Here is a 57,478-nt window from a genome sequence, read left to right as displayed (position 1 = left end):
ACTACGGCATGATCAGCCCGCGCAGAATTCTTCTGTGGCATGTGCACGGCTCGTGGACTACCGCGTTCGTCCACGGGCCGCATCGCTATCTGTTACCGGTGACCGACGAGCCCGGACCCTGGGGCCTGGGCCGGTGCGGACGTGACTGGCCGAATGCCGAAGAGGTCACCGTCGGCGCGTTGCGCGACATCGAGGTGGATGTGCTCGTGCTGCAGCGTCCCGAGGAGATCGACCTCGCGCATCGATGGCTCGGGCGGCGACCCGGCGTCGACATCCCCGCCGTCTATGTGGAGCACAACACCCCACGTCCCAGCGCGGCGCTCACCGCGCACCCGATGGCGGATCGAACCGATATACCGGTCGTGCACGTCACCCACTTCAACGAGGTGATGTGGGACAACGGCACAGCGCCCACGCGTGTCATCCCCCACGGCATCGTGGATCCCGGCGAGCTCTACACCGGCGAACTGCCCCACGGTGTGGCGCTGATCAACGAGCCGATGCGGCGCGGGCGGATCACCGGCAGCGATCTGCTGGCACGCTTCGCGCGCGAAGGTCCGGTCGATCTCTACGGGATCGGCGCGCAGGACTTCCGGCCGCAGGGGCCGACCGCGCATCCGATCAACGGGATAGCGGATCTGCGGCAGTCGGCATTGCATCCCGAGATGGCCGAGAGACGCGTCTACCTGCACACCGCGCGGTGGACCTCGCTCGGGCTGTCGCTGCTGGAAGCCATGCACCTCGGGATGCCGGTGGTGGCACTGGCGACCACCGAGGCCGTCAGCGCGGTACCGCCCGAGGCAGGCGCTCTCTCCACGGACGTCACCACCCTCACCGCGAGATTTCGCGAATTGCTCCACGAACCCGATCTGGCGGTGCTCGCGGGGAAATCGGGACGGCAGTTCGCGCTGGAGCACTACGGCCTCGAGAGCTTCCTGCATCGCTGGGATCGCCTACTGGCCGAGATCACCGAATAGCGGCGGCATCCAGGTCAGGAAAGGCGCAAACATGAAGATCGCGATGGTGTCCGAACACGCCAGCCCGCTCGCCACCTTGGGTGGCGTCGATGCCGGTGGGCAGAACGTGCACGTCGCGGAGTTGTCCGCAGCCCTGTGCCGACAGGGTCACGACGTCACGGTGTACACGCGGCGCGAGAGCGCTCGGGTGCCCGACAGTGTTACCACCGCACCGGGTTATCGCGTGGTGCACGTTCCGGCGGGACCCGCGCATCCCGTGCCGAAGGACGAACTTCTGCCCTATATGCCGGAATTCGGGAATTTCCTGCGCGCGCGGTGGCGCGAAGGGTGCCCCGACGTGGTGCACGCCCATTTCTGGATGTCGGGTCTGGCCGCTCTGGCCGCGGTTCGGGACACCGATATCCCGGTGGTACAGACTTTTCACGCACTGGGTGTCGTGAAACGTCGGTATCAGGGCAACGCCGACACCAGCCCGCCCGACCGGCTGCGGCTGGAACAGCAGGTGGCCGAGCGGGCAGACCGAATCATCGCCACCTGCACCGACGAAGTGTTCGAGCTCGCTCGCATGGGTGTTCCGCGCCGCCGGACGTCGGTGGTTCCCTGCGGCGTGGACCTCGACCAGTTCTCCCCCATTGGCCCGAAAGCCGCGAGGACAGCCGAACACCGCCTCATCAGTGTGGGGCGACTCGTGCCGCGAAAGGGTTTCGACGTCGCGGTCACCGCCCTCGCGGAGCTGGCCGGGACCGAACTGGTGCTGGTCGGCGGACCAACCGGCCGACTGGCCGACGACCCGGAAGCGCGGCGACTGCTGAGGTTGGCCGACAACCTCGGCGTCGGCGACCGGCTACACATGCTCGGCCAGGTGCCTCGAACGCAGATGGCTCCCCTGTTGCGTTCGGCCGACGTCGCGGTGTGCACACCGTGGTACGAGCCGTTCGGCATCACCCCCCTCGAGGCCATGGCGTGCGGTGTCCCCGTCGTGGCCGCCGCGGTCGGCGGTCTCATCGACACCGTCGTCGACGGCGGCACCGGCACGTTGGTTCCCCCGCGTGATCCCTCCGGGTCGGCAGCGGCGATCCGCGAACTGATCGACGCGCCCGCACTCCGAGCCCGGTACGGTGCTGCCGGACACGAACGCGTCCATACGCGCTATTCGTGGGACCGGGTCGCGGTGGAGACGCTGCGCGCCTATCGCCGGACCGCGGGCGGACGCGTCGCCGACGAGCGAAAGCAAGCACAGTGAGTACCGCCGCGACGCGCGCGTTGGTCACCGGCGGTTGTGGTTTCGTCGGATCCCATCTGTGCGAGCAACTCCTCACGGCGGGCACCGACGTCGTCGCTGTCGACAACTTCGCCACCTCCACCCCCGAGAATGTGGCAGGGCTACTGAATCGGCCGGGCTTCGAACTGCTGCGGCACGACGTCACCGAGCCGTTGCCCGACATCGGCTCCTTCGACGTCATCTACCATCTCGCGTCGGCCGCCTCGCCGCCGGACTATCTGCGGTTACCGATCGAGACGCTGCGAGCCGGCTCGCTGGGCACGACCAACGCTCTCGACCTGGCCGAGCGGGATCACGCGCGTTTCGTACTCGCGTCCACGAGCGAGGTCTACGGCGATCCCGCGGTGCATCCTCAGCCCGAGAGTTATTGGGGCAACGTCAATTCCATCGGACCGCGCAGCGTGTACGACGAAGCCAAGCGGTACGCCGAAGCGTTGACGATGGCATACCGCCGCGAGCGGGGGGTCGATACCGGCATCGCCCGGATCTTCAACACCTACGGGCCACGCATGCGCGCCGACGACGGCCGCGTGGTGCCGACGTTCATCGCGCGCGCGTTGGCGAACGCACCACTGACCGTGGCGGGCACCGGTGAGCAGACCCGTTCGCTCTGTTACGTCGAGGACACCGTGCTCGGGTTACGCGCATTGGCCGGGTCCGGTCATCCCGGACCGATCAACATCGGTAATCCGCACGAGTTGTCCGTGCGGGCGCTCGCCGAAGAGATCCGCATCGCCACCGACAGCTCCTCGACGCTGGAATACATCGAGGAGGCGGTCGACGATCCGAAGCGGCGCTGCCCGGACATCTCGCTGGCACAACGCGAATTGGGCTGGCAGCCGATGATCACCCGGACCGAGGGGTTGCGCCGCACGATCGAGTGGTTCGCCCGGCAGCCCTCGGCGTTCGTCGAGCAGCCCATGCGCTGACGATGCGGCGTCGCGCGGACGGTTTAGCCCCGACTTACCCGGGTAGCGCGTACGCAGGTAGCGGCGGAGGCGCAACCTCCCGCCCCCTCGATGAGAAAGGCGAGCCGTTGCGCATTCTCGGAATCAACGCAGTGTTCCACGATCCCGCCGCGGCGCTGATCGTGGACGGCGAAATCGTCTCGGCGGCGGAAGAGGAACGGTTCAGCCGCCGCAAGCACGGTAAGAGACCGGTGCCGTTCTCGACGTGGGAGCTGCCCGAGCAGTCGGCCGCGTGGTGCTTGGCGCAGGCAGGCATACGTCCCGATCAGCTCGACGCGGTGGGTTACTCCTACGATCCGGGCCTGGTCGATCATTCGCTCGGCGGTCTCGACCAGCAGAGCGAGCAGACTCGAACGGATTACGCCCGCCGCGCGCCCGCCTTTCTGCGCGCCGCGTTACCCGGTCTGGATCCAGGCGTCGTCCGCTTCGTCCGCCATCACGTCGCGCACGCGGCGTCGACGGCGCTGGCGGCGCCGCTGGGCGATTCGGCGGTGTTGGTCGCCGACGGACGCGGGGAGAGCACGTCCTATCTGGCCGGGGAATACCGGGACGGCAAATTCGTGGAACTGGCGTCCCAGCGGCTGCCGCATTCGCTGGGGTTGATGTACGAGGATCTCACCCAACACCTCGGATTCGAGCGCTCCAGCGACGAGTACAAGGTCATGGCCCTGGCCTCCTATGGCAAGCCGCGATTTCTCGACCGGTTCCGGGAACTGCTCTACACCACCGGTGACGGTGGATTTCGTACCGAACCGGTGCCGTGGGAGAGCTTCGCACCGGCCGGGCACGGCGGCGAATTCGGCAGCGAGCACGCCGACCTGACCGCGACCGTCCAGCGCCGGCTGGAGGACGTGCTGCTCGAGCTGATTACATGGCTGCATCAGCAGACGGGTCAACGCAACCTCACGCTGGCAGGCGGTATCGCCTTGAACTGTGTGGCCAATACACGCCTGCACGACGAAGGCCCGTTCGACAACGTCTGGGTCCAGCCGGCCGCGGGCGACGCAGGCACCGCGCTGGGCGCGGCATTGCAATTGGCCGCGGAGTTCGGTGAACCCGTCGCCCCGATGCGCGGCGCCGACCTGGGCCGTGAATGGAGCGACTCCGAACTCGAATCCATTCTCCGTGCGGCGAAGATCCGATACACCCGCTCGGACGATGTGGCGGCCGATGTGGCGCAAGCCCTGGCCGACGACGGCATCGTCGCCTGGTTCCAGGGCCGCGCCGAATTCGGCCCTCGTGCGCTCGGGCAGCGCTCGCTGCTGGCCCACCCCGGTCGGGCAGCGAACCTCGAGCGACTCAACGACGTGAAGGGCCGCGAGCAGTTCCGGCCGGTGGCCCCGATGGTGCTCGCGAACCGGGCGCCCGAGATCTTCTCACGCGGGCCGCTGCCCAGTCCCTACATGTTGTTCGTCCACGATGTCGCCGCCGACTGGCGCGACCGGATTCCGGCGGTCACCCACGTCGACGGCACCGCGCGGGTGCAGACAGTCGACCCCGCCGACAATGCGCTACTGGCCCGGATGCTCTCGGAATTCGACAAGCGCACCGGTGTGCCCGTTGTGGTCAACACGAGCCTCAACACCGCGGGCAGACCGATGGTCGATTCCCCCCGCGACGCACTCGAATGCTTCGGTTCCGCGCCGATCGATCTGCTCGCCATCGGCCCGTTCCTGGTGCGGCGCCGATGAATTCGCCCCTCGACTACAGCATCGTCATACCGACCACAGGCCGCGAGAGCCTGCGGGTATTGCTGGGCGCGCTCGCCGCCGCCACCGGTCCGCCGCCCAGGGAGATCATCGTCGTCGACGACCGCCCCCACGGCGGGGAACTTCCACTGGTGGATACCTCGCCGCCGGTGCGGGTGCTCCACTCCGGTGGTCGCGGACCGGCCGCCGCGCGAAATGTCGGCTGGCGGCACGCATCGGGGACCTGGGTGGCCTTCCTCGACGACGATGTCGTCACCACACCCGATTGGCCCCACCGTTTGGCCGAGGATCTCGCGGGTCTCGATGAGACGACGGCCGCTTCCACCGCGCACATCGAGGTGCCGCTGCCGGCCGATCGCAAACCGACCGATGAGGAACGGGGAACGGCGGGCTTGACCGTCGCGCGCTGGATCACCGCCGACATGGCCTACCGCAGAGCGGCGCTGCTCGCGGTCGACGGTTTCGACGAACGCTTTCCCCGTGCCTTTCGCGAAGACGCCGATCTGGCGATGCGGGTATGCCTGGCCGGTTACCGGATCGCCCACGGAGAGCGGGTCACCAGCCATCCGACGCGCAAGTCGGGGCCGATGGCCAGTGTTCGAGCCCAACGGGGAAACTACGACAACGCGCTGATGCGGCGAAAGTTCGGCCCTCGGTGGCGGCAGCGGATCGGCGAACGACCCGGCATGCTCGGCCGCCACGCGTTCACCACCGCACTGGGCGCGGCCGCCGTGAGTTCCGGCGTGGCGGGCCGTCAGCGCTCGGCGCTCGGTTTCGCGGCGGCATGGGCGGCGCTCACGACCGAATTCGCCGCGCGCCGAATCGCGCAGGGCCCTCGAACCGCAGGTGAGATCGGGCGAATGGCGGTGACCAGTGCGCTGATTCCGCCTGCCGCGTGCTGGTATCGGTTCCGCGGCGAAATACGGCATCGCCACGCGACGCCCACCTCACCGCCGACCTCGCAGTTCGACCGGGACGACGCCGTCATCGGGGATGTTCCCGACCTCGCCGATCCGTCGATGGTCTCGGTGGCAGAAGAACTCACCGCCGGAAGTGAGTCCGCGAACAGGAGGTAGGCCATGAACGAGGATCATTTCGCCGTCTTGTCCAGTGCGTTGGAGCGGAACCGTTCCTTGGCACCCGGACTTCGCCGATGGGGTCGTGAACTGGCCGAGGTATTCGACAACGGTGGCAGATTGCTTGCCTGTGGCAACGGCGGCAGCGCCGCCGAAGCCCAGCATCTGACCGCGGAACTGGTCGGGCGTTTCCGCAACGAACGACGGCCGCTCTCGGCGATCGCGCTGCACGCCGACACCTCCGCGGGCACCGCGATCGTGAACGATTACGGCGAGGCCGAACTGTTCGCGCGTCAGGTCCGGGCACACGGCCGGACCGGAGACGTGCTCGTGCTGCTGTCCACCAGCGGGACCAGCCAGAACGTGGTCGCGGCGGCCAAGGCCGCGCAGGAGATAGGCGTCACCACCTGGGCGATGACCGGACCCGCGCCCAATCCCCTCGCCGCGCTCTGCGACGACGCGCTGCCGGTCGACGCGCCGTGTACGGCCACCGTGCAGGAGGTGCATCTGGTCATGGTGCACGCGCTGTGCGAATCGCTCGACGAGGCGCTGGGAATTCCGACATGAAGCTCGTGGTCGTGGTCGGCGCGCGCACGGCGGCGAGCTCGCAGTGGTACCCACGGCGCACGACGGATGCGAGGTTGTGGCCTTGACCAGCACGATTCTCGTGCTCCGCGCGCTCGGCCTCGGCGACCTGCTGACGATCGTGCCCGCCCTGCGTGGGCTGCGGACCGCGTATCCCGATGATCGCGTGGTGCTCGCCGCGCCGGAGCCACTGCGCCCCTTGGTCGACCTGATCGACGCGGTCGACGAGTTGCTGCCGACTCCGCGCTTGGGCGCCCTGCGGTGGAGCGGCGCAGCACCCAGGATGGCGGTTAACCTGCACGGCAGTGGGCCGCAGAGCATTCGGGACCTGGTGGCGGTGCGCCCCGCCACGATGCTGACTCATCGGCACCCGGATTTTCCCGAGCTCCCCGGCCCCCGGTGGTCCGCGGAACTGCACGAGGTGCAGCGGTGGTGCCGACTGCTGGCGTACGCGCGCATCGACACCGATCCGCGCGCGCTGGCGCTGCCCCCGCCGGATATCGCCGCCGCGGAGTCGAACGTGATCGTGGTCCATCCCGGCGCGGCGTCGTACGCGCGACGGTGGCCGGCCGAACATTTCGCGACGGTGGCCCGGGAGCTCAGCGCCGATGGCCATCGCGTGGTGGTCACCGGTTCGGCGGATGAGATCCCGTTGGCGACCGCGGTCGCACGCGATGCGGGACTACCGCCCTCCGCGGTGTATGCCGGCCGTACCGACTTGGCCGAACTCGCCGCGATCGTCGCCGACGCGGCTCTGGTGGTCTGCGGCGACACCGGTGTCGGCCATCTCGCCACCGCCTTCTGCACACCGTCGGTCCTGCTGTTCGGACCGACCCCACCGCGTGCGTGGGGGCCACCCACCGACGCGCGCAGCCACATCACGCTCTGGGCTGGCGTAGTCGGCGATCCACATGCCGACCGGCCGGATCCCGGACTGCTCTCCATCACACCGCAACAAGTGCTTTCGACCGCGGCGACACTGATCGGACAGGAGGCGCGCCATGGGTAACCGCGTGGGTGTGGTCGGTGCGGGCTATGTCGGCCTCACCAGTGCCGCTTGCCTGGCACATCTCGGCCATCATGTGACCTGTCTGGACAACGACGAATCCAAGGTCGAAGCGCTCCGCGCGGGCACCGTCACGATCGTCGAACCGGGCCTACCGGAACTGGTCCGCGAAGGACTCGCCGAGGACCGCTTGACCTTCACTTCCGACCCGCAGTCACTGGCCGAGTCCGAAGTAGTCCTGCTGTGCCTTCCCACGCCCATGGGCCCAGACGGCACAGCGGATCTCGGCATCCTCGAGGACGCGCTGGTGAACCTGAGTCCGATTCTGCCTCCGGGTTGCGTGCTCGTCACCAAGTCCACCGTCCCTGTCGGCACCGCGACGCGCATCCCGGCGCTGACCGGTCACCGGCATCCGGTCGTCAGCAATCCGGAATTCCTGCGCGAGGGTTACGCGGTGCACGACTTCCTGCACCCCGACCGCGTCGTCGTCGGTGCGGATGAGCCGGATCACGAGGCGGCCGAGCACGTCGCCGGCCTCTACGAGGGAACGGATGCGCCGGTCCTGCGATCCGACACGGCCAGCGCCGAACTCGCCAAGTACGCCAGCAACGCGTTTCTCGCGGTCAAACTCTCCTTCGTCAACACGATGGCCGAACTGTGCGAACACGTCGACGCCGACATTTCGAAGGTCACCGACGCGATGGGCATGGACGCGCGGATCGGGCCGGCGTTCCTCGCACCCGGACCCGGTTGGGGCGGTTCGTGCCTGCCCAAGGACACCCGCGCCCTGTTGGCGGCAGCACAGGCCTTCGGTGTGGACTTCGCCATCGTCCGCGACGCTGTGCGCGCCAACGACCACCAGCGCGCGATGGTCTTGCGCAAGGTCCGGCGCGCGGTCACCGGCACGGTCGACGGCTCCCTCGCGGGCATGCGGATCGGGGTATTCGGACTCGCGTTCAAAGCCGGGACGGGCGACCTACGCGACTCCCCCGCCGTCGCCATCGCTCGTCAGCTCTCCCACCACGACGCCCTCGTGACGGCATACGACCCGTGCGTGCCGCAATCCGGCGCACACGACCTCGCGGCGGGCCCCGATGGAATCCAGGTCGTCGACGACCCCTACCTCGCCGCGAAGGATGCCAACGCGATCCTCATCCTCACCGAGTGGCCCGAGTTCCGGACCCTCGACTGGAACAAGATCGCCGACGCCGTCGACCACCCCGTCATCGTGGACACCCGCAACCTGCTCGATGAACAACTACTGAGCGGCACAGGGTTCACGGTGTCGGGCATCGGGTCATCCGTCCCCGCCGGACTCGGGGATCGGTCGAAGTAACCGGGGTCGGTTCGGCGCCCTTGCGGCTTTCGTCCTTCGGCGCCCTGCCTTCCGTCGTCGACCAGGCAGCGACCTGAGACCACAGCAACAGCAAGCGAGGACATGGCAACGGGTATCGAGGAATGCGTAGTGCGGTCCGTGGACGTGTGCTGCTGCCCGGTGACGCGGGATTCGACCTGGCCGGGCAGCCGTGGAATCTGGCGGTGGCGCAGCCGGTTTCGGGCGTCGTCGCTGTCGCCGACGCCCACGACGCCGCCGACGTGGTGAAGTTCGCGCGCAGCACGAACCGGCAAGTGGTCACGCAAACAACCGGGCACCGAGCCGTACGCGCTCTACGTGCTGGGCCTCGGCCTTCCACACCTGCTCGACGCCATCCAGACCAGGTTCACCGGAATCCTCGACGCCCTCGGCCCCACATCACCGGCTCCAAGCCTTACACCTTCCTCGCCCCCGGCGAGACGGCTTCAGCCGCCTTCGACCCGGAAACCCTTGCGCGCCTGCGGCAGATCAAAACAACCCGCGATCCGCACAACATCATCCGAGCCAACTTCCCACTACACCACTGAAATCCGAGGCTCTGAGAATCCACAGGCGTCATCGGTCGGTGTCGGCGCCGGGGTCGCTGTCCTCGCGGAGTCGCGCCCAGTGGCGGAGTCGTTCGGTGATCGCTGCCTCGTATCCGCCGGTGGTCGGCTCGTAGAAGGTCTGCCGTGGCATGCCGTCGGGGAAGTAGTTCGCCCCGGAGAAGCCGGTCTCGGTGTCGGGGTCGTACTGGTAGTTCGCCCCGTAACCAAGGTCTTTCATGAGCCGGGTCGGGGCGTTGAGAATGTGCGCCGGTGGCATCAGCGAGCCGGTGCTCTTCGCCGCGGCGCGGGCTTTGCCGAAGCCGCGGTACACCCCGATCGACTTCGGCGCGGTCGCCAGATAGAGCACCGCCTGCGCGATCGCGAGTTCGCCTTCGGGTGAGCCGAGCCGTTCGTACACATCCCATGCGGCGAGGGCCTGCTGCACCGCGGCGGGATCGGCAAGACCGATGTCTTCGGTGGCGAATCGGGTGATGCGGCGGGCGATGAACAACGGGTCCTCGCCACCGTCGAGTATCCGCGCCAACCAGTACAGAGCCGCATCGGGGTCGGAGCCGCGCATCGATTTGTGGAGCGCGGAGATGAGGTTGTAGTGGCCTTCCTGCGACTTGTCGTACAGCGGTGCCCGTTTCTGCACCGCGGCGGCGAGAGCGAGCGGGTCGACGGGTGCGGGCAACGCCTGCACCTGCTCGATCATGTTCAGCAAGTACCGGCCGTCCCCGTCCGCCATCGCGACGAGCGCCTGCCGGGCGTCGTCGTCGAGTGGCAGCGGGCCCAGAAGGGTTTCGGCCCGACCGATGAGCGCGCGCAGGGCGGTGGCGTCGAGGCGTCTCAGGACGAATACCTGACAGCGCGACAGCAATGCGCCGTTGAGTTCGAAGCTGGGGTTCTCCGTGGTCGCGCCGACGAGGACGATCGTGCCGTCCTCGACATAGGGCAGAAACGAGTCCTGCTGTGCACGGTTGAAGCGGTGGATCTCGTCGACGAACAGCAGCGTGCCCTGTCCGACCTCTTTCCGTCGCTGCGCCGCGTGGAACACCTTCCGCAGATCCGCGACACCGGAGAACGTCGCCGACAACGGCTCGAAGGTGAGGTCGGTCCGCTCGGCGAGGAGCCGGGCGATGGTGGTCTTCCCGCAGCCGGGCGGGCCCCACAGGATCATCGACGCCAACCGGTGCGCGGCGACCATCCGGCCGATCGGGGCGTCCTCGGCCAGCAGATGGTCCTGACCGACGACATCGGTCAGGGTCCGAGGTCGCAGCCGGTCCGCCAAGGGGCGAGAAGCGTCGTCGGCCTCGAACAGCGACGGCGGCGCTTCGCTCACGATTTCTTCCCTGCGCCGGCGGCCGGGTCGTAGAAGTCACCTTCCACGCATCGAGGTGCGGGGTGAACGGGCGCCCCGTGGCTGACGTGGGCGAGCGCACCCGCGGTCTCGCGGGCGACCTGCTGAAGCTGCTCCCCCGAAAGGGTCATCGCGCTGCCTTTCCGAAGCTACCGGTCGTCATCGACATCTCGCGTTGTCGCACAATAGCCGTGTCACGCCGAAACCGCGTCCCGTCCCGGGGGTGCCTTGTGAAGAACGGGATTTCGTGAGCTCCGCTGTGTTGCTGGTACTGATCGTGTTGATTCCGGCGGTGATGCTCGCTGTGCCGTGGTGGGCGCTGATCGCTGCCCCTACCGAGCGCAGTGGTGCGCTGTACCGGGTCGGTACCGCGGCTTTCGTCGCCGGGTACATCTGTCTGCCGGTCGCGCTGATCCTCGGGCACGGGCCGCCGCGGATCGACTCGGCAGCGATCGTCGGGGACGTCCTGCTGGGTGTGGTGTGGGTGCTGTTCAGCTGGTCGGTGATCGGGCTGGTGGTCCGTGGTGGACTGAGGATGATCGGTGCACGGGGAGTTGAGACGAGTCGAGTTGTCGCGCTCGCCGTGGTGGTGGTGTCGGTCGTGCTGACCGGATACGGCGTCTACGAGGCGCGACGGGTGCCGCAGGTGCGCACCGTCGACGTCGCGATACCGGGGCTGGCGCCGGGCCTCGACGGACTGCGGGTGGTGGTGCTCACCGACACCCACTTCGCGGCGCTGGATCGGGAGGGCTGGTCGCGACGGGTGGTCGAGGAGGTCAACGCGCAGCGGCCCGACATCGTGGGACTGGCGGGTGACCTCGTCGACGGCTCGGTGGACGAACGGCGCCATCAGGTCGCTCCGCTCGCCGGGGTGCAGGCGCCGCTGGGGCGGTTCTACATCACCGGCAATCACGAGTACCTCGACGATGCCCAGTCGTGGCTGGACTACATGGCCTCGATCGGGTGGCAGCCGCTGCACAACGCGCACCGGACCGTCGAACGCGACGGGGACAGATTGACCGTTGCCGGGATCGACGACCCTACGGGCGAGGATGTGCCGGGCCACGGCCCTGATCTCGCGGGCGCGCTCACGGGCACCGACCCGCGGTTGCCGGTGATTCTGTTCGCGCATCAGCCCAGTCAGGTCGCCGACAGTTCGGCGGCGGGGGTGGAACTGCAGATCTCCGGACACACCCACGGCGGTCAGATCTGGCCCTTCCATTACCTGGTCCGACTCGACCAGCCGGTCGTCTCCGGATTGAGCAGCCACGCGAACGGCACCCAGCTCTACACCAGCCGTGGTACCGGGTACTGGGGACCGCCGATGCGAGTGTTCGCGCCCAGCGAGATCACCGTGCTGGTCCTGCGTCCGCAGAGGTGACGGTGCGACAGCTCCTGAGCCCGCGCTGATCTCTCGGCATCCGATGTTCACCGAGGGCGACCGTACCGGCTTCGTCGGACACTGCGGCCGGCAGAACAGGCTTGTTCCGCCCTTTCAGTAGCGGCGCAGTGGAGTCGCGCCGGGAACACCGTCGTCGGGGTGGACAGGTTCGCCGAGCGCGGCAGCGATCGTCTCCCGACGGCCGTCATAGCGATGCGCGACACCGAGACGTGCCAGCAGGGTATGCACCCGGTCCGCGTCCCACTGCACCTTCTGGTCGTCCAACCGGTGCAGGTAGTACCGGAACACGTCGAAGTCTTCGACGATGATGTCGGTCTTCTCCGGATGGGCGTCGACCTCCAGCGACGGAACGTCCTGCCCGGGGAGCAGCATCACCACGACCAGGCCCCAGACGAAGCAGGGCCGCCGGGTCGCGCTGGTTGCCCAGTTCTTCACCGCCAAGGAGTTCGTGCGGACCTGGCCGACGGGGTCGTGGTTGTAGTCGTTGCCGTAGATGTCGGCGACCTCACCGTCGTCCATCACCCACGGCCCGTTCGGCGGAATGATCAACGTCCCGTGCTGCACGCTGCGGAATCCCTTGATCTCGACCGCGATACACCGCTGACGGGTGAAGATCAGCGCGTCGAGCTGACGGCTGTGACCGCGGTAGGGAACGTTGACGTCGAGCAACACCACACCGGGCTGGGCCGGACTCCACTCGACCCAGTCGGCGAAACGCTCCTCGGCGGAAGACAACTCCGAATCCGGGTTGACCAACAGCAGCACAACGACCTCCCCGATCCACCGACCTCGTGGGTTCATCAGGCCGGTCTCGCGCACCGATCTCTACCTCCGTGCCAGTGTCGCACGCCGCACCGATACCCCGAAGTCGTTCGCACACAAAGGTTTACAGCTGCGGACACCGTCCTGGCATCAACGCGATGAACGGCGGCACCGAGGCGATGACCTGGCGCGCCGAAATCTGTTCGCACCAGTTATCCGAAAGACCAAACCGCGGACGGGGGCAGCCCGAACCTCCGCTAGGGCCGTTTCGCGTAGCCGAGCCGTCCCCGGCACACCAAGTGATGTCCTCATCCGGAGGACGCGACCGGCACGAGAGGTTCTCGACAGTGCGACAACATCGTCCCATCCGTACAGCAACCCTGAGATCGACCCTGGTCGGCCTCCTGATCGTCGGCGCACTCGGCGGCTCGGTCGCCTCCGCGACCGCGGCACCAGAGTCGGCGAGGGTGTTGTCCGCCGACGAGGTCGGCGACCGGCAACTGAACGTGACGGTGTACTCCCCCGCCATGAACAGGCCGATTCCGCTGCAGGTCATCCGCGCTGCCGACACCTCGAATCCGCGGCCGACGATGTACCTCCTGAACGGCTCACAAGGCGGCCCCGGTGCGAGCGGCTGGGACGCGCAAACCGATGCCGTCAGTTTTCTGCGCGACAAGGATGTCAACGTCGTCACCCCGGTCGGCGGCGCCAGCTCCTACTACACCGACTGGGTGCGCGACGATGCGGCGCTGGGGCGCAACAAGTGGCAGACCTTCCTCAACGAGGAGCTGCCTCCGGTGATCGAGGAGTTCCTGCGCGCCGACGGCAACCGAACCTTGGTCGGGGTTTCGATGAGCGGAACCTCGGTGCTGAATCTGGCGATCGCCAAACCGGGGTTCTGGCGCAGTGTGGCCTCCTACAGCGGCTGCGCTCAGACCTCGGACCCCATCGGGCAGGAATTCGTGCGGATCACGGTGGAGAACTGGGGCGGCGGGCAGAGTGTCGAGAACATGTGGGGCCCACGCAACGGGCCGTTGTGGCGGGCCAACGATCCGCTGGTCAACGCGGAAGGGCTGCGCGGCACCGCGATCTACCTGAGCACCGGTACCGGAATCCCCGCCGCACCCCACGACACGCCGACCGATCCGCGCGTGCGGGACGGCCGAATTCCGCTGCCGATCCAGATCGCCTTCGGTGGGCCGATCGAGGCCGCGGTGCACTTCTGCACGATGAATCTCGCACGTCGATTGCGCGAGCTGGACATCCCGGTGACTCTGGACGAGCGGCCGGTAGGTACGCATTCGTGGGGCTACTGGGAAGACGATCTGCGCGATTCCTGGCCGTTCCTGGCGCAATCGATCGGGAGCCGCACACTCTGAGCCCGAACCCACCGTATCGCGGGAATCCGGAGTGGCGCGCGCTGAACCTCCGTTCCCCGATGCGGCTCTGGCCGGTGGCAGACCGGGCATGCATCGCCGTACACATGCGGAGTCGGTTCCGTAATCGGGAGGATCAGTGAACAACGAACTGGGCCAAGTAGTCGTCGCGACCACCGTGGTGAACGGCGAACGGGAGGTGCGCGTGGAGGTTGGCGATCCGCGACAGGACAACTCGGCGCACGACTGGCTGTGCACCTATCGGATCGACGGCAGCCGTGAACACACGGTCCGTGGACCGGACAGGTTGGCCGCCGTCTACGTGGCGCTGCTGGAGGCCGAAAACACCGCGGCCCGAACCGTGCCGGCGGTACGTCGGCCACGGCACGCCGCACGCGCGGTGGTGGCCGACGCCCGCGAGTTCGGTGCCCCGCTGGGAGCCCGCGCGGTCCACACTTCCGCGGGCCCGGTGGTGATCACCATCGGGCGGCCGCGCCAGGATCCGAACCGTCCACACACCTACCTGTGTCCCTTCCGAATCGATGACCGCACCGAAGCCTTCGGGCAAGGATTCAACGAGATTCAGGCGGTGTTGTCAGCGGTCCGCGGCGTCGGCGCGATCGTGGGGATACCGGGCGACTGGCTGGCGCCACGGAGATGAAGCGCGGAGACGGCGACGACTACGAGCAGCGCGACGAGCGTGGAACGTGCTCTTGTGGCATCGGCGATCAGTGCGGACATTCTCGCCCCCGAACCTGCGGCGGAACACCAGAGCCAGTGAGTGCCCCGGTCGCTCTATACCGGGCTTCGACCACCCCTACTTCGCCGGTGCGTTGAACGGCTGGTTGATGGTGGTGAAGTACTGGATCGCCGCGCCGATGGCCACGGGCGCGGTGATGAAGATCTGTCCGGCCAGGGTGCCGAGCGCGCCGACGGCGAGGATGCCGCCGATACCACCGACCAGGGTGCCGATGGCGGCGCCGGTGGAGATGGTGGTGGTCAGCCTGGTCCAGGCCGCCACCTCACGCTCGTATTCGCTCTTCCACGGTGCCTTGTCCTCGAAAGGCAGGGCGACCGGCTTGTAGACGGCGCGCGAGGCATCCAGCTGCGGGCTCAGTGTCGCCGTGTTGCCTGCGATCTCGGCCACGATGGGCAACTCGAACTCGTCCAGCCGGAAGGTCAGCGGGGTGGCGGCGACGGTGGTGCCGTCGAGCACCGGGCCTCGTAGGCCGTCTCGGCTCCTGCGGGCGCGAGCGGCCGTGGCACGAAGCGTTCGGTGCGCACGGTGACACCGCCCCGCGCCCGCTGCCTCGACCACCGCCGGCAGCGGTTCCGGACCACAGCAGTCGACCGCGGCGAGCTCCAGGGCGAATACCGCGTCGGCTTCCTCGGTGCGAGCGATCACCCGCACGCTCGCTTCGGTCATGCCCATCCCTCGGCGGAATCGTTGTCGAGATCACCGTGGTGCAGCGGCGCCCGGTTCGCCGCCGGGGCATGGCGAGACGATTGGACCGATCGACGTTCACTATCGCCCCGGCCTCCGACCTGCCCGCCGCCCGAGACTGGCGGCATGACTCCCGTGCCGGAACTGGTCGACAGGACCACGCAGTTCGTTCGAGATCACGTCGATCCGGTGGAACGCGAGGTCGTCGTCTGTGGCCGGGTCACCGACGACGCCCTTCGCCTCGATTTCCAGCAGAAGGCCGAGGAAGCCGGTGTCTTCGACCCACTGGCGGTCGACGCCTGGGTGCCCGACGACGGCAGCGTCGAGACCGTCGACGGCGTGCGCTTCATCGTCGGCCGGCCGGCCGCCACCGACCCCAGCACCCCGGTCGTGCTGATCCCGGCGCCGATGCCGGGCGGGGTGAAGTCCGATGTCGACTTCCTGGTGTCGCGCATGCCCGCCGCACAGGTCACCCAGTGGCACAGCGACGCGGATTCCGCGGTCGAGCACCGCGATCACTTCGCCTGGTCGAAGGATTCGCCCGCGATCGCGACCCAGGTGTCGCGCTGGATCACCACCGGCTCCGCGCCGGCCTGAGGAGAGACGTGGCACGACTGCAGATCCAGGCGGTGTCGAAGAAGTTCGCCACCGATTACGCGGTGCGCGAGGTGAGCCTCGACATCGCCGACGGCGAATTCATGGTGCTGCTCGGCCCCAGCGGCTGCGGCAAATCGACCCTGTTGCGGATGATCGCCGGACTGGAGGAACCGAGCGAGGGCCGGATCCTGGTGGGCGGCACCGATGTCACCGACGCCGCGCCGCAGCGGCGCGACCTGGCGATGGTGTTCCAGAGCTACGCGCTCTACCCGCATCTGTCGGTGGCCAAGAACATCGGCTTCCCGCTGCGGGCCCGGCGCAGGCCGCGCGCGGAGATCGCCCAACGGGTGGCGGAGGTGTCGACCACCTTGGAGTTGTCGGCGCTGCTGGACCGTCGCCCGGTGGCGCTCTCGGGCGGGCAGCGGCAGCGAGTCGCGTTGGCGCGGGCCATGGTTCGCGATCCCGGCGCGTTCCTGATGGACGAGCCGCTGTCCAATCTCGACGCCAAGCTGCGCAGCGCGACGCGCGCCGAACTGATCGCCCTGCACCAGCGATTGGGGGCGACGTTCCTCTACGTGACCCACGACCAGGTCGAGGCGATGACGATGGCCTCGCGCATCGCGCTGCTCAACGAGGGACGGGTCGAACAGTGCGGCACCCCCGCCGAGCTCTACGACCAGCCCCGCTCGACCTTCGTCGCCGGGTTCCTCGGCGCACCACCGATGAATCTGTTCCCCGCCGTCGTCACCGCGGACGGGGGCACGCTACGAGTGACCGCCGACGGGGTCGACGCCGCCCTCGCCATCACCGGCGATCTCGACGCCGCCACCCCGGTGATCGCGGGCATCCGCCCCGAGCGCCTGCGCATCGACCCCGCGGCCGACGACGTCCGCGGCACGGTGCGCATGGTCGAGAACCTCGGCAGCGAGGAGCTGGTGCATCTCGACGCGGGCGCGACCAGCCTGTGCGTGCGTGCCGCGCGACCGGCCGGGGTCGCCGCGGGCGAGAACATCACCGTGCGCGTGGATCCCGCCGACATCCACCTGTTCGACCCGGACACCGGTTTGCGGCTGACCTGGCGTGTGCCGCAACGGGATTCGCCGAAGGCCGGGGACGCGGCGGCCGTGCCCGCCCCCTGATTTCCCGCACCACTCGATGAGGAGAACCACCATGAAACGCAGCCTGCCCATCCTGGGCGTGGTGTTCACCACTGCCGTCGCCCTGAGCGGCTGCGGTCTGGGCGGCACCGTGTCCTCGGACTCCACTTCGACCGCGCAGATCCCGGAGCTGAAGCCCGACCAGCAGGTCTCGATCACCTTCGAGTCCTACAACTACGGTCTCGCCGGTGCCTGGACCGATACGTTCAACGCGCTGATCGCCGACTTCGGCAAGAAGTACCCCAACATCACGGTGACGGCGCAGAAGCCGCAGGGCAACAGCCCGAACCCGGCCACCGACACCATCTCCAGCATCCAGAACCAGATGGTCGCGGGCACCCCGCCCGATGTGGCGCAGCTCGGCTTCTCCGATCTGGACTTCACCATCAACCAGTTGCAGGCCAAGCCGCTCGACACCCTTGTCGGCAAGCAGGAGGTGGCCGCCAACTTCGACGGCCGCCACGCCTACGCCCCGCGCGCCCGCGTTCTCGACGACTGGAACGGCCACACCTACGGCGTGCCGTTCGTGTTCTCCACCCCCGTGCTGTATTTCAACGCCTCGCTGTTCACCGAGGCCGGGCTCGATCCGGCCGAGCCGCCGGCCACCTGGGCCGAGGTCGCCGCCACCGCCGCGCAGATCGCCGACCGCACCGGCAAGGGTGGGGTGTACATCGACTGCCTGACCAAGACCGCCAAGGACTGGTGCTTCCAGTCGATGGTGCGTTCCAACGGCGGCCGGGTCATCTCCGAGGACCGGCGCACCCTCACCTACGCCGACGCGCCCGTCGTCGAGGTGACGCGGATGGCGCAGAACCTGGTGAATTCGGGCAGCATGCCCAAGCTCAACCAGAAGCAGGGTTACGAGGCGTTCGCGCGCGGCGAGATCGGCATGATCCTCGAGACCAGCGCCATCCAGGGCACCTTCGTCACCGGCGCCAAGGACAAGTGGGATCTGCGTCCGGCGGCGATGCCCGCGTTCGGTGACAAGCCGACCGTGCCGACCAATTCCGGTGCGGGCCTGCACATCCTGTCCAACGATCCGGCCAGACAGCGCGCCTCGTGGGAGCTGATCAAGTTCCTCACCAGCGAGGAGTCCTACATCAAGATCGCGCAGAACATCGGCTACCTGCCGCTGCGCACCGGCCTGCTCGACCAGCCCGACGGCCTGCGGGACTGGGCCGCGAAGAACCCGCTGCTGAAGCCCAACGTCGCCCAGCTCGCCACCATGGAGCCGTGGGTCTCCTTGCCCGGCAACAACTATCTGCAGATGCGTGACGGCATGATGGACGCGGTCGAGGCGATCGTCTTCCAGGGCAAGGATCCGCAAGCGACCCTGACCGCGGCGCAGGCCGAGGGCACCGAGCTCATCCCGGCGGCATGATGAGTGATCTGACCATCGTCCAGCTCACCGACACCCATCTGCGTCCGGCCGGTGAGCTCGTCCACGGTGTCGTCGACACCGACGCCAACCTCGCGCGGGTGCTCACCCAGCTGCGCGCGGCCGGGCAGCACGTGGATGCCCTGGTGCTCTCGGGCGACCTGTCCGACAACGGGTCACCCGAGGCGTACCGGCGGCTGCGGGCGGCCGTGGAGCCGGTCGCGGCCGAGCTCGGCGCCGAGATCGTCTACGTGATGGGCAATCACGACGAGCGGGCGGCCTTCGGTGAGGAACTCCTCGATCGGGCGCCCGGTTCGGTGGATCCGGCCCTGCCGCACGACTCCTGCGTCGAGATCGCGGGACTGCGTGTGATCGCGCTCGACAGCACGACACCGCTGCGGCACGAGGGCAGGCTCGAACTGGAGCAGCTGGCCTGGCTCAGCGACCAGCTGCGCACGCCCGCACCACGGGGCACGCTGCTGGTGCTGCACCACCCGCCGATTCCCTCCCCGGTGGCCACCACCGACTTCCTCAAACTCGAGGCCGCCGACCGGCTGGCCGAGGTCATCGAGGGCTCGGACGTGCGGATGATCCTGTGCGGGCACAACCATCTGACCGCCGCGGCGGCGGTGGCGGGGGTGCCGGTGTGGATCGGTCCGGCGCTGTCGTACCGGATCGATCCGATGGCGCCGGTGGGCAGGCACCGAGGGCTGGCCGGATTCGGCTACAGCCGCATCGATCTCGTCGGTGACACGATGCTCGCGACGGCCATCGAGGCGACCCCGGCGGTCTCGGTCTACGACCGGCCCGAGGCCGAAGTGCTCGACCAATTGGCGGCGATCGCCGCGCGGACGCGGTGACATGTTCGTCATCGACGATCGGCAGGACCCGGCGCAGGCGGTGCACGTCGCCGCCGCGCCGGGTCCGCGCCGGTTCACCCGCCGCGCGCTGACCCGCCTCGTCACGCCCTACCTGTATCTGGCGCCCGCGCTGGTGCTGTTGGTCGTGTGGACCTATCAGCCGCTGGCCCAGGCGGTCGAGCTGTCCACGTATTCGTGGAACTTGCTGCCGACGGCCCCGACGAAACCGGTCGGCACCGCCAATTACGAACGGCTGCTGAACCTTCCGGCGTTCTGGGGATCCCTCGGCCGCACCGCGACCCTGATCCTGGGGTTGCTGCCGTTCACGGTGCTGTTGCCGGTGCTCATCGCGCTGGCGAGCCGGCGCGTGCACGGCCGGGCCCGGATCGTCTATCAGGCGCTGGTGTTCGCGCCGTTCCTCGTCGCGCCGGTCGCCGCGGCGGCGGTGTGGCGGTGGCTGCTGCATCCGGGCACCGGATTCGTCGACCAACTGCTGGGCACCGGCCACAACTGGGTCTACGACGCCTCCACCGCGCAGGCGGTGATCATCGTGATCACGGGGTGGCAGCTGCTCGGTTTCGCGACGCTGGTGGTGTGGGCCGGACTGGCCGGGATCAGCGGCGACTACAGCGAAGCCGCGCGGGTCGACGGGGCGACACCGGGGCAGATCCGGCGCTGGATCACGCTGCCCCTGCTCTCCCCCACCCTGTTGTTCCTGGTGCTCACCACGGTGCTGCTCAGTCCCACCCTGTCCTTCCCGCTGATCGACTCGATGACCCAGGGCGGTCCGTCGCAGGCCACGACCAACATCTACTACCTGCTCTGGGACTACGCGTTCCACAGCTTCGACGCCGGGCTCAGCGCCGCGGCGGGTGTGCTGTTGTTCGTCGGCTTCGGTGCGCTGGCCGCGGTGCTGGTCTGGATATCGGAAAAGGTTGCCGTCCATGATGATTGACCGTCTGCGCGCGGCGGGCAGCCACCTGCTGCTCGCCGGCACGGCGCTGCTGTGCGTATTCCCCATCTACTGGCTGTTCGCCACGGCACTGCGCCGGCCAGAGGACGTCACCTCGCTCGCGCCGTTGCCGTGGCCGCTGTCGATCGACAACTACCTCGACGCGGCGCAGAAGGTCGATGTCGCGGGCCTGATCGCCAACACGTTCTTCGTGGCGATCCTGTCCGCGGCCGGGCAGCTGCTCATCGCGCTGCTCGCCTCGTACGCGTTCGCCATGTACACCTTTCCGCTGCAGCGGCTGATGTACCTGGCGTTCGTCGGCGTCTGGCTGGTGCCGTTCCAGGTGACCATGCTGCCCAACTACATCCTGCTCAACGAGCTGGGCCTGATCAACACGCTCATCGGCTGCGTGCTGCCGACTCTGTGCTCCGCGCTGGGCGTGCTGCTGTTGCGCCAGCACATGTCGGCATTCCCGAAGGAGCTCATCGCGGCCGCGAAAATGGACGGCCGCTCCTCCTGGGCCATCCTGTGGACCGTGGTGGTCCCCAACCTGCGCCCGGCGCTGGCCGCCCTCGGCATCCTGCTGTTCATCAACGCCTGGAACGAATACTTCTGGCCCGCCGTCGTTCTGCGCGAGTCCAACGACGTCCTCCAGCTGGGCCTGCGCAGCTTCATGGGCACCGAAGGCGATCAGTGGGGGCCCATGATGGCCCTGGCCGGCCTCGCCTGCCTCCCGGTCCTGCTGCTCTACCTGGTGTTACAGCGCCACATCGTGAACGCCTTCGTCCGCTCGGGTCTCAAGTGAACACCCGGACGTTTCTCGCGTCTACGACGTCACGGCGGCCGGGGTGTTCAGGTTGCCGATGAGGGCGGTGTCCTGGGTGGCGGCGCGGAACGTCATCGCCTTTCGACGTGCTCACGCCGACAATGCGCGGACATCATCGAGTCGCGCCGATTCGACGCATTCCAGGAACAACGCGACCGCGGGATTCGGTTCGTCGGCCCGCCAGACGGCGTGCAAATCCAGTGTGGGCACCGGATCGAACAATTTCACCGCCACCGAACTACTGCCCGGCACACCCATTCCCATCGAAATCGCGCGCGGCAGCGAGGCGAATCCGACGAGTGGTCGCACCGAGACCATGTGCGCGGTGGCGCCGGGGTCGTCGGCCGAATGCGTGACATTGAGCGAGATCCTGGTTTCGGCCGCCGACCGCAGGATGGTGTCGTACATCGCCGGACACTGCTCGCGGGCGAACAGCACGCAGTCCTGGCTCTGTAGTTCCGCGAACGAGATACCGGGCCGGTCAGCCCACCGATGTCGGCGGCCGACGACCGCGACGAGCGGGATCCGGTGCAGCAGGCGGCGATACCGGAAGTCGGCGGTACTGGGATGACCGTAGACCAGGGCCACGTCCAGGGAACCGTCGGCGAGGCCGGCCAGCTGTGGACCGGTCCGCTTCTCCCACAGCGACACCGCGATGTCGGGATGCCGTTCGGTCATCCTGGTGAGCGCCTCCGGCAGCACATGTCTGCTGGCAGGCAGGTTGTAACCGATGGTGAGACTGCCCGCCCTGCCCTCGGCGGTGGCCTTGGCCGCCTGGGCGGCACGGTCGAGCTGGGCGACGATCCGGCGGGCCTGGTTCTCGAACTCGCGCCCCGCGGGAGTCAGCCGGACCTCGTGGGAGTTCCGGGCGACGAGCTGGACGCCGAGAGATTTCTCCAGCTTCTGCAGCTGGGCACTGAGACTTGGTTGGGTCAGATGGAGGCGCTGCGCTGCGCGACCGAAATGCAACTCTTCGGCGATGGTGATAAACGAAACGAGATGTCGGAATTCCATGACGCCGGCTCCTTCCGAGTACCACCACGCTATCGAGGCCGGATAACCGGTGATGAATAGCGCGCGCCCAGCGGTCGCCGCGCGCATTGCCGGTCGGTGAACCCGCCGCGCCCCTTCCTATGGCGCCGCGTTCGCGGCGTTCATCACCGCCGCGAGCGACGCTGCGACGGGCGAGACGTCGCGGCCGAATGCCCAACCGGTTCCGCCCGCGGCTCGATATTCGACGTAGCTCACAGCGGTGTCGGCGGCGGCGTGCTGGGTGAGACCGAGAATCTCGATGGAGTCGGCGGTCTCACCGAGGGTGGTGGTCAGGGCATCGACCGGGCTCGCCTCGTGGGTCGAGTGGTATTCGGTGCCGTGCGCGTCCAGGACTATTTCAGTGGTTCCTTCGACGAATTCCCACTGCACCAAGGTGATTCGACGCTCGGTGGCGGTGTAGCTCCGCTCGAACAGGGCACGGAGTTCTTCGGCGCTGATCTCCGCGCCGGTGCCGTCGGTGTATTCCTGCACCCGCCGCGCGAAGTCGATCTGCAGGCGGCGCGGCAGCTCGAGACCGTATTCGGTGTGCAACAGGTAGGCGATACCGCCCTTGCCGGACTGTGAGTTGACCCGGATCACGGCATCGTAGGAGCGGCCGAGGTCGGTGGGGTCGATCGGCAGATACGGCACCCGCCATTCGGCTTCGCGCTCGTGCACGCCGAGGTCCGCTGCCCGCTCACGATGCTCGGCCATGCCTTTGCCGATCGCGTCCTGGTGGGTACCGGAAAACGCCGTGTGTACAAGATCGCCCACGTATGGGTGTCTTTCGTGGACGGGCAGACGCGTGCAGTACTCGACGGTGCGGCGGATCTCGTCGATATCGGAGAAGTCGATCATCGGGTCGACTCCTTGGGCGTGCAGGTTCAGTGCCAGGGTGGCGATATCGACATTCCCGGTGCGCTCACCATTGCCGAAGACGCAGCCTTCCACCCGTTGGGCACCGGCCAGTACGGCCAGCTCGGCGCAGGCGACACCGGTCCCCCGATCGTTGTGCGGGTGCACCGACAGGATCACCGCGTCCCGCCGGGCGAGATTGCGGTGCATGTATTCGATCTGGTCGGCGTACACGTTCGGCGTCGCCACCTCCACGGTCGCAGGCAGATTCAGCGTGACCGGGCGGTGCGGGGTCGCCTGCCACAACTCGGTGACGGCGTCGCAGATCTCGAGGGCGAAATCCGGTTCGGTCAGGTTGAACACTTCCGGCGAGAACTGAAACCGGACATTCGGCAACTCGCCGGCCAGTTCAAGGACATCGCGGGCGCCGGTGACGATCAGCTCGCGCAGCTGCTTTCTGTCCTTGCCGAGAACCACCTCGCGCCAGACCGGCGCCGTGGCCGTGTACAGGTGAATGATCACGTCGTTGGTGATGCCGCGGACCGACTCGACGGTCCGTGCGATCAGGTCGCGACGCGCCGGGGTGAACACGACCAAGGCCACATCCGGCGGCGCGATGGGGCACTCGGCCAGCAGGCGTACGAAGTCGAAGTCGGTTTGCGACGCGGACGGGTAGCCGACCTCGATCTCCTTGTAGCCCATGGTGACCAGGAGTTCGAAGAACCGGCGTTTGCGCGCCGGATCCATCGGTTCGGCCAGCGCCTGGTTGCCGTCGCGCAGGTCGACCGGGACCCAGAGTGGCGCGGTGGTGATCCGTGCGCTCGGCCAGTCACGGTGTCCGGCGGGCACCTTCACGCGACGGTGGACATCTCGATATCGATACGACGGCATCGCCGAATGACGTTGCCGGTTCCATGCGGGCGCACCATCGGCGAACGAACCCGAAGGGGTTGTGAGGGTGGGGAATTCGGTCATGACTTGCTCTACTTCCCGGCCATCCAGGGCCGAAGACGACGGAGACCGGCCACGACGGAGCCCCACGGCGGGGCGGCCGGTCGTCAGGCCCCGCCGTGGCGGTCGAGGAGGAGCGCGGTGTAGGTCATGATGGGTACACTTCTACCACAACTCCTCAGACAAGTAGAGAGGCCATCGGGTGATATCGCAGGTAAGGCGCCAGCCACTGGCGGCGCAAGCGGCCGAACTACTGCTTGCGCGGATCCGGGCCGGCGAGTGGCCCTTGGGCCATCGATTACCGGGCGAGACCCTGCTCGCCACCCAGTTGGGGGTCGGGCGGTCGACCGTGCGTGAGGCGATCCGGGAACTCGCGGGCAAAGGCGTGCTCGACAGCAGGCAGGGCGCCGGCGTGTTCGTCACCGCGCTCGACGTGACCGAGGACTGGGATGTGGTGCTGCGTGGTGCCACCATCATCGCGGTGATCGAGGCCCGCATCGCCATCGAGGCCGAGGCCGCGGCCCTCGCCGCTCAACGACGGACACCCGCCGACCTGCGGGCCATCCGGCGAACCCTGGCGCAACGCCGCGCCGAAGGTCGGCCCGTCGCCGATCACGTCGATGCCGACATGGCCTTCCACCGTGCGGTCGTCGTCGCCGCGCACAACGATGTCCTCACACAGCTTTTCGACAGCCTTCTTCCGCGCCTTCGTCTGGCCATGATCGACATGCTCGAGCTTCGCCCGGTCCGCTCCGAGCAGGACGACCAGCACGCACACGAGCAACTCGCGCAGGCGATCGCGCAGAGAACACCAACCGCCGCAGCGGAATTCAGCCGCACTCACCTTTCCGCCCTGAAGGAGGCCTTCACATGACCGGCAGTCCCGTGATCGAACTGGACGATGTGACCTTCCGCCGGGACGGTAAGAAGATCATCAACGGGATCTCGCTGACGGTGCGCGCCGGAGAGCACTGGGCGCTGCTGGGGCCCAACGGAGCAGGCAAGAGCACGCTGCTGGGATTCTGCGGGGCGGTCACCTTTCCGACGACGGGGTTCGTGCGGGTGCTCGGGGAGCAGTTCGGGCGGGTGGAATTGGCTCGGCTGCGGCGGTCGATCGGGCATGTGAACCCGCGGCATCGGCTGCCGCACGCCCTGTCGGTGCGCGAGGTCGTGCTCACCGGCATCACGGGCACGATCGACATACCGATGCGCTGGTCACCGAGTTCCGGCGATCTGGACCGAGCCGAGCGGATCATCGGCACTCTCGGCCTCTCCGGCAAGGCCGACGACCTGTGGCCCACGCTTTCCCAGGGAGAGCGCGGCCGCACCCTCATCGCCCGGGCCCTGATCAGCGACCCCCGGGTCCTGCTCCTGGACGAACCGTCCACCGGCCTCGACCTGGCCGCCCGTGAACAACTGCTCACCACCCTGGACAGCCTCGATCGAACCCACCCCGAAGTCGCCTCGATCCTGGTCACCCACCACCTCGAGGAACTGCCGAGCACCACCACCCACGCCCTGCTCATCGCCGACGGTCACACCGTCGCCAGGGGCCCGGCCACCGAGGTCATCACCACCGACCACGTCTCGACGGCCTTCGCCCATCCGATCGAAGTCCGCTACGACGGACGCTGGAGCGCCCGCGCTCGCTGAGCGCCGCGTCGACGATGCGCGACGCTTCTTCAGAAGGTGCGAGCTGCCCCGCACTGTCGAGGATCACGCGGGCGAGGGCGTCGGGGGCCTCGAGCATCGCGAGATGCCCGACCCCGCGAAGGTATTCCAGCTCGGCACCCGGCACCGCCTCGTAGTGGTGCGCCGACGCCGGGTCCCAGCGAGGATCGGAGTCTCCGAAGATCACGAGGAGGGGTTTTCCGGCGTCGTTGAGGCGCTGGGGCACGGTCCGTGCGGCGAGGTAGTCGATGTTGGCGGCGAGAATCGCACGGAATGTTCGATACGACATCGCGCGCGAGTCGGCCACGGCACCGTCGGGCACCGTGATCGTCGTCGCCGCAGTCGCTGCCAGTCCGCGACGGATCATCGAATCGGTGCGCACCGCCCACACGAGCGGTCCGAACGGCGGCGAGGTGAGCGCCCGGATGATCGCGGGCTCGGGGAGCAGCGCTGCCATACTCGGGCCCGTACTGACCAGGACCAGATCGCCGACCAGATCGGGACGACTCTCGACGAGGGCCGTCGCGACGTACCCGCCGCTGGAGTGACCGACCACCCTCGGATTCCGGACACCGAGCTCGTCCAACACCTTCGCCACCCGATCCGCTTGTTGCGCAACGGCGTACGTCGATGCCGATTCCGACCGGCCGCATCCCGGCAGGTCGATCGCGATCACCCGATACTTCGTAGCGAGCGACGGCACCACCGGTGCCCACATCGAACCGGTTGCCCCCGAGCCGTGAACGAGTAGCAGGGGCGGTGCGGCCGGGCTCCCGTCGATGACGACGTGCACCCCGCGGATTGTCATGTCCTCGCGCGGCTCGGTGGGACTCGATTCGCCCATACCGCAAGCTTTGCCGTCGACCCGTTACGCCGTATTGGACAAATGTCAGGCTGTTCCACTCCGGTTAGCCTGGGATGCGTGAGCGCGGCGAGCCGATGGGACTGGAGTCGGGTCGATGTCGCCGTGCCGGGCCGACGGCCGACGCCGGGAATCCAGATGGCGGGATTCCGGTACCACGGGGATACCGCCGTGGAAATCACCATGATTCCGCATCCCTCGATCACGCTCCTGCTCGACCTCAGCGAACACGGAGTCGTGTACGACCTTCTCGGACGCCAGGTCGTCGGGAACGCGATCATCGGCCTGCGCGCGGGCCCGCTTCGCATCAGCAGCACAGGAGTCGGAGACGTCCTGCAGGTCCGCATGTCCCCCGTCGTCGCCGCGGCGGTTCTTCGAGACACCGGCATCATCGGCGGCACGGTGACACCGCTGCCGGACCTGTGGGGCAAACAAACCGCCTGCTTGACCGAGCGACTCCGTGCGACGCCGTCGTGGAACGACCGGTTCGCCATCGTGGCCGCATTCCTGCGAAGCCGGGTGCGTCGCGGATCCGGTGTAGCACCCGAGATCACGTATGCCTGGGACCGGACCGTCCGCAGCCGAGGCCGGATCCGCATCGAGACCCTTGCCGCGGAGACCGGCTGGACCCGCCAGCGACTCTGGTCCCGCTTCCGGAGCGGTATCGGAGTCTCACCCAAGCAGGCGTCCGACCTGATCCGCTTCGACCATGCCGCCCACCTCCTGGTGGCAGGACGCTCGCCCGCGGATGCCGCCGTCGAGGCAGGCTATGTCGACCAATCGCATTTTCATCGTCGGACCAAGGCGATCACCGACATGACCCCCGCCGTGGTCGCGCGGGCTCCCTGGCTCGCGATCGACGAAACCGCCTGGCCGACAACCTGATTCCTGTCCACGCTAGGGCAGCCCGCGGTTCCGTTCGGGCGCGACGCGATCTCGTCTGCCGTCGGCGGCGGCGAGGGGTACCGATACCGACGGCAGCGGCCGCGCGCACGAACATATTGACATCTATGTAAGGTAAGCCTACACATAGACGAAAGTGGGGCAGTTCCATGCGCATCGTGTCGTTCGGTTTCCAAACCTGGGGTCGTAAGACTCTGCAGGCCCTGATCGACTCGGAGCACGAGGTGGTCCTGGCGGTCACCCACCCGGCCGCGGAATCCGCCTACAAGGCGATCTGGAACGACTCGGTCGAGGAACTGGCCACCGAACACGGCATTCCGGTGCACCTCACCGAACGCGCCGACGCCGAGACCATCGATCTCGTCAGGCGTGCCCGACCCGACGTGATCGTGGTCAACAGCTGGTACACCTGGATGCCCGCCGAGCTGTACGACATGCCGCCCCACGGCACCCTGAACCTGCACGATTCGCTGCTACCGAAATTCACCGGGTTCTCGCCGGTGCTGTGGGCGCTGATCAGCGGTGCGGAGGAATTCGGCCTGACGGTGCATCGCATGGACGAGCAGCTCGACACCGGCGACATCCTGGTCCAGAAGCGCCTGCCGATCCCACCCGGTGCCACCGGCACCGAACTCGTCCTGGCCGGCATGGAGTTGATCCCAGGAGCGGTGCACGAGGCGCTCGCGGCGCTCGAGAACGGCACCGCGGTGTGGACGCCGCAGAACAAGGCCGAGCGCACCTACTTCCACAAGCGGTCCGATCGCGACAGCCGGATCGACTGGTCCCTGGACGCGACCGAATCGGAACGGTTCGTGCGGGCGCTGTCCGCGCCGTACCCGCGCGCCTACTCCTACTACCGCGGTGAGCGCATCGAGATTCTCGACGCGGTGGTCTCCGAGGCACGTTACGGCGGCACCGCGGGCAGGGTGATCGTTCAGGAAGGTGGCGGCGCGGTCGTGTGTGGAGCCGAACCGCACCGGGGTGGCAACCACGCGTTGGTGATCAAACGTGTCCGTAGCGCGACGGGTACCGAGTACGACGGTGCCGAATTCTTCACTCGCGGTGGCTATCTCACCGACTTTCCCGCCTGAGTTCCCGGTTCCGCAGCGTCCGTCCGACGGCACGGGCGCCGACTTCCCACCTTCGCTCCCAGCTTCTGAGGCACCATGATCTCCCACCGTTCGGCCCCTGCTGTCCGCCCGCTCACCGCGGCACAACGCGAGGTGTGGTTCGCTCAGCAATTGCTCGGACCGGTGCCCCTCGCCGTCGGCCAGTATGTCGACCTGCGCGGACCGCTCGATGTGGCGGCATATCGCCGCGCGGTCCGCTCGGCCGCGCGTGATCTGGGTGCCTATGTGCGGTTCACCCTCGTCGAGGGGCAGCCGGGACAGGTGCACGACGACGGCATCGACGACCACATCGCCCTCGTCGACTGCAGCGGGGAAGCCGACCCGGAGGCCGCCGCCCGCGCGTGGATGCGAGCCGATCAGTGCGCGCCGTTCGATCTGATCGCCGACCCACCCATCGTGACCACGATCCTGCGGCTCAGCTCGGAGCATCACCTGCTCTACACCCGCGCACATCACCTGGCGCTCGACGGCTTCGGCGCCGTCCGCATGCAGCATCTGCTGAGCACCTATTACACGGCCCTGTTGGAGGGCGACGAATTACCCTCGGCCGCAGTCGAATCAACGGCGGTTCTGGCTGCTGCGGAGCAGAGTTACCTGGGCTCGCGACGGCATGGGATCGACCGCGAGTACTGGCGCGAGCAGCTCGCCGTGCTACCCGCCCCGGTCGCTCTCGCGACGCGACCCGGTGCTCCCGACCCGCTCCCGATCCACGCCCGCGCCGAGCTACCGCACTCGCTGGTCGAGCGATTGCGTACGCGCGCCGACTTTCCCGGCATCGCGCCCGTGCTGGTGGCGGCGTTCGCCGCGTTCCTCGGCAGGCTGACCGACACCGAGGCGGTGGCGCTGAGCCTGCCGGTCACCGCGCGCACGACCGCCGCGATGCGCGAATGCGGTGCCATGACTTCGAATATCGTGCCGCTGCGCTGTTCGGGCGCCACCGTGGGTGCCGCCATCGCATGCGCGCGTGCCGAGCTGAGCGGGGCGCTACGTCATCAGCGTTATCGCGGTGCCGACATGATCCGCGACAGTGGTCGCCGAGCCGAGTCGCTGAACTTCGGACCGGCCGTCAACATCATGAACTTTCACACCGAGCTGACGCTCGGCCCGGCGCGCGGCGTCATCGAGCTGCTGTCCACCGGGCCGGTCGATGACCTCGCGCTCAATGTGTATCCGCTGACCGGTTCCGGGTTGCGGGTCGAGTTCGAAGCCAACCGCCATCGCTACACCGAGGCCGAGGTCACCGCGCACCTGGAGCGATTCGTCGGCTTCCTGACAGAGTTCGTGACCGCCGACGACGATGTCGCGATCGACCGGTTGCCGGTCCTCACCGGCGCCGAGGCGAGCCTGCTGGTCCCCTGGTGCGGGCCGACGGCTGGTCCACCGGCCACGCTGGGCGAGCTGATCGCCACCGCCGTCGCTCAGAACCCGGACGGCACCGCCGTCGTCTACGGCGAGAAGCGTTGGACCTACCGGGAATTCGACGCGTGGACCGACCGCCTCGCCGGCGCGCTGCAGGCCGCGGGAGCCGGCCCCGAAACCTTGGTCGCGATGGTCATGGAACGCTCCGCCGCCTCGGTCGGAGCTGTCTGGGCGATCACCAAGACCGGGGCGGGCTTCGTACCGATCGACGTGGGATACCCGGCCGAGCGCATCGCGCACATCCTCGACGACTGCGGCGCCGCCCTCGGCGTCACCGGCGTCGAGCACCCGGCGGATCTGCCCGGATCGGTCCATTGGACGATCGTCGACCCCGATGCGGCCCCGGAGGCGGAGCTGCTGCCGGTCGCCGCGCGGCCCGAGCACCCCGCGTATCTCATCTACACTTCCGGTTCCACCGGTATCCCCAAGGGCGTGCTGGTGACCCACGGTGGTCTCGCGAACCTGGCGGCGGAGCGGCGCGACCGCTACGCGTTGCGGCCCGGAGCCCGGACTTTGCACCACGCCTCCCCCGGTTTCGACATGGCGGTCGGCGAGATCCTGTGCGGGCTGGCCGGTGCCGCGACACTGGTGGTGGCCCCGCGCTACGTGATGGCCGGACCGGATCTGGCCGAGCTGATGCGGCGCGAGCGGGTGACCAACGCCATCATCACCCCGGCGGTACTGGCCACCCTCGATCCCGAGTGCCTGCCCGAACTGCGTGTCCTCGGGGTCGGCGGGGAGGCGATCCGCGCCGACCTGGTTTCGGCCTGGTCACGAAACCGGTTGATGCGCAATGGATACGGCCCCACCGAGGCGACCGACATCGCGACCATCGCGGAGCTGACGCCGGATCGATCGGTGACGATCGGCGCGCCGCTGCGTGGATTCCACGCACTGGTCCTCGACGCCCGGCTGCGCCCGGTGCCGCCCGGTGTCATCGGCGAGCTCTACCTCGGCGGCCCGGCCCTGGCCCGCGGCTACCACGGTCGGCACTCGTTGACCGCGGCCCGATTCGTCGCCGATCCGTTCGGCCCGCCCGGCGGGCGGGTGTACCGCACCGGTGACCTGGTCACGCTCACCACCGGCGCCGAGCCCGAACTGATCTACCACGGCCGCAGCGACTTCCAGATCAAGGTGCGCGGTCACCGCATCGAGCCGGGCGAGATCGAGACCACGCTCACCGGTCTGCCCGGCGTCGGCCGGGCCGCCGTCACTGCCCATCAGGACTCGCGGGGTACCCATCTGGTGGCCTACCTGGTGCCGGACGGCCCACTCGATGTGGAGCAGGTGCGGCTCCGGATCGCCGAGCAGCTGCCCGCGTATCTACGCCCGAGCGCCTACCTCGTACTCGACACGCTGCCGTTGACTCCGAACGGCAAACTCGACACCCGTCGCCTGCCCGCGCCGTCGTTCGGTCACCACGGTTCCCGTCCGGCCGCGACAGATTCCGAGCGGAGGGTGGCAGCGGCCTTCACCGAGGTTCTCGCCATCGAAGTGGCCGGGGCCGAGAGCGACTTCTTCGAACTCGGCGGGACCTCGCTCACCGCCACCGCGCTCGCGGGACGGCTCGGTCTCGATGTCCGCACCGTCTTCGACGCACCGACCGTCGCGGGGCTCGCACTGCGACTCGACGACGCCGAAGACCCGGACGCACCGGCGCCGCTGCCCCGGCCCAAGCACCTGTCGCCTGCCCCGGCCCAGCTGCGGATGTGGCTGCTCAATCAGCTGTACCCGGAATCGTCGGCCTATCACCTGCCGATCGCGTTGCGGCTCAGGGGATCTCTCGATGTGACAGCGCTCGACGCCGCGGTACGGGATGTGGTCGACCGGCACGAGGTGCTGCGCACGGTGTACCCCGGCGGCAACGCCGGACCGCGCGTCCGCGTCCTCACCGTCGACGAGGCCCTCGGCCGGGCACCACTGACCGCGCGCACCCTCGACCGGGACGGACTGGACGCCGCACTCACGGAGGCGGTCACCGTGCCCTTCGACGTCACCACCGACGCGCCGATCCGGTTGGCGCTGTGGAACATCGGCCCCCACGACCACGTACTCGCGCTGGTGGCACATCACATCGCCGCCGACGGCTGGTCGTACGGTCCGCTCGTGGCCGATCTGTCCGCGGCGTACACCGCGCGGGCCGCCCGACGACGACCGCGGTGGGAACCGCTGCCGCTGCAGTACGCCGATTACACACTGTGGCAGCATCGGCGGCTCGGCGATCGGCACGATCCGCGGTCCCGCGCCGCCGGTCAGCTCGCGCACTGGGTGCGTGCGCTGGACGGGGCACCCGACCGGCCGCCGCTACCGACCGATCGAGTCCGTGCCCCTGGCATCGGCAGGCCGGGTGGTGCCGGTGCGGTGGTCGAGTTCGAGATCGGCGCCGACGTCGCGACAGCGCTTGCCGAACTGGCTCGACGACACAACGCGACTCCCTTCATGGCCGGGTACGCGGCGTTCACCGTTCTGCTCGGTGACCTGGCCGGGAGCGCGGACGTGACGATCGGGACCCCGGTCGCGGGTCGCGCACACCCCGCCCTCGACCGCTTGGTCGGCATGTTCGTGAACACCCTGCCGTTGCGCCTGACTCTCGATGCGCAGGAACACTTCACCGCGCTGGTGGTGCGCGCGAGGGAGGTCTCACTCGCCGCGCTCGGCAATGCCGAGGTCCCCTTCGATCACATCGTCGAAGCGGTGAATCCGCCACGTGACAGCACCAGGCACCCGTTGTTCGACGCCGTGTTCTCCTACGAGAACCTGCCCGCACCACCCTCGCTCGACCTCGGCAACCTGACCGTATCCGTTGTAGACATCCCTTGGGAAACAACACATTTCGACCTGAGCCTCACGCTGCGTGAACACCCGGACACCGGTGGTCTGACGGGGAACCTGCGCTACGCCACCGACCTCTACGAGGAGGCGACGGTAACCGCGTTCGCAGCACGATTCCGCGACATCCTGACGACCGTCGCCACGCATCCCGAAGTGACCCTCGCGCAGCTGTCCGGCTCGGCCGAGCTCGGCATGCCCGAACGCCCGGCACCGGAAGACGACCCCGCGTCCGACGCGCCTGCCCACAGCGGCGAGCCGGCGACCGTGCGCGAGCTCGCGGTGGCGCGGGTATTCGCCGATGTGCTGGAACGAGATTCGGTCGAGATCGACGACAGCTTCTTCGATCTCGGCGGCACCTCGCTGCTCGTGTTCACGCTCCGATCGGAGCTGCGGACCCGGCTCGGCATCGACACCGACCCGCGCACGTTGTTCGAAGCGCCGACGCCGCGTGCGGTGACGGCGGCGGTGACAGCGGAATCCGGCGCGGCGGCGGCCGGACAGTGGACCGACATGCTGATCGCCGACGCGCAGCTGGACCCCACCATCACGGTGCCCGCGGCCTTCCCGCCGCCGCCGACCTCGGCCGACGATGTGCTCCTGACCGGCGCCACCGGTTTCGTCGGCATCCATCTGTTGCGCGAGCTGCTCGACCGCACGCCGTCGCGCGTCTGGTGCCTGGTCCGCGCCGACGACACCGACGACGCGCGCCGGCGTCTCGAAACAACCCTGCGGCGCTACGGACTCGGGACCGACGGACTCGCCGACCGCGTCGTGCCGGTGCCCGGCGACCTCGCCGCACCGCGGTTCGGTATCGCCACCGACACGTGGGCCGAGCTGGCCGCGCGCATCGAGGTGATCTACCACAACGGCGCCCGCGTGAATCACCTGGAATCCTATGCCGCCTTGCGCCCGGCGAACGTCGCCGGAACCGTCGAGATCCTGCGACTGGCAGTCGATACCAGGGTGAAGGCCCTGCATTTCGTGTCGACCGTGTCGGCGGCCGTCGGTGTCGGCCACACCGGAATCGTCACCGAGCACACGGCGATCACCGCCGACCAGGTACCGCGCAACGGGTATCTGGCCACCAAATGGGTGGCCGAGCAGTTGGTCCTCGCGGCAGCCGAACGCGGGTTGCCGGTCGCCGTGCACCGGCCCGGCCTGGTCGCCGGATCGATCAGCAGCGGCGCGAACAGCGCTGATGACGCGTTCTGGACACTCATCCGATCTGCCGCCCATCTCGGGGTCGCACCCGACATCGAGTCCGCCGAGGTCACGTTGGCCCCGGTCGACTACGTGGCACGCGCCCTGGTCACGCTCGCCACCGGACGGCAGCCCGACGCCGAGATCTACCATTTGGTCAACAGTGCGCCGACCAACGTCGGTGACATCCTGAACACCCTGCGCCGCACCGGTTTTCCCATCGACATCGTGCCGGTGGCCGATGCCGCCGAACGCTTGGCCGGGCGGATCGCACAGCATGCCGACCTGATGCGTGCGGCACTCGTGGCCGAGAACTACCTCAACGGTGGCGGCGACGCCCTGATCGTCGACGACACCGGCACCCGCGCGGTCCTGGCTCGATCCGGTGTTCGTTGTCCGGACATCGACAGGGCTGTCCTACAGCGTTATGTCGACGGTTTCGTCACCGAGGGCCTGCTACCGACCCCGGTCGAAGCGGTGTCGCGAACCCGGCCGGTTGGTCGACGACCGTCGTGAGCCGGCTCTGTGTCGACATGCTCATGACTCGCGAAGAGCGCTGCTGTGTGAGTTCCGGGTCAGCGCAGTGCCAAGGGGCCGCTCTTTGTCAACCGAACCGTCTCGTCTCGGTTGATTGCTAAGCTGCCCCCATGACCGACGCAAAGGGAAGTTCGCGGCGCAGCGAGCGATCGCGCCGAGCCATCCTCGCGGCCACCCGCGCCTTGATCTCCGAGGTCGGCTACCCGAAAGTCTCGATCGAGGCCATCGCGGCACGCGCCGGGGTGGGCAAGCAGACGATCTACCGGTGGTGGCCGTCCAAGGGAGCCGTCATCTTCGATTCGTTCCTCGCCCTGAGCGCAACAGGGGAAGTTACGCAGGTGGAGTTGCCCGACACCGGTGACATCGAGGCGGATCTGAAGGTGGTCATGCGGGCCACGGCCACGGAGTTCGCCGACCCGGACTTCGAGCGTCCGATCCGCGCCCTCGAGGTCGAGATCGTCAACGACCCCGAGCTCGCTGCCCAGTTCCGCGAGAAGCTCGCACGTCCGGTGGACGAAGCGAAGAAGGCCCGCTTGCGCAGCGCACAGCGGGCAGGCCAACTCGACCCCGGCGCGGATCTCGATCTGGTCCTGGAGGTGCTCTACGCCCCGTTGTTCCAGCGGTGGCTACACAGGTCCGGGCCGCTCACCGCCGAATACGCCGATTCCCTCGTCGACGTCACGCTGCGCGCATTCCGGGCTCCGTCATCGTGACCAACCTCCCGGCGATCTAACGAGCCGGCAGCCGCACCGACACGCGCAACCCACCGCCCGGCCGCGGGGTGAGAGTGAGAGTGCCCGCGTGGGCTCGGGTGATGCTGTCGACGATGGCCAGTCCAAGGCCCACGCCGGAATCGTGGGTGCGAATGCGTTCGGACCCACGCTGAAACGGTTCGACGAGTGTGGAAACCGTTCGCGGAGTATGATTTTCGCCCGTGTTCTCGACGGTGAGGACCACCGAGCCGGGTCGGCGGCGGGTGGTTGTCCACGCGGTGCCGCCGGGCCGGTTGTGGACTATCGCGTTGTGAACGAGGTTCGTCGTCAGCTGCAGGAGCAGGGCGCGCGAGCCGACGGTGGGGGTCGGCTCGCCTGCGGTTTCGAGGGTGACGCCGTGTTTTTCGGCGAAAGGGATCAGCGTCTCGGTGGCTTCTTCGGCGAGCAGGGACAGGTCGACGGGCTCGGGTGTGAACGACCGCTGGTCGGCTCGACTGAGCACGAGCAGGGCTTCGGTGAGGTCGATGGCCCGGCTGTTGACGGTCAGGAGGCGTTCGATCAGGTCACCCGGGTCGTCGGGGGGATCCTCACGGGCCACCTCGAGCACGGTTCGGGTGATCGCCAGGGGGGTGCGTAGTTCGTGGGATGCGTTGGCGGCGAACCGCTGGTTCTCGGTGACGTGGGCTTCCAGCCGGGCGAGCATGGCGTCGAAAGTGTCGGCCAGTTCACGGAATTCGTCGGCGGTGCCGGCGAGCCGGATGCGGTGCGACAGGGAGCCGTTGGCGGCCAGGCGGGCAGCGGCGGTGATCCGGGTCAGCGGGGCGAGCATTCGCCCGGCCAGCAACCAGCCGCCCAACAGGCCGAAGACCATCAGGAAGAGCAGGACAGCGGCCATGAACGGCGCGAACGAGCGGAGCAGCAGCCGCCGGTTGATCCAGAAGTTGCCGGTGGTGTCGATCCATCCGGCAGGCAGGTAGTACAGATAGAACACCAGGACGGCGACGAGTAACAAGGTGCCCGCGAGCATGACGAAACCCGCGTAACTGAGGGTGAGCTTGAGGCGGACACTCAGCCCAGGTGCCCTATCCACCGTCGCCTCCCGTACTGATGCGGTAGCCGACGCCGGGAACGGTCGCGATGATCCATGGTTCGCCGAGACGTTTGCGCAGCGCCGAGACGGTGATGCGGACGGCGTTGGTGAACGGGTCCGCGTTCTCGTCCCAGGCGCGTTCCAGCAGCTCCTCCGCGCTTACGACACCGCCGTCGGCCGCGACGAGCACCTCGAGCACCGCGAACTGTTTGCGCGTCAGCGCGACGTAGCGGCCGTCGCGGTAGACCTCGCGACGGAACGGGTCCAGACGCAGACCGGCGATCTCGCGGACGGGTGGCCTGCTGTGGGCGCGCCTGCGGTCGAGGGCGCGCAGGCGCAGGATCAGTTCGCGCAGATCGAACGGTTTGGTGAGGTAGTCGTCGGCGCCGAGCTCGAAACCGGTTGCCTTGTCGTCGAGGCGATCGGCGGCCGTGAGCATCAGGATCGGCAGCCCGCTGCCCGCAGCGACGATGTGTTCGGCGATCTCGTCGCCGGAGGGACCGGGGATGTCGCGGTCGAGGACGGCGATGTCGTAGGTGTTGATATCGAGCAGCATCAGTGCCGTGTCGCCGTCGCCCGCGATGTCGGCGGCGATGGCTTCCAGACGCAGGCCGTCGCGGATGGCTTCGGCCAGATAGGGTTCGTCCTCGACGATCAGTACACGCATCGACTCTCGATTCTTCCAGCGGGAACATATCGTCGGCGTATCGAAAATCGCATACACGCGTGCAACGCCGCATTGTCTTGACTGACTGCATGAATCAGAGAAATATGCGCGGAATTCTAGCGACCGCTGTCGCTGCGCTGACCGTGGCAGGCGGTGTGGCGTTCTTTGTCCACCAATCGCCGGACCGGTTCTCCGCGGTCGCGTTGTCGATCGATATTCCCCGTGGCGACCCTGGTTCGCCCGGTGCGGGGGTCTTCGACGACCAGTCCCCCTCGGTGGCCAATCTGGACCCCGCATTGCTCGATGCGCTCCGTCGGGCCGCCGTCGACGCGGGTAGCGAGGGGGTGGAATTCGTGGTCACCAGTGGCTGGCGGTCCGCGGAACATCAGACACGGCTGCTGCACGAGGCGGTCGGCAAGTACGGGTCCGAGGCCGAGGCCGCCCGATGGGTGGCTACCGCGGAAACCTCCGCGCACGTGTCGGGTGACGCGGTCGACATCGGGCACAGTGCGGCGACGGCGTGGTTGTCCGTCCACGGCGCCGCCTATGGGCTCTGTCAGATCTACGACAACGAACCCTGGCATTACGAACTGCGCCGCGACGCCGCGGAAAACGGCTGCCCGGCACGGTTTTCCGATCCCACCGAGGACCCGAGGATGCACCGGTGACCACTCCCCGGCCCGCCACGCTCGTCGCGTTTCGGTTCTGCGTGGTCTATTTCGTTCTGTTCTGCCTGCTGAACACCTATATTCCGTTCGCGTTGCTCGGCGTCCTCGGGCGCTGGGTGCGCCGTTATGTGAGCCCGTGGGACATGTCGCTGACCGACCCCGTCACGGGGTGGGTCGGCCGGACATTCTTCGGCGTCGACGCGGTGCAGCACAAGGATTCCGGTGCCGGTGATCAGGCGGCGGTGTGGGTGCTGGTGCTGTGTCTGCTGGTCCTCGCGGTGGTTGTCGCCGCGGTGTGGACGGCATTCGATCGCCGCACCGCATACCCCCGGCTCACCGCCTGGTTCTTCCTGTTCCTGCGGTTGTGCCTCGGTGCGCAGATGGTGGGGTTCGGGTTCGCGAAGCTGATTCCGACCCAGATGCCCGGGCCGTCGTTGGCACAGCTGCTACAGCCGTACGGCGATCTGAGTCCGGCCTCGGTCCTGTGGTTGCAGGTGGGCAGTTCCCCCGCATACGAGATGTCGCTCGGTGCTGTGGAAGTCGTGGCGGGTCTGTTGCTGTTCTTCGCCCCAACGATGGTGCTCGGTGCGCTGTTGTGCTTGCTCAGTACGGCTCAAATCCTCCTGCTGAACATGACGTTCGACATCCCGGAGAAGTTGCTCGCCGCGCACTTGATGTTGATCAGCCTGGTGCTGCTCGCGCCCTATCTGAGGCGGCTTTCGGATGTCCTCGTACTGCAGGGGGGTTGCGCGCCGCTGTCGCTACCGTCGCTCTTCGCCGAAGAACGGAAGAACCGCATCGCGAAAGGGGTCGTTGCGGGTCTGGGACTCTGGGTCGCACTGGCCGGCGGGTACGACCGGTGGGTGGTGTGGCAGGAACAGCACGGGGCAGGTAGCCCCAAGTCCGAGCTGTACGGGATCTGGGACGTGCGGGAATTCACCGTCGACGGACAGGTCGCTCTGCCGCTCACGACCGACGAAACCCGTTGGCAACGATTGATTTTCGAACGTCCTGGGTCGGCCACCATTCAGCGGATGGATGGTGAATTCGTTCCGGTGGAAGCCGAGCTCTCCTCCGGCGGGCAGCTCGAACTCGCCCGACCGACGAGACCACTCGCGACTGTGTCCACCCAGAGACCCACCCCCGACCTCCTGATTTTGCGCGGGGAACTGCACGATCGCCCGCTCGTCGTCACCTTGGAACACCTGGACCTCGACAGCTTCACCTTGCGCAGCCGCGGGTTCCACTGGGTGCAGAACTATCCGTATTTTCGCTAGCTGACATGTCCACTCGGAACCGGCCCGCTCGACGCGCGCGTGCAGCGGCTGCAGGCGGCCGGTGTAGGCGTCGTCTGATTCAGTGGGCGAGTTTGAGCCCGACCACGCCTGTCACGATCATCGTGAGGAACAGGAGCTTGAATATCGTCACCGGCTCCTCCCCGGTGGCCATGGCGAAGGCGACCGTGAGGACCGCGCCGATACCGACCCAGACCGCATACGCGGTACCTACCGGAAGTTCGCGCATCGCGATCGCCAATCCGGCCATACTCGCCAGCAGCGCCGTGAAGAACAGCACCGACGGCACGAGCCGGGTGAAGCCTTCGGATTTGCCGAGTGCGGTCGCCCACACAGCTTCCAAGAATCCCGACACGACAAGCAGAATCCACGACATCGCAGCCCTCCTCGGGCCGTCTTGTCGCACTCCGGGTACGGCACCCCTCGTCCGGAAGCCCGATCGCCGGGCTCTCTGCCACCATGGCACGCCGGCTATCGGTCGGCAAGCGATGGTGGTTCGTCTCACCAGCGGTGATGTCGGTGGGTAGCCGTAAACTCCGGCAGGTGGGGAGGATTCGGGAAACGGGCGGTGGACTCGCGCTGACGCTGCCGAGCGTGGCGCTCAACGGTGTCCTGGTCTACGTCGTGATCGTCGGCGTCGGCTGGTGGGCGGCGATCATCGTGCTCGTGCTGTGGACCGGGTTCGGGTGCGGCCTGGCCAGCGCACTGTGGTTCCATCCGAATCGGGGCCGAGCGGCAGCGGCCTATGGATTCCGCAAGCCCGTCGGGGCGGAACCCGATATTCTCGCGGCCGCCTGGGCCGAGGTCACCCGGAAGGCGGGGGTGGATGGCTGGCCCTACTCGCTGTGGGTGCAGCAGTCGGCCGCGTTCAACGCGTTCGCGGCGCCCGCGCGCATGGTCGCGGTGACGAGCTGGGCGATCGAATCGCTTCACCCACGGCAGCTGGCCGCGGTGCTCGCCCACGAACTCGGCCACCATCTCATGCTCGATCCACGTATGCGACTGCTCGACGCCTGGTTCTCGCTCCCGGCCCGCATGGTCAGGGGTATCGGCAAGATCCCGGTCCGCGCGGCACGTGGTCCCGGCACTCTCCGATGTCTCGCGCGAGCGGCGATCGCGGCGGCACTCCTGGTGGCCGTGGCATTCTTCCTCACACCACGAATCGGCGAACCCGCCGTCGCGGTGCTGATCGCACTACTCGTCCTGGAACCCCTGACCGCGGCGGCGCGCGCACGGCGCGGAGAGTTCGCCGCCGACCGGATGGCTGTTCATCTCGGGTACGGCCGCGAACTCCACGGCGCGCTCCGCAGGTGGCTTCCACACGAGACAGCTCACACATCCGCACTGCTCGCGGCCCGCGCTCGATGGCTCGACTCACATCCGCCGATCAGGCAACGGCTGCAAGTGATTCGAAGCGCCGCGAACTGATCGCTTCGACCGCCGGGGCGCATCCGCCGGAGGTGTTCACCGCCGTGCCGCGATGCGGGCCCATACCTGCGGGTCGGCGCGGAGACCGCCAGGCGTGTCGGCACCGTACCGCGCGATGTGGGCGTCGAGGTCCAAGGGAGCGGTCAACGAGGTTCCGGGGGCGAGGGCGTCCTCGACGTGGTCGTCGGGCACCAGCCAGCACACCTCGAACTCGATGCCGTCGGGGTCGCGCGCGTAGAGCGCTGTGGTCGACCCGTGGTCGCTCGCACCGGTCAGTGCGTTCGCCGCGAGCAGACGACCGCGGATATCGGCGAGCTCGCGCAACGTGTCGACCTCCCAGGCGACGTGGTAGAGCCCGACCGATCCCGGCGGGCCCGCCGCGGGCCGCCTGGCCTGGAACAGCCCCAGGTCGTGATCGTTGGCCGAGCCGGGGTGACGCAGGAAGGCACCGCCCGGGAAGCCCTCGGCGAGTCGCTCGAAGCCGAGGACGTCTTCGTAGAAGGCGATGCTGCGCTCCAGCTCCGCGACGAACAAGACGATGTGGTTGATTCCCCGCATGGCGATGACCTCCTGGCCTACGACTGTGGGCGGTCGTCGGCGTCGACACGCAGATCCCGGCCCGTGACCTCCACCGTAGCGACCAGGGCGGCCAGGCTGAGGGCGGCGGTGACCACGATGATCCCGCTCAGCGCGACGCTCGACCCGTCGAAGGCCACCAGCAGGCTGCTCGCGATCAGCGGGGTGAAGCCCGCGCCGACGAGCGCCGCGGTCTGATAGGCGATGGACACACCGGTGTATCGCACACCGGTGGGGAACATCTCCGACAGCATCGGGGTCAGCGGCGCGTACATCAGGTTCTGCAGCAGTTGCGCGAACATCAGCGCGCCCGTCATGATCCACCACGAATCGCTGTTGATCAGGCTGTACAGGGGGAAGGCGTAGATGACGGCCCCGATCGCGCCCGTCATCATCGTTCGCCGCCTGCCCAACCGATCCGACAGGGCCGCGCTTCCGGGAATGGCGACGATCGAGACGACGACCACCAGCAGCAGCGATCGCATCACCTCACCGACCGCGTAACCGATGCCGGTCGCGTAGGCGATGATGTGCGAACTCGTCAGGGCGGTCAGCGCGAACGGCGCGAGACCGGCGAATACGGCGGGGGCGAGCAGCCGGGGGCGGCGCAGCACCTGCACCGCGGGAATCGCGTCCCGCGGTGGCGCGGCGGCGACGAAAACCGGACTCTCGGCGACCCGCAGCCGCACATACATCCCGAGCACGAGCAGGGCTGCGCTCAGCAGGAACGGCAACCGCCACCCCCAGGTCGAGAACTGTGGTTCGGGAAGCTGGGTCACCGCGGCGACCGCTCCGGTGGACAGCAGGAAACCGAGAGGTGTTCCCAGCTGCATGATTCCGGCCCAGCGACCGCGATTGCGCGCGTCGGCATGCTCGACGACCATCAGCGCGGCACCACCCCATTCCCCGCCGACGGCCACCCCTTGTACCACGCGCAGCAGCACGAGCAGGATCGGCGCGGCGACACCGATGGTGTGATAGGTCGGCAGCAGGCCGATCGCCGCGCTGGCGATACCCATCATCAGCATCGTGATCAGCAACATCGACTTGCGGCCGACGCGGTCACCGAAATGGCCGAAGATCACGCCGCCGAGCGGGCGTGCGACATACCCGGCGGCGAGGGTGCCGAACGAGGCGATCGTGCTCAACGCCGGATTCGAGCCGGGAAAGAACAGCGGCCCGAACACCACCGCGGCCATCGTCCCGTACAGCAAGAAGTCGTAGTACTCGATCGTCGTACCGAGCAGGCTCGACAACGCCGCACGGCGACGAGCCCTCACATTCGCCTTCTCGGGTGGCAGCGTGGTCACCGAGACTCCTTCGGTTCGGCCGCGAGATCCTCGTTCGACATCGCGGTCACCGCGACGTTTCCAGCGCGACCCGACGACCGGCAATACCGCCGACCACTGAGCGGAATCTTCGGTGACTCCGGCAGCGCGAAGCCCTTGCGCGCCTTCGGCGTTATCGCTGATCGCGACCCTGCGGGAATTGCGCGACAGCTTCGTCGATCAGGCCGCCGAGCTGGTCGGCGGTGATCATGCCGCAATTCACGAGCCCGGCCAGCCCCTGCAAGGTAGCGAGGAAGATCAGTGCGGTCCGCTGCGGGCTCGTGTCCGGCGACTCGTCGGCCAGGCCGCGCTCGAACACCAGCAACATCGGCGCGAAGGCCGCCTCCGCGGCCGTGCTCACGGCCTCGCCACCTTCGCCGTGTTCGTGGGCGAACATCAGCTCGGCCAGGTTCGCCTCGGACGTCACGAAGTCGAGGTAGGCCCGGGCGAGCGAGCGAATCTGCGCGCGGTAGCCGGGCGCGGCTTCGACCGCGTCCCGCAGTCGCGTGCCGAGCAATGCGAACCCTTCGACGGCCAGTGCGTCGTGAAGCTGCCGGCGGTCAGGGAAGTGCCGGCGCACTGCGGCGTGCGAAACGCCGACGGCGGCGGCCAGCTCACGCAGCGACAGCTCCGAGGCTCCTCGGTCACGCACCACCGGCGTCGCCTGCTCCAGGACGGCCTGGCGCAAGTTGCCGTGGTGGTAGGGGCGGTCGGGCGTCATGCGGGCAGCCTATCAAGGATGTTTCCGTTGACTAGATTGTTTCCAGTGGATACATTGGCTTCATGCTGACACTTGCCTCTCCTTCTCGGATTCCGGATCAGACCGGCCGCACCGTCATAGTCACCGGCGCCACCAGTGGGATCGGCCGTGCCGCCGCAGCTGTCCTCGCCGCCAAGGGCGCACGGCTCGTACTCGCTGTCCGCGACCAGGAAAAGGGCCGTGCGGTCGCCGCCGAAATGAATGGAAGGGTCGAAGTTCGTCCGCTCGACTTCCGCTCGCTGGCATCGGTCCGGCAGTTCGCGGACGGCATCGACAGCACAGTGGACGTGCTCATCAACAACGCCGGAACCATGACCGATTCGCTACAGCACACCGCCGACGGTTTCGAGCTCCAGTTCGGGGTCAACCACTTGGCGCCCTTCGCGTTGACGAACCTGTTGCTCGACCGGATCACCGACCGCGTCGTGTCCACCTCGTCGACCGCATACCGCACCGCGCAGCTCGATTTCGACGACATGCAGTGGGCGCAACGCCCCTACAAGCCGTTCGGCGCCTACGGTGCGTCGAAGTTGTCGGTCCTGCTGTTCACCGCCGAACTACAACGCCGCCTGAGCGCGGTCGGCTCGTCGGTCATCGCGACCACTGCGCATCCCGGCTGGGCCGCCACCGGCTTCCGGATCACCAGCGGTAACCGGCTCATCGACGCCCTGTCGGCCATCTTCACGCCCGTGCTCGCCCAAGGCCCCGACGCCGGTGCGCTTCCCACACTGCTGGCGGCCGTCGGTGACATCCCCGGCGGCAGTTTCGTCGGGCCGAGCCGCTTCGGCGGTGTTCGCGGTCCGGCAGCGGTGGGCGAGATATCCCCTGTGGCCGAGGATCCGGACTCCGCCGCGCGGCTCTGGCGCGCCTCCGAACAGCTCACCGGCACGCGCTTCCCCTTCACCTCCGCGTCGCCCTCACCCACCCCGACCACAGACGTCTCCGGAGCATGACGCTGCGGCGCATCAGTACGGTGAACGAGAGGTGTTGCGGCTGGACAACTTCGAGCCCCATCGGCCCACACGAAATGCCCATGGGCGTGTACACCGCAGACATCGGTGGTCACGAGGCCATCCGTCTGACATCAGGCAGCGTGAGGGCTGTGTGGGCCGGTCGACCGGTGGTCGGGGCCGACATGGTGAGGTCGCGGAGTCGACGGTTGCGGGCTTGCAGGGCTTCGGCCGTGGTGGGAAAGAGGGCCGCTTCGCCGGTGGAGATCTGTGCTTGGTTGAGTTCGACGAATGGGTGGCCGGCACGTTCGTAGGCGGTGAAAGCGGTGGCGTGGTCGTCGTGTGCGGCCAGGGATTCGGCGAGCATGTAGGCGCCGACGAGCGCGAGGCTCGACCCCTGCCCGGTCAGGAACGACGGTGCGTAGGCAGCATCGCCGACGGGGACCGCACGCCGGCCGAACAGCTGTTCGTCGGTCCGTTCACCGTCCGCGCCCACGTGCAGCGTGCCATGAACAAACTGCACGCCCGCGATCGCGCACAACTCGTCGTCATCGCCCACCAGACCGGACTGGTCGACCACGCCAACGACGGCGGCCTGCCGTGACCTCCGGTTGTGTAGAGCGCACTCGGAACGAAGGATCCGCATCGAGTCAGCGGCCGAATCCTCAGTCAGGGCAGTGTGGATCCTCGGGCTGCGGATGGCCGACCGTGGTGGCGAGGATGGTTCGCGCGACCAGTTCGGGATCGTCGATCATGGGGACGTGACCGACGCCTCGGAGGACTCGGAAGTGAGTTTGCTCGGGAAGGCGTAGCCGGGCGATGGGGGTGTTCACCGCGAGCGGCAGCAGGCGATCGTGCTCGGCCCAGGCCACCGTCATGGGGCACGGAAGATCCGGCAGCGGTGCGATGTACTCGTCGGTGCTGAGCAGGTCGGTGGTGACCGGGCATTCGGTCAGGTCACGGACGATGTCGAGGGCTTGCGCACTGCTGATGCGATCGCCGCGAGTCGCCACGTTGCGCAGTGCGAGCCGCCGGATCAGGGGTGACCGCAGGCCGAGCGGCGCCAGGGGCCTGCCGAGGCGAGCGGTCGCCGCGTCACGAGCGATGATCGAGGTGCCGTGAGTTTGACTGGCGCAGCGCGGTTCCCAGAACCCGGCCGGAGACAGGGCACATACACTGCGGGCCCGGCCCCGGCGTGCCAGTTCGATCGCGACCCATCCACCCAGGGAGTTCCCGGCCAGATGCACCCGATGAAGGCCGAGGGTATCCAGCAGCGCTTCGATGTCGTCCACCAGATGACTCACCCGTGTGGGCCGCTGTGTCGGCTTCGGTCCGTCGCGATGGCCCAGCAGCGTGGGTGCGATGACGTGGTGGTGCGGCGCCAACAGCGGCACAACCTCGGCCCAGGCGCGTTCCGACATCGTGAGGCCGTGCAGCAAGACCAGCGGTGGTCGGTCGGCGTTCATGCGCGGCGCATCGCTTCGAGGCGGTCGAGCAACGCCTCGAGGGATTCTTCGAACTCGTCGGCCGCGCGGTCGGCCGCGAGGTGGCTCTGCAGGCGATGCACGTTCGGGTAGTCGGCCAGATCCGAGGATTCGTGCTGTCCGGGCTCTGCGGTGGTGATCGGGCTCAGCTCGACCCCCTTGGTCGCTACCTCGAGCAGGAGGTGGCCCAGCAGGAACGTGGCGAAGGACCGGTAGGCCTGAACCGCCTGACGGTCGTCGAATCCGTAGCCAAGCATGGTGTCGAGGAAGGACTCCATCCAGTTCAGGCTGCGCAACGGCGGGCACAGCCAGGGCGCCTGGGGCGGGCTCGACGCCATCAACGGGAACACCTCGGGGTGCTCGATGGCGACGCGGCGCACGCCGTGCGCGAGGCGCTGCAGATAGCCCTGCCAGCTGCCGCCCGCGCCGTCGGGCTCCATCAGGTTCTGCTTGTAGAGCTGGTCGACGAGGTGATCGACCACCCCGGCCAGCAGGTCGTCACGCCCGGACACGTATCGGTACAGGGCCATGGCCTCCACGCCGAGCCATGAACCGAGGCGGCGCATCGTGAGGTGCCCCAGGCCTTCCTCGTCGATCAGCGCGATCGCGGATTCCAGGATCAGCACCCGATCCAGTCGCGGGGCGCGCCGAGCACCTCCGTCGCGTGGACTGTTGTCGCGCAGCTCGGCGCCCGAGTCGATCGTGTCCTCGCTCAGGGCGGAGCTCCTGTCAAAATCCTCGGGCCCTGGTCTTCCAGCACGCCACTATAACCCCAGGATACCGGGGTGTTCCGGTTCGGCTCAATGTACCCCGTCACGCGGTCGTCGATACACCGGTTTACAAGATAAACCGCAATATGTTTATCTTGTAAACGAGGTCGTGGGCACGAGCCGCTCGGTTCGGGAATTGAGGAGTGACGTGATGGACAAGCCCGCGATGCTGCGGATGGACAGTACGGCGCGCACGACGCCCGGTTACTCCGACCGGCAGTGGGCTGTGCGCGAGGCGGTGCTGAAATGGGCACACAACGAAGACCTTTCCGACAACACCGGGCGAGCCCTCGGCGCCTTCGTCGTCGGGGCGTCGGTCGGTTGGCCGGGCGAGTCCCTCACCGAGAACGAAGTGGTTCGTGCGTCGCAGTGGTTGACGAGGATGGGACTGTTCGACTCCGTCGATCTCGACCCGGCCTTCGGTCACCGGACAACGACCTATCGCCCTCGGATCACCGCCGAAGGAATCCGCGTCGCTCGCGGCCAGGGTGGAGTTCGCGGGATTTCCTGGCCGGGCATGACAATTCGGCCGTCCACGCCGCCGAGCGATCTCACTCCTCCGCCGCAGCAGACCGGGTAGTCGATCCGGCTGTCAGGTCGGCGAGAGTCGGACCTTCGCCGTTGCTCGCCCGAAGATCTTCCGCCCCTGAGATAGGGCGACGATTGCCACGACCGCTGTCCGATGCCGAGGATCGACGGACCTCACGGTCCCCGAGAACTCGACACTCGCTCCGGCACTGGTCACATAGACCGGACTGGTGAACCGGACCGCATATTCGAGGACGGCGCCGGGATCGCCCAGCCACGAGGTGAGATAACCCGCTCCCAGACCTACAGTCAGCATGCCGTGAGCGACCGGAGCGTCCAGGTTCACCGCTCGGGCGGCCTGCGGGTGCCAGTGGATCGGATTCGGATCACCCGCCACACCGGCATAATTGACCAGATCTCCGAGGGTGAGAGAAAAGACCCGTGGGGGTAGCTTCGCACCCTCCGCGACGGACTCGAAGGGCCGCGTTCGGCCGCCGCGCGCGCCCTCCGATTTCGGCCGAGGATCAGATCCATCGCGTACCCGTGGACGGAGTCCGGCACCCGACGGTCGGTCGTGAAAACCGCGCATCACAAGGACATCGGCCGAGTGCGACCTTGCGGCCCCGACCTCGGCTCGACCGACGAAACTTGTCCGCGAAGTGATCAACGGGCAGTCGTACTGGTCGGTGATCTCGGTCTTGAATTCGAAGAGTTCGCTCCCGAAGGCTCCGCGAAACGACTCGAAACCCACCTCGCAGCTCAGTGCGTCGCCAGGACGAATCGGCCTGTGGTAGTTGACAACCTGATCGGTCTGCATGATCCGGCTCAGATCGTATCCACCGGCCACCGTGTCGAACATCGCCCTTTGCGCCCGAAACGCGGGAATCGCGAAGAAGGTGAGCGGCGCGATCAGCCCGCCGTAACCGAACTCCATACCGGCGGCTTCCGACCGATGCACCGGATGACCGTCCTGGACCGCGCGCGCGAATTGACGAATCTCTTCGCGCCCAACGACATACCGGTCGTCGCAGCGATAGGTGCACCCCACCATGGTCGACGGGTGGAGGGCAACGACCGCCGCTCCCCCGATCTTCGCGCTGGTCATCGCCATAGCGAGCAGAGTAGTGTCCGCTGCCGCGTCGGCGGTGCCACCAGAGCCCGGAGTGTCGAGAGCTATCGGAGCGAATGCGCCCACGACAGCGGCCCGCCACCCTCGGCCGGTGACGGTCACAGTCCAGCTTCGAGCTTCGCGCTTCGCCGTTCGACCGCGATCTCGAATCCGATCGTGACGGTGGAATTCGTTTCGGCCAGCCACCGTTTCGCAATGGCGCAGCCGGGTAGCCGTGTTGTAACGAGCCACGAGGCAGGAGGGAAGGGTCATGACGAGACCGGTACTGAAAGCCCGGCGTCGCAGCACGGTCCATCACGAGGACCTGGAGGTCGACTTGGACTCCCTCACGCCCGCGAGCACGCGGATCATGGTGCGCGAATTCCTCGCATCCTTACCCGAAACCGCTGTCGCGGACACTATTCAGGTATTCGACGAACTCGCGAGCAACGCCCGCCGCCACGGGCTCCCACCCCGGCGTGCCCGGCTGTCGCTGAACCACGTCCCCGACCGAGTACGCATCGAAGTAGCCGACACCGGCCCCGGTGAACCGCACCCACGCGCCCCCGACCACACCGGCGGTCTCGGACTTCGCTTGGTGGACAACCTCGCCGACACCTGGACTTGTAGCCGCTACGACGGGCACAAGACCATTCAGGCCGAGCTCACCTTCGCCCACGGCGTCCGTCCGGCGGCGTGATCGGCACATCGCGCGGCGACTCGTAATCGTCCGTCATCTGGGCAGCGGGGTGTCGGCCTTGAAGCGGTCGCCGGGGGGAAGTCCGCGTAGTACGGCGCTGGTCCAGGCCACCGCCGGTGGCCAGCCGGCCGTGGCGTTGACGAGGTGTTCGGGCAGGGGCATGGTGTAGAACCGCAGGTCGGCGCCGCGGTTCCAGTAGTCCTGGACCGTCGGTAGCACGACGTCGGCGGGGATCAGTTCGTCCCAGATGCCGTGCCACCAGAAAATCGGGCTGTCCGGAATGTGGTGGCCGAGGCTCTGTTCCGCGAGAATCCGCATGACCTCGGGGGTGGTGTCGAGCGACTTTCCCGGCTTGAAGTAGGCACTGATCGGCCGGTACGCGCCGGCCGCCGCGATCGTGTACACACAGCGCTTACCCATGTCCGCGACAATCGTTTGCCCCTCCGGGGTCAGCAGTTCCTCGGCGTCGAACGCGTCGGGGAATTCTCGTGACAGCGCGGCGAATCCGAGCCACATGGTGAAGTTGCTGATACCGGTGAGCCCGGGCTGTGCCGCCACGGCGAAGCGGGCTTGGGCCTGCAGATCAGCGGGGAAGCCGCCGACCGCGGTGCCGAGCAGTCGCACGTCGGGCGCGTAGGTCCGGCGCAGTTCGGCGGCGCGGATCGACCCCGAGCCACCGCCGGAATAGCCGTAGAGCGCGATACCGGAATCGGCCAGCCCCAGCGCCGAATTCTTCATGGCGCGCAGGCTGTCGAGCACCATCTTGCCTTCGTCGTAGGTGTTGAAGGTGTTGAACTTGCCGTCGAAGTCGGCGACATTGATCGCGAAACCCTGTGCCAGCCAATAGACCGCGAGCGCGGCCTCTTTCATCGTTCCGGTTCGCAGTGTGTAGGACGGATTACACGACGAGTCGGTCGAGTCGATCGCCTCCTGGAACGACACCACCGGACGCGGGCTGCCCGACCAGGGGATGCCGGGAATGATCACCGAAGTCGCCGTGGCGATCGGATTGTCGTGCACATCGTTGCTGCGATACAGCAGCTGTTCGGTGTGGACGGGGAACGGTAGCCCGAGCAGCCGGGTCTGCACCGTGCGGGAACGGATGATCTGACCGGGGGCGTAGGAACCCAGGTCGGCCGGGTCGTCGTACCACGGGTCCTCAGCGGGAACCGGAATCGGCAACAGATCGTAGAGCTGGGGTTCGGTGGGCAATTGCGGCAGCTGATTCTGATCCGGCGGAAAGCTCGGATACGGATCGGCCGCGGCGACGGTGGTGCCCGATACCGCCAGACACATCGCTGCCAGCGGGGCCAGCGCCCATCTCCGCCCAACTCTCGGGTTCTTCATCGAATCCTCACTTCGGTAGGTGACGCCGATTACAACACGCCACCTTGTTGATAACAAGAGCTCTTGTTGCAATTTCGCATTCGATACGCTGATCTGCGTGACATCGATCGAAAAGCGCCCACGGCGAATTCAAGGCCTCGACGCCGAGCAGCGCCGGGCCCGCAGGCGCGAGCAGATCCTGCACGCCGCATTCGAGCTGATCGCCGCCAACGGATACCCCAACACCTCCATCGAGCAGATCTGTCAGACCGCACTGGTCGGCAACAAGGCGTTCTACGAGTTGTTCGACAGCAAGGAGGCCTGCTACCTCGCCCTGCTGCAGCAGGTCAGCGAGCGATTGCAAGCCGACGTCGCCGCCGCGCTCGCTCGCGCGCAGGGCGATCGCGACGCCGTCGTCGACGAGACCCTCAGCGCCTTCGCACACGCCCTGGTCGACGACCCCCGCGTCGCGATCGTCACCTTCGGTGAGGCGAGCGCGATCTCGGCCACGGTCGAACAGCAGCGCCGCACCAACCGGAGGTGGGCGGCCGAGTTCCTCGAAACACTGTGGCGCGACTACGGATTCGTGCCCGCCACCGGTTCGCGGGTCGACCTGCACGCACTGGCTGTCGCCACCATCGGCGGGCTGTTCGACACGGTCTCGGACTGGCTGCACCACACCACCCGCGGCACCTCGGGCGACATCGACACCCTCATCCGCGACCTCACGGCATTCACCCAGATCGTCCACCTCGGCCTGGGCGCAGCCGCGCGGCCACCGGACTCGAACAACTAAGAACAAGCGCTCTTGTTTCGAACAAGAGCCCATGTTGTAATTGGCCGCACCTATCGAAGGAGCAGCCATGCAGTGCCGCATGCATTCCGTTGCCACCGCCGCACGTCAGATCGGTGCGCTCCAGCGATCCGGGGTCGTCGACCTTCGGCGACCACTCCAGGTCGCGCGCACCGCGCGCACGATGCGCACCTACGGCCCGATCGCCGGTGGCGTACGCAGCTCCGCGCACCGCACGCCGGACCGGATCGCGCTCATCGACGGCGACCGGCGGATCAGCTACCACGAACTAGACGAGCGCACCGATGCCATCGCCGCTCGCTGGTACCGGGACGGGCTCGGCGCCGACCACACCATCGGCGTCCTCTACCCGGACGGGGCGGCACTGGTCGAAACCATGATCGCCGCAGGAAAACTCGGCGCGCGGCTGGTTCTGCTCAACACCGGTTTCGGCGCCACCCAGCTCACCGATGTGCTGACCCGCGAGCAGGTCGACGCACTCGTCGCCGATCCGAGTCTGCCCGTGGCGGCCACGCCCCTACCCGACACCATCACCGTGCTCACGCTCGAGGGCGGCCTCGATGCGCAACGGCCACCGGCGCCGACCCGGCAGGGTGGTTTCGTCCTACTCACCGGCGGCACGACCGGAACACCCAAAGGCGCGCCACGTCGGGTCGAATCCCCCTTGGCGGCAGCACAATTCGTCGACCGGGTACCGCTGCGACGCGAGCAGACCGTGCTGTTGTGCGCGCCGTTGTTCCACGGAACCGCGCTGTCACAGTTCATCCTTTCGCTCAATCTCGGTTCCACTGTCGTGCTGCACGGCAAATTCGACGCCGCCCGCGCGCTGGCCCAGATCGCCGAACATCGCGCGGATATGATCGTGCTGGTTCCGACCATGCTGCGGCGCATTCTCGATCTGAGCCCGGAAGTGTTGTCGCGCACCGACACCGGCTCGCTGCGGATCGTGTTCACCGCGGGCGCGGCGCTACCCTCGGCGCTCGGCACCAGGGCGATCCAGACGTTCGGACCTGTCGTGTACAACTTCTACGGCTGCACCGAAACCGGCACCGCCACCATCGCGACCCCGCAGGACTGGACAGCCGCACCCGGCACCGTCGGCAAGGCGCCGGTGGGAATCACTGTCGCGCTCTACCGCGCCGACGGCACCCGGATCACCGAACCCGACGTGGTCGGGACCGTATACGTCGGCAACTCGATCGCCTTCGCCGGATACTCCGGCGGCGGATCCAAGCAGGTCCGCGACGGCCTGATGAGCACCGGCGATCTCGGCCACTTCGATTCCGGCGGAAGACTTTTCATCGACGGCCGCGACGACGACATGATCGTTTCCGGCGGCGAGAACGTCTTCCCCGGCGAAATCGAAGACCTCCTCTTCACCCACCCCGCGATCACCGAAGCAGCCGTCATCGGCGTCCCCGACGACGAATTCGGCCAACGCCTCGCCGCCTTCATCGTCCCCACCGGCAACCTCGACGCCGACACCGTCCGCACCTACGTGAAAACCCACCTCGCCCGCTTCAAAGCCCCCCGCGACGTCATCTTCCTCGACGACCTCCCCCGCACCCCCACCGGCAAGATCGACCGCCGCACCCTCCTCACCCTCAGCTGAGCACCGACGCTGCCGTTCAGCGCCTCAGACCGAGAAGCCTGCGCCGGTCAGAAGGTAAGTGCTACCTCCCCGACCATCGCCGCGAGCAACGACCTTGCGATCGGCCCGCGGCGTGGTCGGGTGTCAGCTCTCGATGGCGGCGTGGAAGGCGACGGTGTCGAAGATGTCTTCCATTCGGGTGGCTTTGCCCTCGCGCATGGTCCAGGAATGCAGGAAGGGCAAAGTGGTCGAGGTTCCGCTGCGGGCGATGACCTGGCGTGTTCCCAGGACGATGACGCGGTCGTTCTGTTCGATGAACTCGACCGGGTCGAGCACCATGCCGCCGAGCACCGACGGGACACGAGCGAGGAACTCCTTGATCCCCTCGTGGCCGATCTTGGTTCCGCCCAGACCGTACTTGTGCATGCCGTCCGGGTGTACCCATTCGACATCGTCGTGCATGGCGGAGAGGATCTTGGCGACATCGCGGGTCGCGAAACCCTCGTACGCGGTGCGGATTACCGCGATGTTCGGCGTCGTCACCTGAGCGTGGTTCATCGCGGCGTCACCTCGCGAACGTGGGCGGGGTAGTGCGCGGCGAGGGTGCGCCGGATTCCCTCGCGCCAGTCGACGGTGCAGGGGCCGGTGATGGAGCGGCGCATTTCGGGATCGAACTGGTAGGTCTCGCGGGTGACCTCGGACGGGACGAGCTGCGCCTCGATACCACTGAGTTCTTCGAGGTAACGGACGCAATCGGTGATTCCGACCGACTCGTCACCACCCCAGTTGACCACCCGGGCAGGTACCGACGCCGCGTTCCACAGCGCGGGGACCTGGGCGACGAGATCGTCGGTGTAGAGCAGCGAACACCAATTCTGGCCCTCGAGCGGAACCGGAATCGGTTCGCCTGCCAGCATCCGCTTGAAGTACAGCATGGGCACCCCACCGTATCCGCCGGGGCCGTAGGCGATATTGAGCCGGGCGATCGTGGTCGGCAGTTCGAGGGTGTTCGCCAACGCTCGCACGGTGCCTTCGGCCGCGATCTTGCCGACCGGGTAGGTGGGCAGCCAGTCGGCGACACCGTCGATCGGGTCGGATTCGCGATAGGCGTGGTCGAGGGTCTGCCGTTTGTACAGCGCGCCGGTCGACACGAACAGAAACGCCTCGGCGGTGCGGCAGTGGGTCATCAGCCGCGCGCACGCCGTGGAGTTGACGGTGAGCGCGTCCTCGAAATCGGTGCCGTCACCGCGGTGGACCGCCGAGTGCAGCACGTGGGTGAAATCGGTCGGCAGCTGCGCGTAACCCGCGGCCGTCGTGTCGTTCATGTCCCAGTGCCGGGTGATCACGCCGGAGGCGCGCAGTTCGTCCTCGACGCCCGGTGTGCCGAAGCGACCGAGGCACCAGACCTCGTTGTGGGCGGCGAGCGCCTCGGCGACCGGTCTGGCGACCTGCCCCGTGCCGCCGGTGATCAGAATCTTCTTGCCCTGCAACGTATTTCTCCCTATCGGTCGGCGTCGGCCGATGCCAGCGCGCGGTCGAGTTCTTTGCGCAGAATGGACTGGAACGCGGTGACGTGCCGTGGTCCCATCAATGTGTAGTGCTCACCGGGCACATCGATGTAGCGGTTCGCCTCGGTGGTGAACTCGTCCCACCTGCGCAGTTCGTTGTCGATCCAGTCCTGTTTGGTGCCGCGCAACGGGACCGCGCAGAACACACTCATCGAGCGGACGGCCCCGCTCGGCGTGTAGGTACGGCCGAGGCCGGTGAGCCCGTCGGCGAGCTCGGCCCACGCCGTGAACTTCGTCAGATCCAGGTCGAGTTCGGCGACGCGGTCGGGCGGGGCGAGTTCGATCAGGCGGGCGAGCTGGTTCCCCTTGGACAGCGCTCGCAGTTCGGCGGGCAGTTCGACGGCTTGGCGCTTGGTGATCAGGTCGAGGAACATCGCGAGATTCGTCGCGGTCTCGGTGAAATCGAGCTCGTCCATGCGGTATTTGATGTGCGGTGGCAGGTTGAAGCTGCCGAGGAAATCGACCCGTTCGCCCTCGGCTTCGAGCCGCTTGGCGATCTCGAACGCCACCGCGGCGCCGAAGGAATAACCGGCCAGGGCATACGGACCGTGCGGTTGCCGCCGTCGGATGGCGCTCGTATAGACATCGACCATCTCGTCGAACGTGTGGAACGGCTCCTCCCCCTTGTTGAAACCGCGGGCGCGCAGCGCGTAGAACGGACGGTCTCCGACGAAGTACTTGGCCAGATTGACGAACACCAGGACCTCGCCGACACCGGGGTGCACACAGAACAGCGGCGTCTTCGTACCACTGGTCTGCAACCCCACGATCGGATCGTAACGGCGCGGTCCGGCACCGCCCTCGTCCACGACAGCTGCCAGCTCCCGCACCGAGGGTGCGGTCAGGATGGCGATGATCGGCAGGTCCGCCACCCCGAAGCGGCGCGCGATCTGCTGCTGTAGCCGAAGGATGTCCAGCGAGGTGCCACCGAGATCGAAAAAGCTGGCCGTGGCACTGATCTCGGTTGCCGGAACATCGAACAGCTCCGCGTAGACATCGGTCAGGATCGACTCGGTACCCCCCTGCGGTGCCGAGTATCCACCGAGCTGGCGGGTTGTGAGTGCCGCGGTGTCGGCGATGACGTGGTCGTAGCCACCTGATTCGAGCTGTTGACGCATGCGCGGCCGCAAGGTCTTGCCGAGACTCGTCTTCGGGAAGTCGGCTTTGCTCAGGGGCAGAATGAATCCGGGGCGGAACCCGCACAGCAGCACCACCGTGGAACGGACGGCCGTCAGTAGGCGGTGGAGGTCGGCTTCGTCGGCGGTCTCGGCGTGCAACGCGATCACGAGCTGTTCGGTGTCACTGCCTGGGCGACGCGTCGGGAACGCGGCCACATAGCCACGGGCGATTCCGTCGAGTTCTTCGACGGCCGTTTCGATCTCGTGGCTGAAGTAGTTCACGCCGTTGACGATGATGCTGTCCTTGCTGCGACCGACCAGCGTGAGCCTGCCGTCGGTCAACCGGCCGAGGTCGCCCGTGCGGAACCAGCCGTCGGCGGTGAACGCCGCGCGGGTGGCCTCGTCGTTGTTGAAGTAGCCGCGGGTGACCATGGGGCCACGCAGCTGCACCTCCCCGGCGGCACCCACGGGTAACGATCGCCCTTCCTGGTCGGCGACCCGCAGCCGCAATCCGGGCACCGGATGTCCGACGGCGGCGAACTCCTGCCCGGCGTCGGCGTTCGGGAAGTCGCGATTGTAGATGCTCCCCGCGCAGGTTTCGGTCATCCCGAACGCCGGCCACAGCGCGGTCTCGCGCAGACCATAGGCGGCGAAGGTGTCGAGGAACCGTGTTCCGGTCGCGACGACATTGGCTTCGCCGCCGCTCACGATATGCCGCAGGCAGCTCAGTTCGAGACGGGCACCGTCGATGTCGGGTTCGAACAGCGTATTCAGCTGCCCGAGCAGGAAATTGGGTGTGAAGGTCATGGACACCCGGTGGCGGGAGATGATCCGCAGGAACTCCATCGGATCGTCGGCGACCACCTCACTCGGCGCATGGATCTGTCGCGCACCGCAATACAGCGGCAGCAGATGCGTTTCGAGCAGGGCGGCGACGTGATCGAACGAGATCCAATTGAAGGTGATGTCGTCGGGATTCAGGTGCTGTACCGCGGCTTTGGCCGCCATGGAGCTGAGCAGATTGCCGTGGGTGAGTGCCACCGCTTTGGCGTTTCCGGTGGATCCGGAGGTGAGTACCAGGAGCGCGAGGTCGTCGGCGGAGGCGAGGTACGGGGTCGGCTCGTGTTCGCCGGTGCGCAACGATTCCACCGTCACCGTCGCCAACCCGGGAACCGCGGGCATGGTGTCGTCGATCGACTGCGATGTCACCACGAGTGGGCGTTCCAGCAATTCGTCGACATGACGCAACGCGCTCGCCCAGCGGGTCGGATCGGTGGGCTGGGCGACCATGGGACACGGCACGAACCCGCCGAGGAAACACGCCCACAGCACGGTGACGAAGTCTTCGTGATCATCGAGCAGGAGGGCGACTTTCGACTGCGGACGCAGCCCGCGCTCGCGCAACGCACCGGTGAGCGACAAGGCCTCGTCGAGCAGTTGAGGGTACGAACGGTGCACCCGCACGGTCGGTCCGTCGCCGGTGCGCTGCAGGTAGGTCGTGCCGCTCGTGGGGTGGTGCCGGGCGGCGTGCAGGAGAATCTGAGCCACCGACCCGGCGTCGTTGACCGCGTGTGGTACAGGAATGGTCGAAATATTCGATGTAGCAGTCATTGTGCCTATCCACTGATCAGAGTTGCGCCGTGGCGCGATATTCATGCGGTGGCGAAGACCTCGTCGTACTCCAGCCGTGGCAGCCGTCCCATCCAGGCGTCCGGGCCCGGCTTGCCGATGTTGATGACGCACAGCGGGACATGCCTGCCGTCGGGGAAGAACTCTCGTCGCACGGCGTCGGCGTCGAAGCCGACCATCGGGCCCGCCGCCAGACCCGCCGCGCGAATGCCGACGATGAGGTAGGCGACCTGCAATGCGGCGTTGAACGTGGCCGAGGGTTCCCGGACCGCCGGATCGGCGAAGACGTTCTGCGGGTTGTCCATGAACGGAACGAGTTTGGGCAACTCGTCGTGGAAGTCGAGATCGGCCGCGAC

53 protein-coding genes, 1 pseudogene and 1 riboswitch are annotated in these 57,478 nt (G+C 67.6%); of the genes and pseudogenes, 33 read left to right on the top strand and 21 right to left on the bottom strand.

The annotated features are described in order from the left end of the window. Positions 1-8: 8 nt before the first annotated feature. From AB0I35_RS31250 to AB0I35_RS31210, 9 genes are all read left to right on the top strand, one after another. On the top strand, positions 9-977 hold the full coding sequence (locus AB0I35_RS31250) for a glycosyltransferase (RefSeq protein WP_357399917.1): 969 nt from the start codon (positions 9-11) through the stop codon (positions 975-977). A 31-nt stretch (positions 978-1,008) separates the two neighbouring features. Then, entirely contained in the window at positions 1,009-2,220 is a 1,212-nt protein-coding gene (locus tag AB0I35_RS31245; protein ID WP_357399912.1) for a glycosyltransferase, read from the top strand. Then, complete coding sequence (locus AB0I35_RS31240) at positions 2,217-3,188, top strand: UDP-glucuronic acid decarboxylase family protein (protein WP_357399911.1); 972 nt, start codon at positions 2,217-2,219, stop codon at positions 3,186-3,188. Before AB0I35_RS31245 ends, AB0I35_RS31240 begins: the two co-directional genes overlap by 4 nt. A gap of 107 nt (positions 3,189-3,295) precedes the next feature. Further along, on the top strand, positions 3,296-4,918 hold the full coding sequence (locus AB0I35_RS31235) for a carbamoyltransferase C-terminal domain-containing protein (RefSeq protein ID WP_357399910.1): 1,623 nt from the start codon (positions 3,296-3,298) through the stop codon (positions 4,916-4,918). Then, the gene (locus AB0I35_RS31230; protein WP_357399909.1) at positions 4,915-6,012 is read left to right on the top strand and encodes a glycosyltransferase; all 1,098 of its coding nucleotides are present in this window, start codon (positions 4,915-4,917) and stop codon (positions 6,010-6,012) included. The genes AB0I35_RS31235 and AB0I35_RS31230 overlap by 4 nt, the downstream gene beginning before the upstream one ends. Before the next feature lie 3 nt (positions 6,013-6,015). Next, positions 6,016-6,579, top strand: a complete 564-nt coding sequence (locus AB0I35_RS31225) for an SIS domain-containing protein (protein ID WP_357399908.1) — start codon at positions 6,016-6,018, stop codon at positions 6,577-6,579. 82 nt (positions 6,580-6,661) lie between these two features. Then, positions 6,662-7,606 carry a glycosyltransferase family 9 protein gene (locus AB0I35_RS31220; RefSeq protein WP_357399907.1) on the top strand — a complete coding sequence of 315 codons (945 nt, stop codon included), beginning with the start codon at positions 6,662-6,664 and terminating at the stop codon, positions 7,604-7,606. After that, positions 7,599-8,939 carry a UDP-glucose/GDP-mannose dehydrogenase family protein gene (locus AB0I35_RS31215; protein ID WP_357399906.1) on the top strand — a complete coding sequence of 447 codons (1,341 nt, stop codon included), beginning with the start codon at positions 7,599-7,601 and terminating at the stop codon, positions 8,937-8,939. Before AB0I35_RS31220 ends, AB0I35_RS31215 begins: the two co-directional genes overlap by 8 nt. A gap of 122 nt (positions 8,940-9,061) precedes the next feature. Further along, positions 9,062-9,505, top strand: coding sequence for a hypothetical protein (locus AB0I35_RS31210; protein ID WP_357399905.1), 444 nt, complete (start codon positions 9,062-9,064; stop codon positions 9,503-9,505). A gap of 28 nt (positions 9,506-9,533) precedes the next feature. On the opposite strand, the gene AB0I35_RS31205 is transcribed toward AB0I35_RS31210, so the two are convergent. After that, positions 9,534-10,847, bottom strand: a complete 1,314-nt coding sequence (locus tag AB0I35_RS31205) for a replication-associated recombination protein A (RefSeq protein WP_357399904.1) — start codon at positions 10,845-10,847, stop codon at positions 9,534-9,536. Positions 10,848-11,112: 265 nt separating this feature from the next. On the opposite strand from AB0I35_RS31205, the gene AB0I35_RS31200 reads away from it, so the two are divergent. Further along, entirely contained in the window at positions 11,113-12,246 is a 1,134-nt protein-coding gene (locus AB0I35_RS31200; protein WP_357399903.1) for a metallophosphoesterase, read from the top strand. 114 nt (positions 12,247-12,360) lie between these two features. On the opposite strand, the gene AB0I35_RS31195 is transcribed toward AB0I35_RS31200, so the two are convergent. Next, positions 12,361-13,086 (bottom strand): nuclease-related domain-containing protein, encoded by a 726-nt coding sequence (locus tag AB0I35_RS31195; protein ID WP_357399902.1) that lies wholly within the window; start codon positions 13,084-13,086, stop codon positions 12,361-12,363. Between the two features lie 290 nt (positions 13,087-13,376). On the opposite strand from AB0I35_RS31195, the gene AB0I35_RS31190 reads away from it, so the two are divergent. Both AB0I35_RS31190 and AB0I35_RS31185 read left to right on the top strand, forming a co-directional pair. Next, positions 13,377-14,408, top strand: a complete 1,032-nt coding sequence (locus AB0I35_RS31190) for an alpha/beta hydrolase family protein (RefSeq protein ID WP_357399901.1) — start codon at positions 13,377-13,379, stop codon at positions 14,406-14,408. A gap of 136 nt (positions 14,409-14,544) precedes the next feature. Further along, the gene (locus tag AB0I35_RS31185) at positions 14,545-15,066 is read left to right on the top strand and encodes a hypothetical protein (protein WP_357399900.1); all 522 of its coding nucleotides are present in this window, start codon (positions 14,545-14,547) and stop codon (positions 15,064-15,066) included. 156 nt (positions 15,067-15,222) lie between these two features. Here AB0I35_RS31185 and AB0I35_RS31180 read toward each other — a convergent pair whose 3' ends face one another. Next, the gene (locus AB0I35_RS31180) at positions 15,223-15,831 is read right to left on the bottom strand and encodes a hypothetical protein (RefSeq protein WP_357399899.1); all 609 of its coding nucleotides are present in this window, start codon (positions 15,829-15,831) and stop codon (positions 15,223-15,225) included. 144 nt (positions 15,832-15,975) lie between these two features. Here AB0I35_RS31180 and AB0I35_RS31175 point away from each other — a divergent pair, with 144 nt between their 5' ends. From AB0I35_RS31175 to AB0I35_RS31150, 6 genes are read left to right on the top strand one after another with little or no spacing between them, the layout of a single operon-like run. Beyond that, complete coding sequence (locus tag AB0I35_RS31175) at positions 15,976-16,446, top strand: hypothetical protein (protein ID WP_357399898.1); 471 nt, start codon at positions 15,976-15,978, stop codon at positions 16,444-16,446. 8 nt (positions 16,447-16,454) lie between these two features. Further along, positions 16,455-17,585 (top strand): ABC transporter ATP-binding protein, encoded by a 1,131-nt coding sequence (locus AB0I35_RS31170; RefSeq protein ID WP_357399897.1) that lies wholly within the window; start codon positions 16,455-16,457, stop codon positions 17,583-17,585. Between the two features lie 31 nt (positions 17,586-17,616). Next, entirely contained in the window at positions 17,617-18,984 is a 1,368-nt protein-coding gene (locus AB0I35_RS31165) for an ABC transporter substrate-binding protein (RefSeq protein ID WP_357399896.1), read from the top strand. Further along, positions 18,984-19,841, top strand: a complete 858-nt coding sequence (locus AB0I35_RS31160; RefSeq protein ID WP_357399916.1) for a metallophosphoesterase — start codon at positions 18,984-18,986, stop codon at positions 19,839-19,841. Before AB0I35_RS31165 ends, AB0I35_RS31160 begins: the two co-directional genes overlap by 1 nt. Before the next feature lies 1 nt (position 19,842). Next, positions 19,843-20,796, top strand: a complete 954-nt coding sequence (locus AB0I35_RS31155) for a sugar ABC transporter permease (protein ID WP_357399895.1) — start codon at positions 19,843-19,845, stop codon at positions 20,794-20,796. Then, a complete protein-coding gene (locus AB0I35_RS31150; RefSeq protein WP_357399894.1) occupies positions 20,786-21,598 on the top strand; it encodes a carbohydrate ABC transporter permease in 813 nt (270 codons plus the stop codon). Before AB0I35_RS31155 ends, AB0I35_RS31150 begins: the two co-directional genes overlap by 11 nt. 111 nt (positions 21,599-21,709) lie before the next feature. Here the strand turns inward: AB0I35_RS31150 and AB0I35_RS31145 are convergent, their stop codons facing one another. Continuing rightward, entirely contained in the window at positions 21,710-22,633 is a 924-nt protein-coding gene (locus AB0I35_RS31145) for a LysR substrate-binding domain-containing protein (RefSeq protein ID WP_357399893.1), read from the bottom strand. A 117-nt stretch (positions 22,634-22,750) separates the two neighbouring features. Further along, a complete protein-coding gene (locus AB0I35_RS31140) occupies positions 22,751-24,481 on the bottom strand; it encodes a 2-isopropylmalate synthase (protein WP_357399892.1) in 1,731 nt (576 codons plus the stop codon). 178 nt (positions 24,482-24,659) lie between these two features. Here AB0I35_RS31140 and AB0I35_RS31135 point away from each other — a divergent pair, with 178 nt between their 5' ends. Together AB0I35_RS31135 and AB0I35_RS31130 are read left to right on the top strand one after the other, a co-directional pair. Next, positions 24,660-25,331: an FCD domain-containing protein gene (locus AB0I35_RS31135; protein ID WP_357399891.1), complete on the top strand. Its 672-nt coding sequence runs from the start codon at positions 24,660-24,662 to the stop codon at positions 25,329-25,331. Then, positions 25,328-26,110, top strand: coding sequence for an ATP-binding cassette domain-containing protein (locus tag AB0I35_RS31130; protein ID WP_357399890.1), 783 nt, complete (start codon positions 25,328-25,330; stop codon positions 26,108-26,110). Before AB0I35_RS31135 ends, AB0I35_RS31130 begins: the two co-directional genes overlap by 4 nt. Here AB0I35_RS31130 and AB0I35_RS31125 read toward each other — a convergent pair. After that, positions 26,028-26,972, bottom strand: coding sequence for an alpha/beta hydrolase (locus AB0I35_RS31125; protein WP_357399889.1), 945 nt, complete (start codon positions 26,970-26,972; stop codon positions 26,028-26,030). The two genes, AB0I35_RS31130 and AB0I35_RS31125, sit on opposite strands and share 83 nt — an antisense overlap. A 78-nt stretch (positions 26,973-27,050) precedes the next feature. Between AB0I35_RS31125 and AB0I35_RS31120 the strand changes: the two genes are divergently transcribed. The 4 genes from AB0I35_RS31120 to AB0I35_RS31105 all read left to right on the top strand — a co-directional run bounded on the left by AB0I35_RS31120 (position 27,051) and on the right by AB0I35_RS31105 (position 35,724). Then, positions 27,051-27,875, top strand: a complete 825-nt coding sequence (locus AB0I35_RS31120) for a helix-turn-helix domain-containing protein (RefSeq protein ID WP_357399888.1) — start codon at positions 27,051-27,053, stop codon at positions 27,873-27,875. Between the two features lie 167 nt (positions 27,876-28,042). Continuing rightward, the gene (locus tag AB0I35_RS31115) at positions 28,043-28,984 is read left to right on the top strand and encodes a methionyl-tRNA formyltransferase (RefSeq protein WP_357399887.1); all 942 of its coding nucleotides are present in this window, start codon (positions 28,043-28,045) and stop codon (positions 28,982-28,984) included. A gap of 75 nt (positions 28,985-29,059) precedes the next feature. Next, entirely contained in the window at positions 29,060-34,990 is a 5,931-nt protein-coding gene (locus AB0I35_RS31110; RefSeq protein ID WP_357399886.1) for an amino acid adenylation domain-containing protein, read from the top strand. A gap of 131 nt (positions 34,991-35,121) precedes the next feature. Continuing rightward, positions 35,122-35,724, top strand: coding sequence for a TetR/AcrR family transcriptional regulator (locus AB0I35_RS31105; RefSeq protein WP_357399885.1), 603 nt, complete (start codon positions 35,122-35,124; stop codon positions 35,722-35,724). A gap of 16 nt (positions 35,725-35,740) precedes the next feature. Here the strand turns inward: AB0I35_RS31105 and AB0I35_RS31100 are convergent, their stop codons facing one another. Continuing rightward, positions 35,741-36,814: a HAMP domain-containing sensor histidine kinase gene (locus AB0I35_RS31100; RefSeq protein WP_357399884.1), complete on the bottom strand. Its 1,074-nt coding sequence runs from the start codon at positions 36,812-36,814 to the stop codon at positions 35,741-35,743. Further along, positions 36,807-37,481, bottom strand: a complete 675-nt coding sequence (locus AB0I35_RS31095; RefSeq protein WP_357399883.1) for a response regulator transcription factor — start codon at positions 37,479-37,481, stop codon at positions 36,807-36,809. Before AB0I35_RS31095 ends, AB0I35_RS31100 begins: the two co-directional genes overlap by 8 nt. A 104-nt stretch (positions 37,482-37,585) precedes the next feature. Between AB0I35_RS31095 and AB0I35_RS31090 the strand changes: the two genes are divergently transcribed. Together AB0I35_RS31090 and AB0I35_RS31085 are read left to right on the top strand one after the other, a co-directional pair. Then, positions 37,586-38,149, top strand: coding sequence for a M15 family metallopeptidase (locus AB0I35_RS31090; RefSeq protein WP_357399882.1), 564 nt, complete (start codon positions 37,586-37,588; stop codon positions 38,147-38,149). Next, the gene (locus AB0I35_RS31085; RefSeq protein WP_357399881.1) at positions 38,146-39,426 is read left to right on the top strand and encodes a DoxX family protein; all 1,281 of its coding nucleotides are present in this window, start codon (positions 38,146-38,148) and stop codon (positions 39,424-39,426) included. The genes AB0I35_RS31090 and AB0I35_RS31085 overlap by 4 nt, the downstream gene beginning before the upstream one ends. A gap of 79 nt (positions 39,427-39,505) precedes the next feature. Here AB0I35_RS31085 and AB0I35_RS31080 read toward each other — a convergent pair whose 3' ends face one another. Beyond that, a complete protein-coding gene (locus AB0I35_RS31080) occupies positions 39,506-39,820 on the bottom strand; it encodes a multidrug efflux SMR transporter (RefSeq protein ID WP_357399880.1) in 315 nt (104 codons plus the stop codon). Between the two features lie 10 nt (positions 39,821-39,830). Next, positions 39,831-39,897, bottom strand: a riboswitch (guanidine-III (ykkC-III) riboswitch). A 90-nt stretch (positions 39,898-39,987) separates the two neighbouring features. On the opposite strand from AB0I35_RS31080, the gene AB0I35_RS31075 reads away from it, so the two are divergent. Then, positions 39,988-40,872 carry a M48 family metalloprotease gene (locus AB0I35_RS31075; RefSeq protein ID WP_357399879.1) on the top strand — a complete coding sequence of 295 codons (885 nt, stop codon included), beginning with the start codon at positions 39,988-39,990 and terminating at the stop codon, positions 40,870-40,872. Positions 40,873-40,908: 36 nt separating this feature from the next. On the opposite strand, the gene AB0I35_RS31070 is transcribed toward AB0I35_RS31075, so the two are convergent. The 3 genes from AB0I35_RS31070 to AB0I35_RS31060 form a co-directional block, all read right to left on the bottom strand. After that, complete coding sequence (locus AB0I35_RS31070) at positions 40,909-41,430, bottom strand: VOC family protein (RefSeq protein WP_357399878.1); 522 nt, start codon at positions 41,428-41,430, stop codon at positions 40,909-40,911. Positions 41,431-41,447: 17 nt separating this feature from the next. Then, the gene (locus tag AB0I35_RS31065) at positions 41,448-42,758 is read right to left on the bottom strand and encodes an MFS transporter (RefSeq protein WP_357399877.1); all 1,311 of its coding nucleotides are present in this window, start codon (positions 42,756-42,758) and stop codon (positions 41,448-41,450) included. Between the two features lie 151 nt (positions 42,759-42,909). After that, complete coding sequence (locus tag AB0I35_RS31060; RefSeq protein WP_357399876.1) at positions 42,910-43,497, bottom strand: TetR/AcrR family transcriptional regulator; 588 nt, start codon at positions 43,495-43,497, stop codon at positions 42,910-42,912. Between the two features lie 62 nt (positions 43,498-43,559). On the opposite strand from AB0I35_RS31060, the gene AB0I35_RS31055 reads away from it, so the two are divergent. Then, positions 43,560-44,489: an oxidoreductase gene (locus AB0I35_RS31055; protein WP_357399875.1), complete on the top strand. Its 930-nt coding sequence runs from the start codon at positions 43,560-43,562 to the stop codon at positions 44,487-44,489. A 109-nt stretch (positions 44,490-44,598) separates the two neighbouring features. Here AB0I35_RS31055 and AB0I35_RS31050 read toward each other — a convergent pair whose 3' ends face one another. After that, positions 44,599-45,009: a hypothetical protein gene (locus AB0I35_RS31050; protein WP_357399918.1), complete on the bottom strand. Its 411-nt coding sequence runs from the start codon at positions 45,007-45,009 to the stop codon at positions 44,599-44,601. Here AB0I35_RS31050 and AB0I35_RS31045 point away from each other — a divergent pair. After that, positions 44,983-45,090, top strand: a complete 108-nt coding sequence (locus AB0I35_RS31045) for a hypothetical protein (RefSeq protein ID WP_357399874.1) — start codon at positions 44,983-44,985, stop codon at positions 45,088-45,090. The two genes, AB0I35_RS31050 and AB0I35_RS31045, sit on opposite strands and share 27 nt — an antisense overlap. Positions 45,091-45,151: 61 nt before the next feature. Here the strand turns inward: AB0I35_RS31045 and AB0I35_RS31040 are convergent, their stop codons facing one another. Both AB0I35_RS31040 and AB0I35_RS31035 read right to left on the bottom strand, forming a co-directional pair. Next, entirely contained in the window at positions 45,152-45,952 is an 801-nt protein-coding gene (locus AB0I35_RS31040) for an alpha/beta hydrolase (RefSeq protein WP_357399873.1), read from the bottom strand. Further along, positions 45,949-46,605 (bottom strand): TetR/AcrR family transcriptional regulator C-terminal domain-containing protein, encoded by a 657-nt coding sequence (locus tag AB0I35_RS31035; protein ID WP_357399915.1) that lies wholly within the window; start codon positions 46,603-46,605, stop codon positions 45,949-45,951. The genes AB0I35_RS31040 and AB0I35_RS31035 overlap by 4 nt, the downstream gene beginning before the upstream one ends. Before the next feature lie 286 nt (positions 46,606-46,891). Between AB0I35_RS31035 and AB0I35_RS31030 the strand changes: the two genes are divergently transcribed. Then, positions 46,892-47,320, top strand: a complete 429-nt coding sequence (locus tag AB0I35_RS31030) for a hypothetical protein (RefSeq protein WP_357399872.1) — start codon at positions 46,892-46,894, stop codon at positions 47,318-47,320. 12 nt (positions 47,321-47,332) lie between these two features. Here the strand turns inward: AB0I35_RS31030 and AB0I35_RS31025 are convergent, their stop codons facing one another. Beyond that, positions 47,333-48,379: a fused (3R)-hydroxyacyl-ACP dehydratase subunits HadA/HadB gene (locus AB0I35_RS31025; RefSeq protein ID WP_357399871.1), complete on the bottom strand. Its 1,047-nt coding sequence runs from the start codon at positions 48,377-48,379 to the stop codon at positions 47,333-47,335. Positions 48,380-48,647: 268 nt separating this feature from the next. Between AB0I35_RS31025 and AB0I35_RS31020 the strand changes: the two genes are divergently transcribed. Then, positions 48,648-49,076 (top strand): ATP-binding protein, encoded by a 429-nt coding sequence (locus AB0I35_RS31020; RefSeq protein ID WP_357399870.1) that lies wholly within the window; start codon positions 48,648-48,650, stop codon positions 49,074-49,076. Positions 49,077-49,109: 33 nt separating this feature from the next. On the opposite strand, the gene AB0I35_RS31015 is transcribed toward AB0I35_RS31020, so the two are convergent. Beyond that, entirely contained in the window at positions 49,110-50,423 is a 1,314-nt protein-coding gene (locus tag AB0I35_RS31015) for a lipase family protein (protein ID WP_357399869.1), read from the bottom strand. A 97-nt stretch (positions 50,424-50,520) separates the two neighbouring features. Between AB0I35_RS31015 and AB0I35_RS31010 the strand changes: the two genes are divergently transcribed. Both AB0I35_RS31010 and AB0I35_RS31005 read left to right on the top strand, forming a co-directional pair. Beyond that, positions 50,521-51,198 (top strand): TetR/AcrR family transcriptional regulator, encoded by a 678-nt coding sequence (locus AB0I35_RS31010; protein WP_357399868.1) that lies wholly within the window; start codon positions 50,521-50,523, stop codon positions 51,196-51,198. A 67-nt stretch (positions 51,199-51,265) separates the two neighbouring features. Next, positions 51,266-52,828 carry an AMP-binding protein gene (locus tag AB0I35_RS31005; RefSeq protein ID WP_357399867.1) on the top strand — a complete coding sequence of 521 codons (1,563 nt, stop codon included), beginning with the start codon at positions 51,266-51,268 and terminating at the stop codon, positions 52,826-52,828. Between the two features lie 123 nt (positions 52,829-52,951). Here the strand turns inward: AB0I35_RS31005 and AB0I35_RS31000 are convergent, their stop codons facing one another. From AB0I35_RS31000 to AB0I35_RS30985, 4 genes and pseudogenes are all read right to left on the bottom strand, one after another. Next, positions 52,952-53,365 carry a nuclear transport factor 2 family protein gene (locus AB0I35_RS31000; protein ID WP_357399866.1) on the bottom strand — a complete coding sequence of 138 codons (414 nt, stop codon included), beginning with the start codon at positions 53,363-53,365 and terminating at the stop codon, positions 52,952-52,954. Continuing rightward, positions 53,362-54,297: an NAD(P)-dependent oxidoreductase gene (locus AB0I35_RS30995; protein ID WP_357399865.1), complete on the bottom strand. Its 936-nt coding sequence runs from the start codon at positions 54,295-54,297 to the stop codon at positions 53,362-53,364. The genes AB0I35_RS31000 and AB0I35_RS30995 overlap by 4 nt, the downstream gene beginning before the upstream one ends. 11 nt (positions 54,298-54,308) lie before the next feature. Further along, the gene (locus tag AB0I35_RS30990; protein ID WP_357399864.1) at positions 54,309-57,104 is read right to left on the bottom strand and encodes a non-ribosomal peptide synthetase; all 2,796 of its coding nucleotides are present in this window, start codon (positions 57,102-57,104) and stop codon (positions 54,309-54,311) included. Between the two features lie 41 nt (positions 57,105-57,145). Further along, a pseudogene (locus tag AB0I35_RS30985) lies at positions 57,146-57,478 on the bottom strand (nitroreductase family protein); the annotation flags it as partial.

The organism is Nocardia sp. NPDC050378 (assembly GCF_040655675.1).
Classification (GTDB): domain Bacteria; phylum Actinomycetota; class Actinomycetes; order Mycobacteriales; family Mycobacteriaceae; genus Nocardia; species Nocardia coubleae.
This window is presented reverse-complemented; position numbering and strand designations above follow the sequence as displayed.

Excerpts from the sequence above, each read along its gene's own strand:
- AB0I35_RS31125 (WP_357399889.1), bottom strand. The coding sequence starts at position 26,972 with ATGGGCGAATCGAGTCCCACCGAGCCGCGCGAGGACATGACAATCCGC.
- AB0I35_RS31145 (WP_357399893.1), bottom strand. The coding sequence starts at position 22,633 with ATGGAATTCCGACATCTCGTTTCGTTTATCACCATCGCCGAAGAGTTG.
- AB0I35_RS31250 (WP_357399917.1), top strand. The coding sequence starts at position 9 with ATGATCAGCCCGCGCAGAATTCTTCTGTGGCATGTGCACGGCTCGTGG.
- AB0I35_RS31155 (WP_357399895.1), top strand. The coding sequence starts at position 19,843 with ATGTTCGTCATCGACGATCGGCAGGACCCGGCGCAGGCGGTGCACGTC.
- AB0I35_RS31055 (WP_357399875.1), top strand. The coding sequence starts at position 43,560 with ATGCTGACACTTGCCTCTCCTTCTCGGATTCCGGATCAGACCGGCCGC.
- AB0I35_RS31105 (WP_357399885.1), top strand. The coding sequence starts at position 35,122 with ATGACCGACGCAAAGGGAAGTTCGCGGCGCAGCGAGCGATCGCGCCGA.
- AB0I35_RS31175 (WP_357399898.1), top strand. The coding sequence starts at position 15,976 with ATGACTCCCGTGCCGGAACTGGTCGACAGGACCACGCAGTTCGTTCGA.
- AB0I35_RS31015 (WP_357399869.1), bottom strand. The coding sequence starts at position 50,423 with ATGAAGAACCCGAGAGTTGGGCGGAGATGGGCGCTGGCCCCGCTGGCA.
- AB0I35_RS31210 (WP_357399905.1), top strand. The coding sequence starts at position 9,062 with ATGCGTAGTGCGGTCCGTGGACGTGTGCTGCTGCCCGGTGACGCGGGA.
- AB0I35_RS30990 (WP_357399864.1), bottom strand. The coding sequence starts at position 57,104 with ATGACTGCTACATCGAATATTTCGACCATTCCTGTACCACACGCGGTC.
- AB0I35_RS31040 (WP_357399873.1), bottom strand. The coding sequence starts at position 45,952 with ATGAACGCCGACCGACCACCGCTGGTCTTGCTGCACGGCCTCACGATG.
- AB0I35_RS31140 (WP_357399892.1), bottom strand. The coding sequence starts at position 24,481 with ATGACCGAATTCCCCACCCTCACAACCCCTTCGGGTTCGTTCGCCGAT.
- AB0I35_RS31090 (WP_357399882.1), top strand. The coding sequence starts at position 37,586 with ATGCGCGGAATTCTAGCGACCGCTGTCGCTGCGCTGACCGTGGCAGGC.
- AB0I35_RS31110 (WP_357399886.1), top strand. The coding sequence starts at position 29,060 with ATGATCTCCCACCGTTCGGCCCCTGCTGTCCGCCCGCTCACCGCGGCA.
- AB0I35_RS31180 (WP_357399899.1), bottom strand. The coding sequence starts at position 15,831 with ATGACCGAAGCGAGCGTGCGGGTGATCGCTCGCACCGAGGAAGCCGAC.
- AB0I35_RS31080 (WP_357399880.1), bottom strand. The coding sequence starts at position 39,820 with ATGTCGTGGATTCTGCTTGTCGTGTCGGGATTCTTGGAAGCTGTGTGG.
- AB0I35_RS31070 (WP_357399878.1), bottom strand. The coding sequence starts at position 41,430 with ATGCGGGGAATCAACCACATCGTCTTGTTCGTCGCGGAGCTGGAGCGC.
- AB0I35_RS31060 (WP_357399876.1), bottom strand. The coding sequence starts at position 43,497 with ATGACGCCCGACCGCCCCTACCACCACGGCAACTTGCGCCAGGCCGTC.
- AB0I35_RS31215 (WP_357399906.1), top strand. The coding sequence starts at position 7,599 with ATGGGTAACCGCGTGGGTGTGGTCGGTGCGGGCTATGTCGGCCTCACC.
- AB0I35_RS31160 (WP_357399916.1), top strand. The coding sequence starts at position 18,984 with ATGAGTGATCTGACCATCGTCCAGCTCACCGACACCCATCTGCGTCCG.
- AB0I35_RS31030 (WP_357399872.1), top strand. The coding sequence starts at position 46,892 with ATGGACAAGCCCGCGATGCTGCGGATGGACAGTACGGCGCGCACGACG.
- AB0I35_RS31130 (WP_357399890.1), top strand. The coding sequence starts at position 25,328 with ATGACCGGCAGTCCCGTGATCGAACTGGACGATGTGACCTTCCGCCGG.
- AB0I35_RS31095 (WP_357399883.1), bottom strand. The coding sequence starts at position 37,481 with ATGCGTGTACTGATCGTCGAGGACGAACCCTATCTGGCCGAAGCCATC.
- AB0I35_RS31020 (WP_357399870.1), top strand. The coding sequence starts at position 48,648 with ATGACGAGACCGGTACTGAAAGCCCGGCGTCGCAGCACGGTCCATCAC.
- AB0I35_RS31115 (WP_357399887.1), top strand. The coding sequence starts at position 28,043 with ATGCGCATCGTGTCGTTCGGTTTCCAAACCTGGGGTCGTAAGACTCTG.
- AB0I35_RS31000 (WP_357399866.1), bottom strand. The coding sequence starts at position 53,365 with ATGAACCACGCTCAGGTGACGACGCCGAACATCGCGGTAATCCGCACC.
- AB0I35_RS31225 (WP_357399908.1), top strand. The coding sequence starts at position 6,016 with ATGAACGAGGATCATTTCGCCGTCTTGTCCAGTGCGTTGGAGCGGAAC.
- AB0I35_RS31025 (WP_357399871.1), bottom strand. The coding sequence starts at position 48,379 with ATGGCGATGACCAGCGCGAAGATCGGGGGAGCGGCGGTCGTTGCCCTC.
- AB0I35_RS31005 (WP_357399867.1), top strand. The coding sequence starts at position 51,266 with ATGCAGTGCCGCATGCATTCCGTTGCCACCGCCGCACGTCAGATCGGT.
- AB0I35_RS31230 (WP_357399909.1), top strand. The coding sequence starts at position 4,915 with ATGAATTCGCCCCTCGACTACAGCATCGTCATACCGACCACAGGCCGC.
- AB0I35_RS31245 (WP_357399912.1), top strand. The coding sequence starts at position 1,009 with ATGAAGATCGCGATGGTGTCCGAACACGCCAGCCCGCTCGCCACCTTG.
- AB0I35_RS31150 (WP_357399894.1), top strand. The coding sequence starts at position 20,786 with ATGATGATTGACCGTCTGCGCGCGGCGGGCAGCCACCTGCTGCTCGCC.
- AB0I35_RS31165 (WP_357399896.1), top strand. The coding sequence starts at position 17,617 with ATGAAACGCAGCCTGCCCATCCTGGGCGTGGTGTTCACCACTGCCGTC.